We start from the raw sequence: 50,075 nt of genomic DNA on the forward strand, positions 1-50,075 counted from the left end.
GGTGGCGAGCCGTACCAGGAAGTCGACGGTGGTCAGGGTGTGCACGACGGCACCTCCTTCACGGGAGGAGGGGTACGGACGGTGGCACGCGGTCGATGCTCCCGGCAGGCCGGGCGACCTCGATGATGGCCATCGCCACGGTGGTCGGCGGGGAGGCGCGCAGGGCGCGGGGGCCGGCCGTGCGGTCGGCCCCGGACGACGTGACGGCGCGTCGGCGCATCGGGGGTCTCGGGCGCCTCCGGAGCCGTGAGCCGTCCCGAGCATAGACCGCCTCCGAACGACCGGGGCAGGGGTTTCCCGCTCTTCCTCGACAGCTTTGTAGAAGTTTGACCGAACCCGATCACCGCCGCCCGGGAACCGGCCCGTCTTGCGTCACGTCCTCCGACATATATAGTTCACCGACATATGCAGTTGAGCAGCTCACGAGGGGGAAGTGTGTCCCACACCGATCCGAACCGGCCCGCACCCGTCCTGCGCCTGGCCAACGTCACCCGCGTGCACGGGCGGGGCGCCGCCGAGGTGCACGCCCTGCGCGGCATCGACCTGGCCGTCCACCCGGGCGAGTTCGTCGCCGTCATGGGCCCGTCCGGCTCCGGGAAGTCCACCCTGCTGACCCTGGCCGGCGGGCTGGACCAGCCCAGCGACGGCGAGGTGCTGGTGGAGGGGGTCGCCCTCGGCGGCCTCGGCCGCGGCCGGCTCGCCGACCTCCGGCGGCGCTCGATCGGGTACGTGTTCCAGGACTACAACCTGATCCCGGCCCTGACCGCCGCCGAGAACATCTCGCTGCCGCGCGAACTCGACGGCGTCCCGGGCCGCCGGGCCCGCCGGGAGGCGCTGGCCGCACTGGAGGAGCTGGGCATCGGCGAGCTCGCCGACCGCTTCCCCGACGACATGTCCGGCGGCCAGCAGCAGCGCGTGGCCATCGCCCGCGCCCTGATCGGCGAGCGCCGGCTGGTGCTCGCCGACGAGCCGACCGGCGCCCTCGACTCGGCCACCGGCGAGGCGGTGCTCGCCGTGCTGCGCGCCCGCTGCGACGCCGGCGCCGCCGCGATGATGGTCACCCACGAGGCGGCCCACGCCAGTTGGGCGGACCGGGTGGTCCACCTGCGGGACGGCGCGGTCGCCTCGGAGGCCCCCGGCCGCCGCTCCTCCGCCCGCCTCGCCGCGGTGCACCCGTCCGGTGCGGTCGGCGAGGTGGCGCAGTGAGGCTCGGAGCCTGGCGGGTCGCCCTGCGCATCGCCCGCCGCGACGCGCTGCGCGCCAAGGGCCGCAGCGCGCTGATCGCCGCCATGATCGCGCTGCCCGTGCTCGGCGTCACCGGCGCCGACGTGGTCCACCGCAGCGGGCAGCTGACCCCGGCCGAACGGGTCGAGCGGGTGGTGGGCGGCGCGGACGCCCTGGTCACCTCGCTCGCCCCGGGCACACCGGTCGAGCAGGCCCCGATCGCCGAGGACGGCGCCTTCACCGTCCCGGCCCGCCCCGGCGACAAGCCGACGGCCGAGCAGGAGAAGGGCGCGAGCACCGACCCGGCCGCCCTGGTCGCCGCGCTGCTGCCGCCCGGCAGCGCGCTCACCCCGGCCCGGCCCGGGCCGGAGGCCGGCGCGGACTCGCCCGAGGGCCTGGTCCGCACCCTCACCACCGAGGCCGACCTCGGCGACCCGATCTGGCGCGGCCGGCTCGACCTGGTCGAGGGCCGCGCCCCGAGCGCCCCGCACGAAGTCGCCGTCACCCGGGCCTTCCTGGACCGCTCCGGGCTCAAGACCGGCGCCACCACCACCCTCCAGGGCCTGGAGCGCACCACCTACACCATCACCGGTGTGGTGGAGCACCCGAGCGAGCTGGGACGGGTCGAACTCGTCGCCCGGCCCGGCGAGTTGATCGAGCCGCTGAACACCGCGCTGGCGGCCGGCGGGCCGGTCGCGGAGAAGCCCTCGGCCACCCGGTCCGGCTGGCTGGTCCGGCTGCCGTCCGGGGCCTCCCTCGACTGGGCCGCCGTCCAGCGGTTCAACGCCCACGGCTACACCCTGACCGCGCGCTCGGTGGCGATCGCCCCGCCGCCCGAGCAGGCCGTCCCCTACTACCGCGACGCGTACCGCTACCACGACCCGACGGCCGCCAACAACACCAAGATGGTCGTCGCCGTCGTCAGCGGCATGGCGCTGCTGGAGATCGCGCTGCTCGCCGGGCCCGCCTTCGCGGTCGGCGCCCGCCGCTCCCGCCGCCAGCTCGCCCTGCTCGGCGCGGCCGGCGGGAGCCGGGCCCACGTCGGCGCGGTGGTGCTCGGCGGCGGCGTCGTCCTCGGCGCGACCGGGGCGGTGGTCGGCGTGGTGCTCGGCACCGCGGTGGTCGCCCTGCTGCGGCCGCGGATCGAGCAGTTCGGCGGCGTACGCTTCGGCCACTTCGCCGTGCCGCCGCTGGACCTCCTCGCGATCGCCGGGATCGGCCTGTTCACCGCGCTGCTCGCCGCCGCGCTGCCCGCGCTGCAGGCCGCCCGGCGCAGCGTCACCGCCGGGCTGACCGGCCGGGACACCGTCCGCGCCCCCAGCCGGCTGGTCACCTTCGCCGGCCTGGGACTGCTCGTCCTCGGCGCCGTGCTCGCGATGTACGGCGCGGGCGCCGTGAAGCGCGACCAGCCGGGCGCGGGCGGCTACGACACCCGTACGCTCACCGTGCTGGGCGGCTCGGTGACCGCCGAGATCGGCCTGCTGCTGTGCACCCCGATGCTGGTCGCCCTGATCGGCCGGGCCGCCGGGCGGTTGCCGCTCGGCCCCCGGCTGGCGCTGCGCGACGCCGCCCGGCACCGCTCGCGCACCGCTCCGGCGGTGGCCGCGGTGATGGCCGCGGTGGCCGGCGCCGTCGCCATCGGCGTCTACTCCACCAGCACCGACGCCGAGGACCGGCGCGACTACCGGCCGCAGGCCCCGTACGGCGCCGTCCAGTTGATGACGTACGTCGACGGGCCCCGGCTCACCGAGGAGCGGGCCGAGCTGGAGAAGCAGCTGTCCGGGCTCGGCCCGCGCGGCGACCTCGGCCAGGTGGAGTACCGCTTCTGCGACAACTGCTCCAGCGTCGTCCAGCTCCAGGGCCCGCCGGAGCGCCGCGGCCTGGGCTCGCCGCCGCACATCGCCGCCGGTGACGTCACCGTGCTGCACAACCTGTTCGCCGTCCACGACCCGGCCGCCGAACAGGCGCTGGCCGCCGGGAAGTTGCTGGTCTTCGACCGGTCCCTGGTGGGCGCCGACGGCAAGGCCGTGATGGTCCTGCGCGGCGGGGGCGGCGCTCCGCTGCAGCCCGGCGAGGTGCCCAAGCCGGACGTCCAGGAGGTCCCGGTCGACGCGGTGCTGGTCGACAACCCGGCCGCCGCCGACTTCGCCCAGGGCCTGGCGCTGCCCTCCGCGCTGCCCGCGCTCGGGCTCACGTCCCGGCCGTCCGGCTCGGTCTGGCTGCCCGCCACGCCGCCCGACCGCAAGGCCCAGCAGCGCGCCGCGGCGGCCGCCGTCCGGCTGGACCGCTTCGCCACGCTGGAGGTGGAGCGCGGCTACCAGCCCACGGGCGACGCGCTCAGCCTGGCGCTCACCGGCTTCGCCGCGCTGGTCGTGCTCGGCGCGGCCGGGATCGCCACCGGCCTGGCGGCCGCCGACTCCCGGCAGGACCAGGCCACCCTGGCCGCGGTCGGCGCGCCGCCGCGGATCCGGCGGAGCATGGCGGGACTCCAGTGCACCCTGATCGCCCTGCTGGGCGCGCTGCTCGGGGCGGTCAACGGGTTCGTGCCGGCGGTGGGGCTGCTGAAGTCCCGGGCCAGCGGGTTCGGGGCCAAGCCGGCGCTGATCACCGCGCCCTGGGGCGAGCTGCTGCTGATCGTGCTGGTGCTGCCGGTGGTCGCGGGGCTGCTCGCGGCGCTGTTCACCCGCTCCCGCATCCCGCTCGGGCGGCGGCTGTCCTGACGGCCCCGTCGGCCTCGGACACGTCTTGCACACGTACCGACCACCGGCTGACACCGCTTGGGCACCACCCGGGCACCGACCGCTACGCGCTGGGCGTCCGTCCCCCTCACCCGGGGGCGGGCGCCCGGCGCTCGCCGTACCATGGGCCGCGATCCGGCGGGCCAAGGGCGTCGGCGTCCGGTTCGGCGAGGGAGCAGAGGGAGTAGAGGGCGGTGCTGCGGGGGTTCGGGGACCTGGAGGCCGAGATCATGGACCGGTTCTGGTCCTGGGACCGGCCCGCCACGGTGCGCGAGGTGGTCGACGACCTCCAGCGGGACCGGGCCGTCGCGTACACCACCGTCACCACGGTCGCGGACATCCTGCACACCAAGGGCTGGCTGCGCCGCGACAAGGTCGGCCGCGCCTGGGTGTACCGGCCGAGCTGCACCCGCGAGGAGTACACCGCCCGGCTGATGCACCGGGCGCTGGAGACCACCCCCGACCGGGCGGGCGCGCTGCTCCACTTCGTCGACCGGATCAGCGGAGCGGAGGCCTCGGCCCTGCTCGCCGCCCTCGAACACGCGAGGTCCCGGGAGGCCGGGTAGTCCTCGCGCTCGGATCCGTCCCCGAACACACCCCCGTGGGCCCGTCGGCGTGGGGGTGCCGACGGGCCCCGGGTGGGGGTGGGGGGTGGGGGTTCGTGGGATTTGCCGTGTCCTTGACCCGCGCGCCTGAACCCGCGCGGCCGGACCGGCGTTGTCACCGGTGCCTCGTCGTCACCGGTGCCGCAGGTACGCCTCCGCCGTCCGGCGCAGCCGGTCGTGCAGCCCGTCGTAGGCGCGGGCCCGGCCGAGCAGGGTCTTCGGCAGCTTGGCGACCATCGTGTAGTTGGTGTCGCAGACGTTCGCCGCCGGGGCCAAGCCGGCCTGGCTGACCAGCTGGTAGGCGTCCAGCTGGTCCAGGCCGAGCAGTTCGCCGGTCCAGCCGACCAGGTCGTGCTGGCTGATCCGGAACGCGTCCTCCAGCGGACGGGCGGAGCCGGTGCTGATCAGGAAGTCGTCGTTCTCCAGCCGGGGCCAGGCCGGTCCCCCGCCCTTGACCAGGTCGACGATCACGGTGGTGCGCATCGCCGCCTCCACCGCCGTGCCGCACACCTCGCCCTCGCCCTGGCGGGCGTGGCCGTCACCGATGGCGAGCAGGCCGCCCTCGACGTTGACCCGGAAGTAGGCGGTGGTGCCGGCCCGCATCTCGGGGGTGTCCAGGTTGCCGCCGTGCGCGCCCGGGGTGATCGAGGCCAGCACCTCGCCGGCCGCCGGGGCGACACCGACCGTGCCGTGCATCGGGTCGAGCGGCAGGTCCACCGTGAACTCGCTGTTGCGGGCCCGGAACCGGCAGACGCCCGCCTTGGCGTCCAGCTCGTAGACCCAGACCCGCTCCTCCAGCGGCGCGTGCAGCATCGCGGTGGTGTGGGTCGCGGTCAGCGCGCCGAAGTGCGGGAAGGTGCTGGAGACGCCGTACTCCCGGGCCGGGGTGATCTCCGCGAAGTGCACCGCGAGGACGTCCCCGGGCTCGGCGCCCGCCACCGCGATCGGGCCGGTGACCGGGTTGAGGTAGGGGAAGACGCACACCTGGCTGGGCAGGTCCCCGGTGCCGCGCACCTTGCCGCCGAAGCAGTCCTCGGTGGTCAACTCGACGACGGTGCCCGGCTGGACGGTGACCAGCGGGGCGCGGCCGCCGAAGGTGTAGGCGTAGTCCTCCGGGGTCGGGGACAGCCGGACGGTCTCGGGCAGGCTCACTGCTTCTCCTCGGCGGGGGTGCTGTTCGTGGCGGTGCTGTTCGCGGTGGTGGTGTTCGTGGTGGTGGCGTTCGCGGCAGTGGCATCGGTGGCCGCGGCCTCAGCATCGGCCTCGGTCTCGGCGACGGCCAGCCGGGGCCTGCGCCCGGTCGCCACCAGCCCGGCGAGCACGATCCCGCCGACGAGCAGCCAGACGAACCCGAGCCGCTGGGCGGCGATGTTGGCGTTGACCACCACGTACGCGAGGATCGCGAAGCCGAGCGCCGGGGCGATCAGGTGCCGCCAGTAGTCCTTGCTGCGCTTGCGGACCAGGTAGTGGACGACCACGGCGACGTGCAGGACCAGGAAGGTGGACAGCGCACCGAAGTTGACCAGGGTGCTCAGCAGGGTGATGCCGTCCTCGCGCGAGGCCGTGTAGAGGCCGAGCACCAGCGAGATCCCGGCGGTCAGCAGGGTCGCGTTGACCGGCACCCGGCGGGTGGGGTGGATCCGGGCCAGGAAGGCGGGCAGCTGGCGGTCGCGGGCCATCGCGTACAGCAGCCGGGAGGTGGCCGCCTGGGCGACCAGCGAGTTGGCGAAGCCCCAGGCCACGGCGGTGGAGGCGGCGGTCAGCGTGGCGAGCCAGCCGCCGGCGGCGGTGCGGGCCGCGTCGTAGAAGGCGGTGCCGTTCGGGTCGCCGTCCCGGATCAGCGCGTCGGGGTCGGCGACCAGCAGCGAGGCGACCCAGGTCTGCACGATGAACAGTGTGCCCGCGAGCAGCAGCGCGGCGACCATGGACCGGCCGATGGCCTTGGCGGAGTCCCGGTTCTCCTCCGAGAGGGTGGAGATGCCGTCGAAGCCCAGGAAGCTGAGCACCGCGATCGAGACCGCCCCGAAGGCCAGGCTCCACGAGAAGGTGTGCCCGTTGTACAGCGGTGTGAAGTCGAAGCCCCGGCCCTTGCCGTTGGCCAGGGCGATCACGCCGACCACCACGAACAGGGCCAGCACGACGAGTTCGCCGATCAGCATCGCCTTGTTGACCCGGTTGGTGGTCTCGATGCCCAGGTAGTTGACCACGGTGTTGAGCAGCACGAAGCCGATCAGCCAGAGCCAGACCGGGATCGACGGCACCAGCGAGTTCATCGCGACACCGGCGATCAGGTACAGCAGCCCGGGCACCAGCACGTAGTCGAGCAGGATCATCCAGCCGGACAGGAAGCCGACCGGGGCGGCGATGCCACGGCCCGCGTAGGTGTAGACCGAGCCGGCCATCGGGAAGGCCCGGGACATCTGGGCGTACGACAGGGCGGTGAACATCATCGCCACCATGCCGAGGACGTAGGCCAGGGCGACCATGCCGCCGGAGCCCTGGAAGACGCCGCCGAAGATGCCGAACGGTGCGATCGGCACCATGAACACCAGCCCGTAGACGAGCAGGTCGGTGAAGCCGAGCGAACGGCGCAGTTCCTGCTGGTAGCCGTAGCTCTCGATGCCCTGGGGTGCGGGTGTGTCGGCCATGGTGCTCTCTCTCCGTGACGACCCTGCGAGGGGTGTGGGGAGACTGTAGAGGGAACTATTTCCAGATGGAAGGGTTTCGTTCCGACATTCCACCTGACGAGAACGGAGTGCCCGGAGCCGGCTTGACCTACCGGGGCAGGACGGCGAAGCCGAGGCCCTCGGCGCGGGCGAGGTGGATCGGCGCCCGGCCCGCGGCCTCACCGTGCAGCAGCCGGCCCGCGGCCGCCAGCAGGCCGTCCGGGGCCAGGGCCCGACGGGCCGCCAGGTCGGCGAGCAGCCGCAGGCCCTCGTACAGGCCCACCGCGTAGGCGTCCAGGACCGGCGCCCACGGACCGCACAGGGCCCGGTGCCGCTCGGCGAGGCGCTGCCGGCGCTCCTCGGCCAGCGTCGCGAAGGAGGGCATCGCCGCGTACAGCGTCCCGGTGTCGTCGCCGCCGAGCGCGAGCAGGCCGTTCTCCTCCAGGGAGCCGGAGAGCCGCACCAGCCCGCGGTCCAGCCCGCTGCGCCGCAGCGCCCGGTTGAACTGCACCAGGTCGCGCCCGATCAGACTGAGCAGCAGGGCGTCCGCGCGGGCCGAACGCAGCGCGTCCAGCAGCGGGTCGAGCGCCTCCTCGACCGCCCCGAAGGGGACCCGCCGCTCCAGCACCACCCGGGCGCCGGCCCGCGCCGCGAGACCCTCGGCGGCCCGGTGGACGGAGCGCGGCCAGATGTAGTCGTTCCCGATCAGCGCCCAGCGGGCGATCCCGTGACGATCCGTCAACTCCTGGATCGCTGGGCCGAATTGGCGGGACGGGTCGATGCCGGTGCAGAGCACGCCGGGCAGCCGGGAGCCGCCCTCGTGCGGCGGGGTGAAGACGTACGCGAGACGGCCCGCGGCAACGGTCTCGACCGCCCGGTGCACATCGCTGGTGTGGCACCCGGCGAGCGCGTCCAGCGCCCCGGCGTCCAGCAGGCGCCGCACCTCCCCGGCGACCGGGCCCGGCGCGCCGCCGCCGTCCACCAGCACCAGCTCCAGCGGGCGGCCGAGGACCCCGCCGCCCGCGTTGACCTCGTGCGCGGCGAGCAGCGCGCCGTCCAGCGCGGACGGGCCGGTGAGCCCGAGCGGGCCGGACTGCGGCACGACGAGGCCCACCCGGAACGCCGCCCCGTCCCGAGCCGAGTGCAGCGCATCGAGCGGATCGATCACCCTCACCTCGATGCTCACGGTGCGAGTATCGTCGTACCGCCGATATCGGGGAAGGCCGGAACGGGAGGGTCCGATGACCGCAGCTGGTGCCGCACCGGGGGTCGACGGCCGTCCCGGCGATCCCGCCGCCCGGACCGCCGCCCCGGCCGCCGAGCAGACCGTCGCCGCCGCGGCGCGACCCCCGGCCGCCCCGGAGCCGCTGCTGGTCGAGCTGGTCACGCTGGCCCACCGCAGGCTCTCCGGCGGCCTCGCCGCCGCCCTCGCCGAGGAGGACTGCACCGTCGACCAGTGGCGGCTGCTGCGCGTCCTCGCGGACGACCGGGGACACGCGATGGGCGAGCTGGCCCAGGCCCTGCTGATCCCGCAGGCGAGCCTGAGCCGGCTGGTGGACTCGCTGGCCGACTCCGGCTGGGTCTACCGGCGCCAGGACGACCAGGACCGCCGCCGGATCACCGCCCACCTCTCCCGCCAGGGCCGCACCCGGCTGACCCGGCTGGACGCCCTCGCCGCCGCCCACGACGCCGCCGTGCGCCGGGCCTGCGGCCTCACCGACCCGGCGCACGTGCTGCGGCGGCTCGCCGCGCTCTGACCGGCCCGGCCCGGCCACCCCCGGGCACACGACAACGGCACCCACGGACGACGACGGCCCGCCCCCGCCGAAGCGGGAGCGGGCCGTCGCGGCACGCGATCGGACGCGGTCAGGCCGGGCGGACGGCGCCCTTGTAGGGCATCACGGAGATCGGCAGGACCTCGATGTTCTTGCCCGTGCGCGGGGCGTGGATCATCTTGCCGTCGCCGATGTACAGGCCGACGTGGTGCAGGTCGTCGTAGAAGAACACCAGGTCGCCGGGCTGGAGGTTGGCACGGTCGACGTGCGGGCCGTCCTTCCACTGCTCCTCGGACGTCCGGGAGATGGTGACGCCCGCCGCGCGGTAGGCCTGGCTGGTGAGGCCGGAGCAGTCGAAGGTCGCGGGGCCGGTCTTGCCCCAGCCGTAGGGCTTGCCGAGCTGGGCCTGGGCGAACGCGATGATGGCGCCGGCCCGGCCGCTGGCCGACGGCACCGGGGCGTTCATGTCCGGGCGGTCGCTGGAGCGGGAGGCGCGGTCCTTGGCCGCGGCGGCGGCGGCCTGCTGGGCCTCGGCCTTGGCCTTCTCCGCGTTCTGCTGGGCGTTGATCTTGGCGCGGTCCTCGGCGCTGAGCTTGTTCAGCATCCCCTGGGCCTGGGCCAGCTTGGTCTGGATGTCCTTCTTCTGCTCCGCCAGCTGCGTGCCCACCGAGTCGAGCGCGGCCAGGGTGGCGGTGGCCTCGGCGCGGTCCTGGTCGAGCTTGCGCTGCTCGTCCTGGGCCTGCTTGAGCAGACTCGCCTGGGAGTCGGAGACCTGGTTCTGCACCGAGGCGCGCTCCAGGTAGGCGGCCGGGTCGGAGTCGAGCATCAGCTGGACCGACGGGTCGATGCCGTTGGTGCGGTACTGGTCGGCGGCGACCGCGCCGAGCCGGGTCCGCAGCTCGTTCATCGCCTCCTGGCCCCGGACGACCTTCTCCTGGATCTGGTTGGCCTCGCCCTGGAGCTTCTGCTGCTTCGCCTGGAAGCCGTTGTACTTCTCGATCGCCTGCTCGGCGTCCTCGTTGAGCTGGTCGACCTGCTCCTTGACGGTGGCGAGGTTCGGGGTCGGCTCGGCGTGGGCGGTACCGGAGGCGAGGACCGCGCCGCCGGCCGCCATGGCCGTGGTGAGGACCGCCATGCGGGCCCGGCTCGGGGGGCTGGGCTTGCGGCGCTTTCCCATGGCGGTCGCTCTCCTTCGGGGGAATCTCGGGACGGTCCGGGCGGAGCGGGGGGACGGCTCGGCCGGTGCCTGGGGACGACGAAGGCGGGCAGGACGAGCAACGGGGGGGTGCTGCCCCGCCCACCTTCTTCGAAGTAACTTAATAGATGAGGGGCCGGGTTCCGCAATCCCCCTGATCATGACGTTTTGACAGCATGACAGGACATCGATCGCGTTCCGTGCCATCGGCGTTGACCTCGGACACCTCCGGACACCGCGGACACCTCCCACCACCCGACGACCGCCGGTCGGATCACCGACGACGGCCCGGACGCCCCCCGGACGACGCGCTCGGATGACCGCGCCGCCCGCCTCCGCGGACACCCCGGACGACCCCACCCGGCGCCTCCGACCCCCTGACCTCCGACCCCCTGCCGACACCCCTATCGGCCGCGGGTGCCAGCCGTCCCCGCACGCCATGGCACCCCCCGCCCCGGACAGTGCTCGCGAGCGGCCGAACCGAGGGAAAGGTCACATGAGATTCCTCTCCTGCAGTCCCGCGCACGGGCGCTAACCTGCGCACATGAAGGTCCCGCCCGAAGGGCTCCCCCTCGCTGCCGAGTTCCCGGCCGCGCACCGAGAGCAGTGGCAGCAGCTCGTCCAGGGCGTGCTGCGCAAGTCCGGTGCCCAGCCCGAGGACGGTCCCGCCGCCGAGCAGGCGCTCACCACCCGGCTCCAGGACGGGCTGAGCGCACGCCCCCTGTACACCGCCGAGGACACCGACGCCGACCCGGGCTACCCGGGCTTCCCGCCGTTCGTGCGCGGCGGCCGGCCGCAGGGCTCCGCCGTGGCCGGCTGGGACGTCCGCCAGCGGCACGCCGACCCGGACCGCCGGCGCGCCAACGAGGCTGTCCTGGCCGACCTGGAGCACGGCGTGAGCTCGCTCTGGCTGGAGCTGGGCGGCGCGGGCCTCCCGGTGGACGCCCTGCCCGAGGCGCTCACCGGCGTGTACCTGGACCTGGCCGCCGTGGCGCTCGACGCCGGCGCCGAATTCACCGACGCCGCCGAGCAGTTGTTCAACCTGTACGAGGAGCGCGAGGTCTCCCCCGGCGCCGCCGCCGGCAACCTCGGCGCCGACCCGCTCGGCCTCCAGGCCCGCACCGGTCGGACCGACCGCACCGGGGCGCTGCTCGCCGAGGCCACCGCGCTGGCCGCCCGCTGCGCCAACGGGTACCCGGGCCTGCGGGCGCTCACGGTGGACGCCCTGCCGTACCACGAGGCAGGCGCCTCCCCCGCCCAGGAGCTGGGCTGCTCGCTGGCCACCGGCGTCGCCTACCTGCGCGCGCTGACCGCCGCCGGCCTCCCGGTCGACGACGCGCTCGGCCAGCTGGAGTTCCGCTACGCCGCCGACGGCGACCAGTTCCTCACCATCGCCAAGTTCCGTGCCGCGCGCCGCCTCTGGGCCCGGGTCGCCGAGGTCTCGGGGGCCGGTGCGGCCGCCTCGGCGCAGCGCCAGCACGCCGTCACCTCCCGGGTGATGATGACCGCCCGCGACCCGTGGGTGAACATGCTGCGCACCACGATCGCCTGCCTGGCCGCCGGGGTCGGCGGCGCGGACGCCGTCACCGTGCTGCCCTTCGACAGCGCACTCGGCCTGCCGGACGCCTTCGCCCGCCGGATCGCCCGCAACACCCAGGCGATCCTGCTGGAGGAGTCCCACCTGGCCCGGGTGATCGACCCGGCCGGCGGCTCCTGGTACGTCGAGCAGCTGAGCGAGGAGCTGGCCCGGGCCGCCTGGGCCTGGTTCCAGGAGATCGAGCGGGCCGGCGGACAGCAGGCCGCCCTGGAGTCCGGCCTCGTCGGCGAGCGGATCGCCGCGACCTGGGCCGAGCGCTCGGTACGGCTCGCCAAGCGGCGCGAACCCGTCACCGGCGTCAGCGAGTTCCCGCACCTGGACGAGCAGCCGCTGGTCCGCGAACCGGCCCCGGCCGCACCCGGCGGCGGGCTGCCGCGGGTGCGCCGCGCCGAGGCCTACGAGGCCCTGCGGGACCGCTCGGACGCCCACGCCGCCACGCACGGCGCCCGCCCGAAGCTCTTCCTCGCCTCGATCGGCACCGCCTCCGCGCACACCGCGCGCACCACCTTCGCCGCCAACCTGTTCCAGGCGGGCGGCATCGCGACGGTCTCGGCCGAGTCCGTCGACCCGGCGGCCTTCGCCGAGGCCTTCCGGGCCTCCGGCGCGACCGTCGCCTGCCTCTGCTCCAGCGACGCGCTGTACGCCGAGCACGCCGCCCCGGTCGCCGGCGCCCTGAAGGCGGCCGGCGCCGAACGGGTGCTGCTCGCCGGGCGACCCGCCGAAGTACCCGACGGCGTGGACGAGTTCATCTTCGCGGGGGGCGACGCGGTCGCCGTCCTGACCTCCCTGCTGGACCAGATCGGAGCCGCTCGATGATCCCCGACTTCACCGGAATCGGGCTGGACGGCGCCGCCGGCAGCCTCACGGGCGGCCCTGGCGTCACCGACGAGCAGTGGCGGGCCGCCTGGCGCCAGTCCACCGGCAAGGACGTCGACGAGCTGCTCTGGGACACCCCCGAGGGCATCGGCGTCAAGCCGCTTTACACCGGGGCCGACCTCGCCGGGCTGGACTTCCTGGAGACCTACCCGGGCATCGCCCCGTACCTGCGCGGGCCGTACCCGACCATGTACGTCAACCAGCCCTGGACCGTCCGCCAGTACGCGGGCTTCTCCACCGCCGAGGAGTCCAACGCCTTCTACCGCCGCAACCTCGCGGCCGGCCAGAAGGGCCTGTCCGTCGCCTTCGACCTGCCGACCCACCGCGGCTACGACAGCGACCACCCGCGGGTCACCGGCGACGTCGGCATGGCGGGCGTGGCGATCGACTCGATCTACGACATGCGCCAACTCTTCGACGGCATCCCGCTGGACAAGATGTCCGTGTCGATGACCATGAACGGCGCCGTACTGCCCGTCCTCGCGCTGTACATCGTCGCGGCCGAGGAGCAGGGCGTACCGCCGGAGAAGCTCGCCGGGACCATCCAGAACGACATCCTCAAGGAGTTCATGGTCCGCAACACCTACATCTACCCGCCGCAGCCGTCGATGCGGATCATCTCGGACATCTTCGCGTACACCTCGCAGAAGATGCCCCGGTACAACTCGATCTCCATCTCCGGCTACCACATCCAGGAGGCCGGTGCGACGGCCGACCTGGAGCTGGCCTACACCCTGGCCGACGGGGTGGAGTACCTGCGCGCGGGCCTGGACGTGGGCCTGGACGTGGACGCCTTCGCACCGCGGCTGTCGTTCTTCTGGGCGATCGGCATGAACTTCTTCATGGAGGTCGCCAAGCTGCGCGCGGCCCGGCTGCTGTGGGCCAAGCTGGTCAAGCAGTTCGACCCCAAGAACCCCAAGTCCCTGTCGCTGCGCACCCATTCGCAGACCTCGGGCTGGTCGCTCACCGCCCAGGACGTGTTCAACAACGTCACCCGCACCTGCGTGGAGGCGATGGCCGCGACCCAGGGCCACACCCAGTCGCTGCACACCAACGCCCTGGACGAGGCCCTCGCCCTGCCCACCGACTTCTCCGCCCGGATCGCCCGCAACACCCAGCTGCTGCTCCAGCAGGAGTCGGGCACCTGCCGGGTGATCGACCCGTGGGGCGGCTCCGCCTACGTCGAGAAGTTGACCCACGACCTCGCGTCGAGGGCCTGGGAGCACATCCAGGAGGTCGAGGCGGCCGGCGGCATGGCCAAGGCCATCGACGCGGGCATCCCCAAGCTGCGCGTCGAGGAGGCCGCCGCCCGCACCCAGGCGCGGATCGACTCCGGCCGCCAGCCGGTGATCGGCGTCAACAAGTACCGGGTGGAGAACGACGAGCAGATCGACGTGCTCAAGGTCGACAACTCCTCGGTGCGGGCACGGCAGGTCGAGAAGCTGCGCCGACTGCGCGCCGAACGCGACGAGGCCGCGTGCCAGGACGCGCTGCGCGCGCTGACGGCCGCCGCCGAGGCCGGCCCGCAGCGCGGCGGCTCACTGGACGGCAACCTGCTGCACCTGGCCGTCAACGCGGCCCGGGCCAAGGCCACCGTCGGCGAGATCTCCGACGCCCTGGAGAAGGTCTACGGCCGCCACTCCGGCCAGATCCGTACCATCTCCGGTGTGTACCGAGACGAAGCGGGCCCGTCGGCCTCCCTCCAGCGCACCCGCGACCTGGTCGAGCGGTTCGAGCAGGCCGAGGGCCGCCGTCCGCGCATCCTGGTCGCCAAGATGGGCCAGGACGGCCACGACCGAGGCCAGAAGGTGATCGCCACCGCCTTCGCCGACCTCGGCTTCACGGTGGACGTCGGCCCGCTCTTCCAGACCCCGGCCGAGGTCGCCCGCCAGGCCGTCGAGGCCGACGTGCACATCGTCGGCGTGTCCTCGCTCGCCGCCGGACACCTCACGCTGGTGCCCGCGCTGCGCGCCGAACTCGCCGCGGCGGGACGGGAGGACATCACCATCGTGGTCGGCGGAGTCATCCCGCCGCAGGACTTCGACGCCCTGTACGAGGCCGGCGCCGCGGCGGTCTTCCCCCCGGGGACGGTCATCCCGGACGCGGCGTACGACCTGCTCAAGTCCCTGGCGGCCGACCTCGGCCACGAGCTGTGATTGCCTGAACGCATGCCTCCGCGGACGATCGACCTCGACAGCTATGTGACGGGCGTACTCGACGGCTCGCGCGCCTGGATCGCGCGCGCCGTCACCCTCGTCGAGTCCTCCCGACCCGACCACCGCGCACTCGCGCAGCAGCTGCTCCAACGGCTGCTGCCGCACGCGGGCGGCGCGGTCCGGGTGGGCATCACGGGCGTGCCCGGCGTCGGCAAGTCGACCTTCATCGACGCCTTCGGGACGATGCTGACCGGCCAGGGCCACCGGGTCGCGGTGCTCGCCGTCGACCCGACCTCCAGCCGGACGGGCGGCTCCATCCTGGGCGACAAGACCCGGATGGAGCGGCTCGCCGTCGACCCTGCCGCCTTCGTCCGGCCGTCCCCGACCTCGGGGACGCTCGGCGGAGTCGCCAAGGCCACCCGTGAGTCCATGGTGGTCATGGAGGCGGCGGGGTACGACGTCGTCCTCATCGAAACGGTCGGCGTCGGCCAGTCCGAGACGACGGTGGCCGGGATGGTCGACACCTTCCTGCTGCTCAGCCTGGCGCGGACCGGCGACCAGCTCCAGGGCATCAAGAAGGGCGTCCTGGAGCTGGCGGACGTCATCGCCGTCAACAAGGCCGACGGCCCGCACGAACGCGACGCCAAGGCGGCAGCCCGCGAACTCGCGGGCGCGCTAAGGCTGTTGCAGGCCCCGGACGCCGCCTGGACGCCGCCGGTGCTCACCTGCAGCGGCCTCGACGGCGCGGGCCTGGACGTCCTGTGGGAGCGGCTGCAGCAGCACCGCAAGGTGCTGGACGCCACGGGCGCGCTGGCGGCGAAGCGCCGCGACCAGCAGGTCGAGTGGACCTGGTCCATGGTCCACGACCAGCTCTACGCCCGCCTCCACGAGAACCCCGAAGTACGGCGCCTGACCCCCGAGTTGGAAACCCAGGTCCGCGCCGGCACCCTCCCGGCAGGGCTGGCGGCCCAGCAGATCCTGGACGCCTTCTTCGCCTGACCCGGGTCTCGCAGACCGAGCGCCGTGCCCCACCCCCGCGTGGGGCACGGCGCTTCTCGGGTTCTCCTGGGAATCCCATCCGGTCGCAGCTCGACAACTCCACGCCATGCCAGGCCCGTTCTGGCCCTCTTCCGTCGCCCGAACGGCTGACAATGAGTCAACTCGGGTACACCGACGTGGAGAACCGGAGATGCTGACGCAGCCGTTGAACCGGTCGCACAGAGGACGGGACCGCGATGACCCCTCGACCGCGCACACCGAACCCCGAGCTCGCCGCACGGTCGATCGGCAGGTCCGACATGGACCCCTCACGCCGTGGCGTACTGACCGCCGGTCTCTACTCACTGACCCTGACACTGCCGGAGTTCGACGAGAGCCCCGAGCGGATCACCCGTGCCGCCGCGGGCCGAACCGTGCGTGTCGGCGACGGCGAGGTCCAGACCGTACGGACGGTGACCGACCGGATCGCCGGCATCCTCGACGAGCTCGGTGCCGCCCATGCCCGCCCGATGGCTGCGGCGTTCCTGGTCAACTCGGTCGGGCCCTGGCTCCAGGCGTCCGGCACGACCCAGGTGAAGGCCGACCTGCTGGCGGCCGCCGCCGATCTCACCTACCTCACCGGCTGGATGGCGATGTACGAGACCGCCCACGGCCTCGGCCAGAAGTACTACGTCCAGGCCCTCAGGCTCGCGCGGGAGGCCCAGGACCACGTGACGTACTGCCGCACCCTGCGTGGCATGGCACTCCAGGCGTCCAACCTCGGCTACGGTCCAAAAGCCCTCGAACTCGCCGACTCGGCCGCCGAGTCCGCTCCGGCCTCCGGCCCCCGCCTGCGGGCCTTCCTCGCCGGCCAACAGGCGCACGGCGCCGCCATGGTGAAGGACCGGCGCCAGGCCTTCGCACGCCTCGCCGAGACCGAGACGGCGCTGGCCCAGGCCGACGGCCGCAACGACTCCATCGGCGGCTACGACCAGACCGCGTACCACTTCCACGTCTCGCACGTGCTGTACGAACTCGGCGACCTCCCGGGGGCGGTCAAGGAGCTCCAGCTCTCCAATCGGGCCCGCCCCGCCAACGAGAAGCAGGGCCGCGTGCACGGCAACGGCCTGCTCGCCCGGCGGCAGATGGAACTCGGCCACGTCGAAGCCGCCTGCGCCACCTGGGACACCTTCCTGGACGACTACGTCACGCTCAGCTCCGTCCGCGGCGACGAGCACTTCCGCGCACTGAACACCGCCCTCCCGGCCCACGCCGCCAACGGCACGGTACGCCGACTCCGGGAGCGCACCCGCGAGGTCGCGCGGCAGAAGGCCGCGTGAGCCATGAGCCTCCGCATCATGAAGGCGTCCCGGTCGGGGTGATCTGGCCGGAGGGAGCCCGCCGCTGACCGCGTCACATCGGCTTCTCGCCGAGAGCGGCCCGCAGCCAGTCGAGGGAATCGGTCGCCAGGACGGCATCGGCGAGGTCGTTCGCGGTCTTCGTGGTGAGCCGGCCGCGGCTGTTGTCGATCCACCGCTGCGCGTTCGCGTAGCCCTGCGCCTTGTACTCGACGCCCTGGATCAGGCATTCCAGCTTGTCCGCGTCCCGGGCGCAGACCGCCTCCAACGACTCCTTCGCCTCGTACTCCGCGACGAGGTCCCTGATGGTCGAGGCCAGGACGTCCGGCATTCCCCCGACTTGGTCGGCCGTCACCGCCACCGGATCCGCACTCGGCGCGTACTTCTTGCCCAGGTGGTTGACGTCCCCGGTGCGCGATTCCTGGGAGTCGTGCCAGACCGCCAGGAACGCGGCCTGCGCCGGATCGGCGCCTTCGAGCCTGGCGATGACCGAGGCGATCAACGCGGCCCGCCAGGAGTGCTCGGCGACCGACTCGGGGTCACGGACACCGGCCATCCACCAGCCCGTGCGCTTGGTCTGCTTGAGCGTCCCGGCTTCGAACAGGAACCTCGCCACCGAGCCCAGATCGTCCGTCACTGCCGACTCCTCTCACACACGCCACGACCGAGGTCAAGCGGGCCGCGCCGCCGCAACCGCATCGGTGTACAACTCGGTGGTCAAGTCGTCCTCGCCGATGCCGAGTTCTCCGAGTACGGCACGGACCAGGGAGAGGGCGGGGGTGAGCTCGGCCGCCGTGGCAACCGATGTCTCCACCTCGATGAACGTCGCGCCATCCAGTTCCGGAACGCGAACGAGCGTGGCCAGCACAGGCCACCCGTCCTGCTGGAAGCTGTAGTTGCGGCACCGCTTCTCGAACGCGATTCGCGGGGTGAAGCCGAGGCCCCGGACGATCTCGTGCATCGCGTCGGCATCCGCGACCCTGGTCTCGGCCTCCGGCTTCGACCCGGACGCCTCGTCCACCCGAGCGTCCTTGTACGTCAGCACGGTGCGCGTGTCGTCCCGGCTGTGCACGGTACGGATCCGCAGCTCCCGGTCAGCGCCCATCAGACTGCCGTCCGGCGCGTCATAGTACGTGTCCCGGTAGACCTCGGCCCGGCCGGAACCGTACCGCTCCTCCAGCTGCTTGAGCACGCCCTCCGGGTCCCGCACGATCGCCTTGAGCTCCGCTTCGATCGCCATCCCTCTGCCTTCCCTCAGATCACACGCTCGGCACTGTCCACCATGGCATCGAACTGCCGGCACCAGCCCCGGTACAAGGGGCCGTGCGGAGTGGGCAGCACCTTATAGGTTGCCGACTCGTGCCCTTCCCAATCCGCGTCGAAGGCTCCGACGAACAGGGTGCGGTCCAGCCGGATGATCCGCCACACAGGCATCGTGCGGTACCGGTAGACCTCGACCTGTCCGTAGTCGGACAGCTCCCGCAGCCGGGCCTCCGCCAGTCGGATACCTCCGGCCAGCGAAGCCGTGGATTCTCCGATCTCGGCGGCACGGAACTCGGCAGCCGGCGACTCCGGATCAAGGAGCAACACCCGCAGACGGGGGGCGGGGCCGCCATCGCGGCGCAGGTGCTGACGCAACAGAGAATCGCGCAGGGCGAGGAGACCAAGGCCACGCACGGCCAGGACGTCCAGTTCGGCTGCCGATCCCGCCGCACACTGGATCTCGGCGGAGGCCGATTCCTGGTCGCCGTACACACGGACGATCTCGGGAAACGCCGCCAGATCAAAGGCGGATCCGGACGTCCGTCGGCAGGTCGACCGTGGTGCCAGCCCGAGTAGCCGCCGCGCATCGTCGGGAAGGTTGAGCCCGTCGGCGATCCGCTCGAAGACGTTCAGCTTCGTCACCAGCCGACGGCCGTTGAGGATCTCGTTCACCCGGCCTTGCGTCATACCCACCTGAACCGCCAACCGGGCCTGACTCGCGCCGCTGTGGTGCTGCACATAGCGGAACAGCGCGGCGACATCGCGGTCCCGCAGCGCGCACCGCACCTGCTCGTTCTGCCAGGCAAGGTCGGCCAGCCTGATCGGTTCGAGCGCAGTGCCCGTGAGGCGAACCCCTCGTCAATCGATCCATTCCACCGTGAGATTACCGTCTGGATATCGCCGACTGCGCTCGGTGACGCGATTCTGGATGCGCGGCCGACAGTGCGGACGAGGGCGAACCGGATCGAACTCGGCAGTCCCAGAACGGCCATGACATGCGGACGCGGCGAACGACAGGAGCGGACACATGACCACCCCACAGCCCAAACCCCCGAGGCCGCCGGCGCCTCCCGGCCCCGGGCCGGACATGCCGGTGAGCGGGCCGACCGGCCGCAACTCCACGACGACCATCACGACCAGGTAGGAGATTCCCATGGGATGGGGCCTCGGCAAGGGCGGAAGCTCCGGCGGCGGCAGCGGCGCCAACGACGGCGGTCAGGGCAAGCACGCCGGCAAGAAGGACTTCAACACGACGCCGCAGAACCAGGATCACCAGTCGGGAAAGTCCACCAGCAAGCACGGCAAGGACGACGACAAGAAGTGACCACCAGCCAGAAGAGTCTGCGGCAGGCCGGAACGACCGGCCTGCTGCAGGCTGTTTCCCGCCAGCTCGGCCACGACGTGGCCCCGGAGTGGCGCAAGGCGGCCGAAGCGACCCCGCGCCACCGTTTTCTCCCTGACCGCATTTGGCTGGGGCCCGACGGCGGCTCCCTCACGCCGTGCGACCGTGGACGCGAGCCCGACCGGTGGTTGGCCGCCGCCTACGCGGACGAGCCGGTCGTGACGCAGATCAACGACGGGCAGGAGGTGAAGGACCCGTCCGACGCCCTTCCGTCCTCCTCGGCTTCCGCCCCGTCGATCGTCTTCCGGATGCTCGAACTCCTGGACGTCGAACCGGGGATGAGAATCCTCGAAATCGGCACGGGCACCGGGTTCAACGCAGCTCTCCTGTCCCACCGGCTGGGTGACGTCCGGGGTGACGGAGGTCTCGGATGGGGCGTCCAAGCGCCATTCGACCGTGTGGTGGCCACGTGCTCGGTACGGCGGGTTCCGTACGCTTGGATCCGCCAGAGTCGGCCTGGCGGAGTCATCCTCACCCCGTGGTGCGACGACTGGAGTCACAGCGGCCTGCTCCGCCTCACCGTCGGCGACGACGGGACCGCCAGCGGCCGTTACTCCCCTGACAGTGCCTTCATGCTGATGCGTACCCAGCGCCTCGACCTCCGGCTCTTCCGGGACGTCGCCCTGGACGAGCACGTGCCCACCGAGTCCACGACCGCCCTCGACCCGTGGGCTGTCGCGGATTCCGCCTTCGAGACCCAGTTCGCCCTCGGCCACCGCCTCGGCGACCTCTGGTACGCCTGGCACCACGGACCCGAGGTCGAAGGCGTGGTGACCCGCCTCTGGGTGGCAACGACCGACGGCGGCTCCTGGGCGGCCGTCGACTGGGACGGCCGCGAGAACACCGAGCGCTACACGGTGTGGCAGCACGGCCGGCGCCGGCTCTGGGAGGAGGTCGAGGCCGCTCACCGCTGGTGGCTCGACAACGACCGCCCCGGGCCGGACCGGTTCGGCTTGACCGTCACGCCCGAGGGGCACACCGCCTGGCTCGACGACCCGGCGAACGGGTGGCCCTTGCGGTAGGACCGCACCCGCTCCCGGGCACACCCCTGCGCGCCCCCTCGGCTCTGGGGTCCGGAGCAGTTGGTGCCTGTTGAGCGCGTCCGGCTGCGGTGGCAGCCGGACGCGCCGGATGCCCGCCTGGACGGCAGTCAGCCGGAACTCGACCATGTCCGGCCACTCCGAGAGGACGGCCACCACCTATCGCTCATGCGCGGATGCGGTACGGGATCTCGCCAGGCCCCGGTTGTTCGAGAATCGCAGCGACCGCCTCCTGGCGGATGCGGGGCTCAGTCCGTCAGTTCCCAGAGCAGCCGGTAGTAGGCGGTCCGGTCCGGGTCGGGGGCGATGCCGTAGGCGTCGAGCAGCGGCTGCTCCCAGCCCGGGCCGTAGTTCCACTGGGTGCTCCAGGTGGCGATGGCGAGGTCGGCCCAGCGGTCGGCGAGGCCGAGGGTGCCGAGGTCGACGTGGCCGGTGTGGGTGCCGTCGTCGCCGATCAGGGTGTTGGGGGCGCAGGCGTCGCCGTGGCAGACGACGAGGTGGTCGATCGGGGGGATGTCGGCGAGGGTGGCCAGGGCGCGTTCGACGGTGCCGTGGTGGCGCAGTTCCTCCGGCCAGTCGGCCGGGTCGGTGCGGCCCGCTTCCGCCTTGGCCCGGGCATTCGACAGGCGTGTTTCGGCGGACCAGTCGAAGGGGCAGTCCGCGACGGGCAGTGCGTCGTGGAGGGCCCGCAGGCCGGCGCCGATGGCGCGGACGGCGGTGGCGGGGTCGCGCTTCCAGTGCTCGTCCACGGCCGACCGGCCGGGCAGGCCCTGGGTGACGAGCCAGGATCCGGTTTCGTCGGCGCCCTCGCCGATGACCGGTGGCACCACGGCGAACCTCGCCGCCCAGCGCAGGCGGACCGCCTCCGCCGCGAGGTCGATGCCGGTGCCGGTGTCGCTGCCGCTGCCGGCCGGCGTCCACTTCACGAACTGCCGGGTGTCGCCGTGGCCGAGCTGGAAGGTCAGTCCGCCGAGTTCGTTCTCCCAGACGGCCCGGACCGGCCGTCCGGCCGCGAGCTCGGTGACGACGGGTGGCGGCTGGACGGGGTCCTGGGGCGCGGCGGCGATCATCCGCCCATTCTCACCGGGGCGGGCGGCACCCTGCCAACCGTTTTGCGGGGTTCCGCCGCTACCAGGCGGCGGCCCGGAGGACGTCCTGGGCGAGGTCCTCGACCGACCGGTCGTCCGTCGGGACGCGGACCGCGCCGGCGCCGGGATTTCCTGTCGCCGGGATCTCCCGCCGCCGGGAGGGCGGGGCGGCGGCGCTCCCGTTCCCGGGTACGCCGCCGTCCGGCCACCGCCCGTCGGTCTCAGCCGAGCGGCAGGGACTTGAACGCGCGGGCCTGCTCCGTGATGGCGCGTTCGGTGGGCAGCCGCTCCATCGAGGAGGCGCCGAAGAACCCGGCGATCCCGGTGGTGTGCTCCAGCACGTAGCGGGCGTCCTCGGGTTCGGCGATCGGGCCGCCGTGGCAGAGCACGATGATCTCCGGGTTGACCCGCTTCGCGGCGTCGTGCATCTCCTGTACGGCGGCCGCCGCCTGGTCGAGGGTGAGCGCGGTGGCCGCGCCGATGGAGCCCTTGGTGGTGAGCCCGACGTGCGGGACGAGCACGTCCGCGCCGGCCCGGGCCATGTCGGCGGCCTGCTCCGGGTCGAACACGTAGGGGGCGGTGAGCAGTTCGCGCTCGTGGGCCTGGCGGATCATGTCGACCTCCAGGCCGAAGCCCATCCCGGTCTCCTCCAGGTTCGCCCGGAACGTGCCGTCGATCAGTCCGACCGTGGGGAAGTTCTGCACCCCGGTGAAGCCGACGGCCTTCAGCTGGTCCAGGAAGTTGCCCATGATCCGGAACGGGTCGGTGCCGCACACCCCGGCGAGCACCGGCACCTCGCGGACCACCGGCAGGACCTCCCCCGCCATCTCCAGCACGATGGCGTTGGCGTCGCCGTACGGCATCAGGCCCGCCAGCGAGCCGCGGCCGGCCATCCGGTAGCGGCCCGAGTTGTAGATGATCAGCAGGTCGACGCCGCCGGCCTCCGCGCACTTGGCGGACAGGCCGGTGCCGGCGCCGGCGCCGATGACCGGCTTCCCTGCGGTGATCTGCGCGGTCAGGCGGGCCAGGGCTTCGGTGCGGTTCACGGGTGGGCTCCTCGTTCGGTGGGTGTCGTTCGGTGGGGGGGTAACGGCAACGGTCAGGCGTGCGCGGTGATCAGCTGGTGCAACCGGTCGGCGGCCGCGACGGCGAAGGCCGGGTCGTTCAGGTGGGCGTCCAGCTCGCGCAGTTCGACCGGGCCGTCGGCCAGCGCCGAGCGCAGCGCCGCCAGGCCGGCCCGGTCGGCGGCCGGGTCGTGGAACGGCCCGCCCGGCGCGTCCACGGCGGACACCCCGCCGAGCGGCCAGAGCACCGTCACCGGGCCGCGCGCCGCGTTGAGCTTGTGCCCGAGGTCGGCGCCGACGGCGGACATCTCCTCGGCGGTGGTGCGCATCAGGGTCACGGTGGGGTTGTGGACCAGCAGCCGGCGCTCGGCGAAGCGCTCCGGGACGGTCTCCCGGGGGCCGAAGTTGACCATGTCCAGCGCGCCCGGCGCGACCACCTGGGGGATGCCGGCCCGCCCGGCCGCGGTCAGCCGGTCGGGCCCGGCGCTGAGCACGCCGCCGACGAGTTCGTCCGCGAGTTCGGTGGTGGTCAGGTCCAGGACGCCGGCCAGGAAGCCGCCCGCGGCCAGCTTCTCCAGCGCCCGGCCGCCGGCCCCGGTGGCGTGGAACACCAGGACCTCGTAGCCGAGTTCGTCCAGGCGCTCGCGGGCGGCGTCGACCGCGGGCGTGGTCACGCCGAACATGCTGGCGCCGACCAGCGGACGGCCGTGCGGACGCGGGGCGGCCAGCACCCGCTCGTGCCGGACGGCCATGCCCGCGGCGGCCGCCGCCGCGTTCCCGAGGATCAGCGAGGACACCGAGTTGATGCCCGCGACATCCACCACGCTGTACATCAGGGTGACGTCGCTGCTGCCCACGTACGGTGCCACGTCCCCGCCCGCCATGGTGGACACCAGCAGCTTGGGCACGCCGACCGGCAGCGCCTGCATCGCGCGGCCGCGATGGACGACCCGCCGCTGCCCGCCACCGCCAGGACGGCGTGCAGCCGGCCCGACCGGTACAGCTCGCCGACCAGCCGCTCGGCGCCCTGAGCCATCGCCGTCACGGCCGCCCCGCGGTCGCCCGCGGAGCGCAGCGCCGCCAGGTCGTGCCCGGCGGCCCGGGCGACCTCCTCCGGGCCGAGGTCGGCGGCGGGCGTGCCGGGGGGCGGCGGCAGCACGCCGGCGTCGACCATGACCACCTCGCAGCCGTCCTCCCGCAGCCGCTCGGCGAGCCACGCGTACTCCGCGCCCTTGGTGTCCAGTGTCCCGACCAGTACGACGGTCGCCATGTCCCTGCTCCTTTGAACGGACGGTTCCCCGATCATCCGGCGGGGCCGGGACGGCGGCCAAGACCACTTGCGGGCAAGTGGCCTGCCATCGGCGCCGGTCACCGGGCCGGATGGCGGCCGGGGCCACCGGGGCATCATGGACGGCATGGACCGGATCCCCGCCACCCGCCTGTCGCGCCTGCTCACCGGCTGGGCCGCCGACGGCCCGGGGGCCCTGCCGCGGCTGCTCGCGGACGCGCTGCGCGAACTGGCCGAGCGCGGCGACGTGGCCCCCGGCACCGCGCTGCCCTCGCAGCGGGCGCTGGCCTCGGCCCTCGGGGTCAGCCGCTCCACCGTCACCTCCGCGTACGGGCTGCTGGAGGCGGAGGGGCGGTTGGAGAGCCGGCACGGCAGCGGCTCGCGGCTGCGCGCCTCGGGGGCGGTCGGCGAGCCCGTCGGCGAGGGGCGGCTCGCCAGTTTCGGCACCCGGGACGGCGTCGTCGACCTCTCCAGCGGGGCGCTGGAGGGCCTGCCCGCCGTGGCGGACGCCCTCGACTCGCTGTCCGGCCGGGACCTCGCCGCCGCACTCGCCGGTGACGGCTACCTCCCGTACGGGCTGCCGCGGCTGCGCGAGCTGCTGGCCGAGCAGTACCGCGCGGCCGGCCTGCCGACCTCGCCGGACCAGATCCTGGTCACGGCCGGGTCCCAGCAGGCGCTCTGGCTGATCACCCAGGGACTGGTCGAGCCGGGCGACACCGTGGTCGTCGAGGACCCGACCTACCGGGGCGCCCTGGAGGCGCTGCGCGCCCGGGGCGCACGCCTGGTACCGCTGCCCGCGTACGGCTCCCGCTCCGGCGCGGCCCGCGCCACCGACGTGCACGACGACGGGCCCGCCGCCCTGGCCCGGCTGACCGGCCGGATCCGCCCGCGCCTGGTGTACCTCCAGCCGGCCGTGCACAACCCGACCGGGCGCGCCATGAGCGGGCCGACCCGACGGGCCTGGGCCGCCGTCCTGGCCGAGCGCGGCCTGTACACCGTCGAGGACAACGCGTACGCGGAGCTGTCCCTGTCCGAGGACGGCGCGCCGCCCCCGCTCGCCGCACAGCTGCCGGACGGCACGGCCGCGACCATCGGCACCCTCTCCAAGCTCTACTGGGGCGGCCTGCGGCTGGGCTGGATCCGCGCCTCCCGCCCGGTCATCCACCGCCTGGCCGAGCTCCGCAAGTCCGTCGACCTCTCCTGCCCGGTGGTGGAGCAGCTGCTCGCGGTGCAGCTGCTCCAGGGGCTGCCGGAGGCGCGGGCCCGGCGCCGCGCGCAGCTGCGCGAGCGCCTCGCCGCGGCCGAGCGGCTGCTCACCGCGCAGGCGCCGCACTGGCGTTGGGAGCGGCCGGCCGGCGGCTCCGCGCTGTGGGTCGAGCTCCCCGGCACCGACGCCGAGGCCACCGCCCAACTGGCCCGCCGGGCCGGGGTGCTGGTGGTGCCCGGGCCCGCCTTCTCCGCCGTCGACGGCTTCCGCAGCCGCCTGCGGCTGCCGTTCGCCGCCCGGCAGGACCAGCGTGACCCGCACGACCAGTACGACCGGCTGGCCGCCGCCCTGCCCGTCCTCCTGCACAGCGCCGACCGCGCCGGCCCGGTCCGCTGAGCCGCCGTACCCGCTGAACCGCCCGACCCGCCCGACCAACGCCCCCCGGCTCAGCGGCGGAGGGCCTGGCGGGTGCGGCGGGCGAGGCGGTGGGCGCGTTGGACGGCGACGAAGGCGGGCATGGAGTCGGCCTGGGTGAGCCGGTACTTGAGGCGGAGCTGGGGGCTGAGCCCCGCCTGGGCCTCTGGGCCGATGGCCTGGAGGAGCCGGGCGACGTGCTGCTGGTAGGCGGCGCGGTAGGCGCGGTCGCCGTCCGGGACGGTCCAGAAGAACATCGGGATCTCCTCGACCAGACAGTTGCGGTCGTAGGCGCGCAGGTGCTCGGCGAAGGCGGGTTCGGGACGGGCGAGCAGCCATTCGCGGACGAGTTCCATCGAGCGGACCCGGTCGACGACACCGCGCGGGTCGGTCTTCTTCTGGGTGATGGAGAGGTCGCCGTCCTCGCGCACCCGCCAGTGGTAGACCGGGTCGGCGAGCACGTCGACGCGTGCGGCGAGGAAGTGGTGGGGCACGCTGACCGGGGCGTCCTCGTACAGGATGCCCTCGGGGTACGTCAGGCCGGCGCCGTCGAAGAAGGAGCGCCGGTAGACCTTGTTCCAGGCGGTGCGGTCGGTGACGAGGGCGGGGGTCTCGCCGATGTGGGTGCGCAGCCGGGTCTCGTGGAACGGGCGGCGGTGGGCGTGCGAGGGGCTGAGGCCGGTGGTGCGCAGCCGCAGGGCGTTGCCGGCGGCGAAGTCGGAGCCGGTCCCGTCGAGGGTGCTGATCATCAGCTGGTAGGCGTTCGGCGGCACGACGTCGTCGCTGTCGACGAAGGCCAGGTACTCGGTGCCGGGGGTGAGGTGGCGCCAGCCGGTGTTGCGGGCGGCGCCGAGGCCCTGGTTCCGCTGCCGGACCAGTCGGAAGCGCCCGTCCCGCTCGGTGTACTCCTCGGCGATGACGGGGCCGTCGTCGGTCGAGCCGTCGTCGACCAGGACGCACTCGAAGTCCTCGAACGTCTGGGCCGCGATCGAGTCCAGGCACTCCCCGAGGTAGCGCTCGACGTTGTAGATCGGGACGACGAGGGAGAGACGCGGGGCCATCGCACGGCCTTTCGCTCAGGACACGAGCGGACGGGCCGGGCGGCCGTCGACCGCCGGTCACCGACAGTGGCCCGAGCATACGGACCGTATGCGGCCCGCGGGCGAACGCCGGGTTGAATCGAGCGAGCGGAACGGTGCAATCACCGGTCCGCCGGGGCGTCGGCCGCGCCCGGCGTCAACCCGCCCGCGCGGGACGCCCCTTGGGGCGCAAGGGGAGGGCCCCGGACCGCCCGACCGGTCCGGGGCCCTCCGTCACCCGAACCGGGTCAGGCGCTCTTGACGGCCGCGAAGCGGTCCGAGACGTCCTGCCAGTTGACGACGTCCCACAGGCGGGTGACGTAGTCCGGGCGGACGTTGCGGTACTGCAGGTAGTAGGCGTGCTCCCAGGCGTCGAAGGCCAGCAGCGGGGTGGTGCCCTGGCCGACGTTGCCGTGGTGGTCGTAGACCTGCTCGACGATCAGGCGCTGGCCGAGCGGCTCCCAGGACAGGATGCCCCAGCCGGAGCCCTGCACGCCGGTGGTGGCGGTGGTGAGCTGCTTCTTGAAGGCGTCGAAGCTGCCGAAGTGCTCGGTGATGGCGTCGGCCAGCTCGCCCTCGGGGCGGTCGCCGCCCTCGGGCGAGAGGTTCTGCCAGAACAGCGAGTGCAGCACGTGGCCCGACAGGTGGAACGCGAAGGTCTTCTGCAGGCCGACCAGGCCGCCGAACTGCTCCTTGTCGCGGGCCTCGGCCAGCTGGTCCAGGGTGTCGTTGGCGCCCTTGACGTACGCGGCGTGGTGCTTGGAGTGGTGCAGCTCCAGGATCTCGGCCGACATCGCCCGCTCCAGCGCGGAGTAGTCGTACGGCAGGTCGGGAAGCGTGTAGGTGCCCATCAGGACACGGCCCCTTTCGGCGGGTTGAACGGTGGTGATCGTGCCGGGACAACACTATTGCGTATCAGTTGCAAGAACGAAGCATGGGCTCCTGCTTATTCCCGCACGTCCCGTCGGGCACAATGACCGCCGCTGACCACCCGTCCGGCCCAGCCGACTCGCCCCGCCCGCCCGACCCGGCCGACCTGCCCGGCCCGTACGCCCCGTCACCCCGGCGGCCCGTCACTCCGCCGCACCGGCGCCCCTCCGGCAACGTTTCGGTCTCGTAGACCGGCAATCCGTTCCCGGGGCTTCCCTCCGTGTTCGCCGTTGTGCCATTTTACATGTCACACAGCAAGGCCCGTGCGCCCCACGCAGCGCGGCCACCCCCACCCTCAACGGCCCCGGAGGCCCCCACAGATGCGTCCCTCCTCGATAGCGAAGGACGGCGCGCGCAGACTCCCTGCGCTCGGCACCGCCCTCCTCCTCTCGCTCGGCCTGTTCGCACCCGCGGCGCAGGCCGCCGCCCCCGCGGCCGCCCCGGCCGGTCAGCCCGCCACCTCGGCCGGCCAGACCGCCGCACCGCGCACGATCCCGGTGCCCAAGTCCCCCGACACCCCCAAGGACGCCCGTCCGCTGGTCTCGGACCCGCAGGCCAAGGCCACCGCCCCGACGGCGGGCAGCACCGTCGGCGCCGCCAGGTCGGCACGGGCGCTCACCGCCGCCGCCTGCGACGTCTCCGCCTTCACCGGCAAGTCCGGTGCCGCGCTGGTCCAGCAGGTCAAGGGGGCCGGGCTCGACTGCGTCAACACCCTGTTCACGCTGACCGGCAACGACGCCAAGGGCGCCTTCAACGAGGCCCAGATGGTCACCGTCGCCAACGCCCTGCGCGACACCGCCGCCACCTACCCCGGCGACAACTCCACCTCCGCCGGGCAGCTGGTGCTCTTCCTGCGGGCCGGCTACTACGTGCAGTGGTACAACAAGGACGTCGTGGGCCCGTACGGCACCGGCCTCCAGACCGCCATCCGCGGTGCGCTGGACGCCTTCTACGCCGCCCCGCACAGCAAGGACGCCACCGACGCCAACGGTGCCACCCTCGCCGAGGCCGTCACCCTGATCGACAGCGCCCAGGAGAACGCCCGCTACACCGGCGTCGTCAAGCGGCTGCTGAACGACTACACCGGCAGCTGGCCCGCCACGATGGCCACCGCCGTGGCCAACACCGAGACCGTCATCGAGCGCGGCTTCGACCTGCCGGAGTTCGTCTCCGCCCTCCAGGCCGACCCGGCCTTCGCGACCACCGTGTCGTCCTTCGTCACCCGCAACAGCGGCCAGCTCAACGGCGGCGACACCGTCACCAAGATCGGCATCCAGCTCGGCAACCTGGTCGCCAACGACGCGCTGCGCGCCCAGGGCCGGCCGATCGTCAAGGACCTGATCAACCGCTACCCGCTGGTCGGCAACACCGGTCCGCTCACCATGAACCTGCTCTGGTTCACGGAGAAGAAGGACGCCGGCAACTGCTCCTACTACGGCACCTGTGACGTCCCGGCCAAGCTCGTGCCGCTGGTGCTCACCGTCGACCACACCTGCAACGCCAACCTGCGCATCCGCGCCCAGGACATGACCGCGCAGCAGCTCGCCGACACCTGCACCAGCCTGGTCAACCAGGACGCGTTCTTCCACAAGGTGGTCAAGGACAACGGCCCGGTCCCGAACGACAACAACACCAACCTCGAGGTCGTCGTCTTCGACGACTACTACAACTACAGCCTGTACGCCTGGGAGATGTACAAGATCGACGTCGACAACGGCGGCATGTACGAGGAGGGCAACCCGGCCACGGTCGGCAACCAGGCCCGCTTCATCGCCCACGAGGCCTCCTGGCTGCGCCCCCAGTTCCAGATCTGGAACCTCAACCACGAGTACACCCACTACCTCGACGGCCGCTACGACATGTACGGCGACTTCGAGGCCGGCATGACCACCCCGACCATCTGGTGGGTCGAGGGCCTCGCCGAGTACGTCTCCTACAGCTACCGCGGCGCCCACTACGACGACGCGGTCGCCCAGGCCGGCAAGGGCACCTACGCGCTGAGCACCCTGTTCGACACCACCTACGACAACGCGGACTCCACCCGGATCTACAACTGGGGCTACCTGGCCGTCCGCTACATGCTCCAGTCGCACCCGCAGGACGTCGACGCGCTGCTCGCCAAGTACCGCGCCGGTGACTGGAACGGCGCCCGCACGCTGCTGAAGACCACCATCGGCACCACGTACGACGCCGACTTCGCCACCTGGCTCAAGGCCTGCGCCGCCGACAACTGCGGCTCGCTGCCCACCACCGAGCAGCCCAAGGCCCCGCTCTGCACCGCCACCGACGCCCGGCAGTACGACAAGAACTGCCGCCGCGACAACGTCGCCGCCACCACCGGGAACTACAGCTACAGCTTCCTGAACCTGCCGGCCGGCGTGAAGCAGCTGACCATCACCACCAGCGGGGGCACCGGCAACGCCGACCTCTACTACAACGCCGGCTCCTGGGCCACCACCGGATCCTCCACGGCCAAGTCCGCCACCGGCGGCAACGGTGAGACCCTGACCATCACCAACCCGCCGACCGGCTACGTCTTCTTCAGCCTCTACGCCCAGCAGGGCTTCGGCGGCGTCACCGTCACCACGACCTACAACTGACACCGACGCCCCACGACCGACCGACTGCCGCAGGCAGCAGGGCCCCGCGACTTCGCGGGGCCCTTTCGCTTTCCCGTTCCGACCCCCCCGCCCGGGGATATCCAGGGGTTATAACGATTCGGCCATCGAATAGGCCGTCAACGGCCCGTAAGAGATCGCATATTCCTCTGCCGAGGGGGTGTCCGGGCGGCGAAGTTTCGGTTAGTGTCCATGAACAGATCAACCGGTTCGGCCTCCGGCAACGGAATGCCGAATATCTCTGACGGCTCGGGTGCGGCATTCTCGCCACACCCGCCAATCCCCGGAATGGAGAGTTAGTCATGAAGATGGTCAAGGCGCTCGTCAAGAAGTTCAAGAAGAACGACGACCTCGCGAACCACGCGTGGGTGCTGCACGTTATCTAACGTGTCCAGCCGCTGGCGGGGGCCGGGTCGGCCGTGCCCCCGCCGGCGCCACGGCGCGTCCGGGATTCCTCCGCGCGCCACGCCGAACACACTGACCTGCCATTGCGCATTGGAGGCCGGATTCCCGTGGAAGAAATGGCGACGGCAACCGCGCGCAGCCGTTCCCTCGTGTTCGCCCCGAGGATTCAGGAGCTGCTGGCCAGGGACGAGAAGGTGTTCCGGATCGACCCGTCGAAGGTCGGCGTCTCGGACTCCCGGCTGATGGCCGAAATCGTCGCGGCCCGCCCCGTCCTTTCCACCGAGCGATCGGTCTACAAGCCCGCCGCCGGCTCCGACATCCCCCACGACAGCGCGACGCGCACCATCCGCGCACTGGGGCAGGACGCCATGGCGGGCATCCGCAAGCCGCCGCCCCCGGCGCGCGGCATGGCCGGCTCCTGGCCCTACGCGGGCACCTCCTACCTGCGCCGCTGGCTGTTCTCCGACGACCCGCTGCCGGTCTCCCTGCTGTCGAAGCGCGGCATCACCCGCTCCGACACCCTCTCCCGGCTCGTCGACCGCGCCGTCACCGCCTGGCCCGGCTCCGCCGACCAGGACGGGGGCACCGAACTGGCCGGACTGATCCGCGGCGCCGACGAGACGCTGGAACGCAAGCAGGCCATCGCGATGTACCGGCGGGCGACGGCCACCCTCTGCGACGGCGTGGCCGCCCTGGCCGGCAACGCCCTGTGGCTCATGGGTCCGGAACGGGACCTGCCGGAGCACCGCGCCAAGCTCACCGACGTCCTCTGGGAGACCCTGCGCCTGCTCCCGCCCGCCTGGATGCTCTACCGCAACGGCGGCGCGGCCTACACCGAACTCCACCCCGAGATCCGGCCCGAGGACGACGTCGCGCTCTTCCCGCTGCTGATGCACCGCCACCCCGACTACTGGTCCGACCCGCTGGACTTCCGCCCCGAGCGCTGGGACGGCGTCGCGGACCCGGAGAAGACACCCGGGTTCATGCCCTTCGGCTTCGACGGCGCCCGCTGCTGGGCCAAGCACCTGATCGTGCCGCTGGCCGAGCAGCTGCTGACCGCGGCCCTGGACAACCGGCTGGTCGTCCACAGCCCGCGGCAGGACGCGCAGGTGCCGCTGCGCTCGCTGCTCGCCGTACGGTTCGAGGCGCGGGTCCGGGCCTGACGCCCCGGCGCCGCCTCCGGAACACCCCCGCCGCCCCGGAAGACCCCTGACACCACGGGACACACCATGGAATCGCCCACACTGGCCGACTGGGTCGGCGACGTCGACGGCTTCACCGGCCGCCAGTGGCAGCGCGAGCCCGCGCTCTTCCCCCGGAAGGCCCCGGAGGCGCCCGCCTCGCCCGCCGCGCCCGCCTCGCCGTTCGACCTCGACGAACTCGACGCCGCCTTCGACGGCGGGCTGCTGCGCACGCCCTACCTGGAGATGGTCCGCTCCGACAAGGTGACCATCCCGCCGGAGGCCTTCACCACCTCGCGCACCGTCAACGGCACGGCGCACCACGGCTTCGCGGACCGCGCGAAGGTGCTCGCCCAGCTGCGCCGCGGGGCGACCCTGCTGCTGCGCTGCGTCGACCAGTGGCACCGCCCGACCGGCGAACTGGTGGCGCGGCTCTCCGAGGAACTCGACCGGCGGGTGGAGGCCTTCTTCTTCGTCACCCCGGCCGGCGCCCAGGGCCTCGCCGTGCACCGCGACGACGCCGACGTGTTCGTCCTCCAGGCCGCCGGACGCAAGACCTGGTACGTCCACGACGCGCCGACGACGGCGGACTGGCGGCTCGGCGAACTCCCCGAGGACGAGCGCTCCCCGCTGCGCCTGCACGGCGTCCTGGAACCCGGCGGCGTGCTCTACATCCCGCGCGGCTTCGCCCACCGGGCGGTCGGCGCCGGGGGCCTGTCCGCCCACCTGTCGCTGACCGTCCGCGACCTCTCCGTCCAGGACCTGCGCACCGCCCTGGAAGGGCAGTTGGCCGAAGGCCTCGGCCTGCCCGCCCGCCCGCTCGGCGAGCCCGCGATCACCGACGCCTGCGCCGCCCTGCTCGCCCACGCCCGGACGAGGCTCGACGCGCTCGGACCGGAGGACCTCCTGCGCGCCGCCCGCGCCGCCCGGACCGGCACCCCCCACGCCCCGGCAGCCCCGGCCGAACCCGCGGAAACCCTCACCGAGGCCGCCCGCACCTGGGAGTCCGCCACCCCCGCCGACGGCCGCTCCGGGCTCGCCTCCGTCGGCCGCACCTGGCGCCGCCTGCGCGGCGCGGCCGGGTAGCCTGCGGCGACGGCAGCGACAGCCCGGCGCAAGGAATCCGCCTCGATGATCTGATCGACCGACAGGATGCCTCGGACTGACCGACGTTCGACCAGCGAAGCCACCCCGACTCGACGACCCTCTCCGTTCCGGGCAGCACTGGGGCAAACTGCTCACCATGCGATCAGATGATCAGAGGGACGTCCTGCCCAAGCCCGTCCTGCCGGACGTCGCCGCCGCCCGCGCGATCGGTCCCGAGGCCGCGGTGGAGGCCCGCTGGGAAGGGATCGTCCTGTCCTGGGAATGGCTCCAGCAGGACATCGGGCACGGCCCCGGCAGCTGCCACGACGGCCTGGTGCGGCTGCTGAAGGCCGCCCGCGCCGAGCCCCGACTGGGCCGGCTCTTCCCCTGGACCAGCCACCACGACCTGCACTTCAGCCTGTCGACCTTGGCCCCGTGGACCGCCGCGGGCGTGCCGTTCGCCGTGCCGCTGGACGGCGGCGGCTACCAGGTCCGCGGCCAGGGCGGCGCCGGGGTGCTCGGCACGCCCGCCACCCCGGAGGAGGCCGTCGCCCTGCTCGTCGACCACCTCCCGCCGGACCTCGGGCCGGTGTTCAACCACCCGGCGGACGAACCGCGCTGAGGCCGCCGGGGTGGCAGCGCCCCGCACCGGGGGTCACGATGGAAGCCCGGCCACCTCCGGCCCCGGCCCGATCGGAGCGCGATGAGCGACCAGCACAACGTCGTCCTGCTGACCTTCCCCGAGGCCGCCGCCTGGCGCCCGGCCTTCGACGAGGCGCAGCACCTGCCGGGCCTGCGGATGGTGGCGGCGATGGAGCGCAGCGCCGACGGGCTGCTGGAGGTCGCGGACACCTTCACCCGGGGCGCGGGGGTGGCGACCGTCGGCTCGGGTGTGCTGGGCGGCCTGATCGGGCTGCTCGGCGGGCCGGTCGGCGTGCTGCTGGGCTTCGCGGCCGGCGCGGCGCTCGGCAACGCGGCCGAGGAGCACCAGGCGAGCGAGGGCGGCGCCGGGCTGATCATGCTCTCGCCCCGGGTGCCGGACGGCGGGGCGCTGCTCGCCGTGGAGCTCCGGGAGTCCTCGCCCGCCCCGGCGGACGAGCTGGCCGCCCGGCACGGGGCCTCGGTCGAGCGGATCGACGCGCGCGAGTTCGCCGAGCGGGTCCGGGCGGCCGAGCAGAAGGCGGACGACGCGGGGGCCTCCTGAGTGGCACGGGGCCTTCTGAGCCGCGCGGGGGCCTCCTGAGCCGCGGGGGCCGTTCGGGACCGGGCGTCCGGTTCCGTACGGCCCCCGCCGTCACTCCGCCCGCAGCGCGTCCACGGTGCGCGCCCGCGCCGCCCGTACGGCCGGGAGCAGCGCGCCGAGCAGGGCGATCGGCACGCCGCCGAGGCCGAGCAGGACCAGCGCCGGGGTGCCGAAGACGTCCAGCGCGGCGGGCGGGAAGTTCAGCCCGGCGCTGCGGCCCATCGCGGGCACCGTCAGGCCGTGCAGCAGCAGCCCCACCGGCAGGCCGAGCGCGCCGCCGACGGCGCCGACCAGCAGGACCGAGGCGAGGACGACGCCCACGGTCTGGGCCGGGGTCATGCCGAGCGCCTTGGCGACGCCGGTGTCCCGGGTGCGCTCGCGGATCTCCAGGACGACGGTGTTGAACACCCCGAGCCCGGCGACCACGAGCAGCAGCAGGGTGAGCGTGGCGGTGAGCGAGTTCAGGGCGGCGATCGAGCCGCTGGAGCCGTGCGGCCCGCCGGTGTCGGCGGTCATGTGTGCCGGGGCGAGCGCGGCGGTGAGGGCGGCGGCGTAACCGGCGCGGTCGGTGCCCGGCTTCAGCTTGACGAACCAGAAGTCGGGGGTCGGGGCCGTTCCGGGCGGGTAGCTGCCGGCGTCGGTGAGCAGTTCGTTGGTCTGCACGTGCGGGTCGAAGACCTCGCCGACGATCCGGACGGTGACGGCCCGGCCGTGGGTCGTGAAGGTCACCTGGTCTCCGAGGTTGACGGAGGCCTCGGTCAGGAAGGTGGACGGGGCGACGGCCTCGCCCGGGCCCCGGTACCAGCGGCCGCTGACCATCTTGTAGCCCGCCCGGGAGGAGTCGCCGTCGAAGGCGGTCACCGTGGTGGCGCCGGCCACCCCGGGGACGGTGACGTCCTCGGTGCCGTTGCCGAGGTACCCGGCGGTGCCCGGCTGGGCGTCCAGCGCGGCGGTGACCACGGCCCGGTCGGCCGGGACGGGACTGGCCGGCGCCGTTCCGGGCGGGCCGTCCGGCCGGACCGGGTGCACCGCGACGTCCCCCGCGTCGCGGGTCTTCGCCTCCTGCACCCAGCTCATCGTCCCGCCCATGCCCACCGCGAAGACGGCCGCCGCCGTGCCGAACAGCACCGCCGCGAGCATTCCGGCCGCGCGGGCCGGGCGGGCGAAGGGCTGGGCGAGGCCGAGGCTGAGCGGCCGGGGCAGCGGCAGCCGGGCGGCCAGTGCGGCGGCGCGGGCGGCCAGGACGTCCCGCCGGGTGCCGCCCGCGGTCCGGCCGACGGCGAGCGCGTCCACCGTGCGCAGCCGGCCGGCCCGGGCGGCTGCGGCCCAGGCGACCAGCGCGACGGCGGCCAGGGTGCCGCCGGCCACCGCGACGTCCACCCAGGGGGCGAGGCCGGAGGTGTCGGTGCCGTACAGCGAGCCGGTGGTGGCGAGCACCGGGACGGTCAGCGCGTTGCCCACGACGACCCCGAGCAGGGTGCCGACGGCGGCCGGGACCAGCGCCTGGGCGACGTACGCCCGCACCACCTGGGCGGGGGTGCAGCCGAGCGCCTTGAGTACGCCGATCCGCCGGGTGGCGGTGCCGACCGCGCCGGCCACCACATTGCCCGCGACCAGCACGGACATCGCCATGCCGAGCAGGCCGAAGGCCACCATGAAGGGCAGGAACAGCGCGGTGTTGCGGTCCGATCCCTGTTTGGCGGTGAGCCAGGACTGGGCGCCGGTGAGCGCCCCGGCGGGGGCGGCGGCGGTGACGGCGGCCCGGTCGGCGGCCATGGCGTCGGCGCTGCCGGCGTCGGTGAAGCGGTAGAGCATCTGGTAGCCGGGGGTGCTGCCGGGCGCGGTGAGGGCGGCGACGGTCTCCGGGGTCACCCAGGCGTCGGCGGTACGGCTGACGGAGCGGGCGAGGCCGACGACCTTGAGGGTCGGCGCCCCCGGCAGGCCGGGCACCCGCAGGCTGCCGCCTAGCCCCCTCGGCTGGTCGTGGTATCCGGCGTCGACCACCACCTCGCCCGGCTGCTGCGGCCAACTCCCTTGGACCAGAGTGACGTTGTCGACGCCGACGGCGGCCGAGCCACGCCCGGCGACGGTCATCGGCCCCATCGTCACCCCGGGCGGCACGCCCAGGCCGGGGCCCGGCTCGGGGTCGACGGTGACGGTGCGGTACGGCCCGGCGGCGGCCGCCACCCCGGGGGCGTGCGCGGTGGCGGCGAACTGGTCGGCGCTCGCCCGGGCGCCGTCGAAGCGCGCGGTGAGGTGGGCGCCGCGCTGGTGGTCGAAGGCCTGGTCGAAGGGGTCCTGGGAGGCGACCAGCAGCGAGCCGCCGAGGACGGAGCAGGTGGTGGCCACCAGGGCGGCCAGCCCGACCGCGACGGACTGCGCCCGGCGCCTGCGCACACCGGCCCGGACGACCCTGCCGAGCGCGCTCATGCCGTCACCGCCGGGCCCGGAGCCGTACCCGAAGTCGAAGCCGCGGCCGCGGCCGAAGCCACGTCCGGCCCCGAAGTCGACCCCGGACCCGAGTCCGCCTCGACCCGGCCGTCCCGCATCCGCACGGTGCGGGTGGCGCAGTCCTCGGCCAGGGTCAGGTCGTGGGTGACGAGCAGGACGGTCTGCCCGTCCTCGTGCAGTTCCCGGAACAGCTCCTTGACGTCCTCGCCCGAGGCCGAGTCCAGCGCCCCGGTCGGCTCGTCCGCCAGCAGCAGTGTCGGCCGGTTCATCAACGCCCGTGCCACCGCGACGCGTTGGCGCTCACCTCCGGAGAGCCGGCCCGGGTGGGCGCGGGCGTGCCGGTCGATGCCGAGGCTCTCCAGCAGTTCGGCGGCCCGGCGCCGGGCCTCGGCACGCGGGACGCCGGCCAGTTCGCCGGCCAGCACCACGTTGTCGGCCACGGTGAGGTCGTCCAGCAGGTTGAAGAACTGGAACACCATGCCGATCGTGCCGCGCCGGTAGCGGGCCGAGGCCGCCTCGCCCAGCCGGTCCACCCGCACCCCGGCCACGGTGACCGTCCCGGCGCTCGGCCGGTCCAGCCCGGCGACCAGGTTCAGCAGGGTGGACTTCCCGCTGCCGGACGGGCCGAGCACGGCCACCGACTCCCCCGCCCGCACGCTCAGCGTGACCCCGTCCAGGGCCGCCCGGGCGCCCTCGTAGTGACGGCTCACCCCGTTCAGTTCGATCACCGGATCGCCGCTCATGTCCCCGCTCCTCGTCGTTGCCCGCCTGGTGACGAGGACGAAGGTACGAACGGGCGGCCCGCGCCCGCGTCAGCCGTCCGCCGCACCATCGCTACCGCGTCCGGCGGACCCGGGCGCGGCGTCATCCTTCCGACGTAGTCGCCGGGTGTACCCGCCGCCCGCCACCCGCGGGGCTGTCCCCCGGCGCCCGCGGCCCCCACAATGTCCCGGTGATCAACCATCCGACGGTGCGGCGGCTGCGCGCGGCGGTCCGGCTGGCCGGCGGCCCGGGCATGCCTCCGCCGCCCCGGCCGACCCGGCGCGGCCTGGCCTTCGACCTGGCCCTGGCCCTCTTCCTCGCGCTCACCGGCGGGCGCTACGCGACCATCGCGCAGAACCCCGGCCATCCGGACCGGCACAGCCTGTTGCTGCTGCTGGTGCCGCTCGTCCCGCTGCCGCTGGTGCTGCGCCGGCGCCACCCGCTGGCGGTCCTCTGGGTGGTACTGCCCGCCGCGCTGCTGGTCCGGCACGAGTCGGAGGACATCGCGTACGCGGCGGGCGTGGCGGTGATCGTCGCCGCGTACAGCGCCGCCGCGTACGGGCGCCGTGCGACGGCCCTGCTGCTGAGCCTGCCGGCCGCGACCGCCGCCCTCGTGGTGCTCTTCGCCGCGGCCAAACTGCCGCACTTCCCCAACGGGGTGATGGCCGTCCTGGTCCTGGTGCCGGTGTTCGCGGTCGCCTACGAACTGCGGATGTGGCGCCGCCGGGTGGACGAGGGGCGGGAGCGGCTCTCCGCCCTGGAGCGCGGGCAGCTGGCCGCGCTGGAGCGCGCGGTGGAGCTCGAACGGGCCCGGATCGCCCGGGAGTTGCACGACGTCGTCACCCACAACGTGAGCATGATGACGATCCAGGCCGGGGCGGCCCGCAAGATCCTGGACACCGCCCCGGACAAGGCCCGCGAGGCGATGGCCGCGGTGGAGTCCGGCGGGCGCGCGGCGATGACCGAACTGCGGCACGTGATGGGCCTGTTGACCATCGACTCGGAGAGCGCCGGCGACCCGGCCGCCGAGGCCGACCTCAGCCCGCAGCCGGGCCTCGGCCGCCTGGAGGCGCTGGTCCACGGCGTCCGGCAGGCCGGGCTGCCGGTCGAGCTGACCGTCCGCGGCGAGCGCCGGCCCGTCCCGCCCGGGGTCGAGCTGGCCGCCTACCGGGTGGTCCAGGAGGCGCTCACCAACACCGTCAAGCACGCGTCCGGCGCCGACGCCGCGGTGACCGTCGAGTACGCCCCCGACCGCCTGCTGGTCGAGGTCACCGACACCGGCGGCCGCCCCACCGGCGCCGCCGCCACCGGCAACGGACGCGGCCTGCTCGGCCTGCGCGAACGCCTCGCCGTCTACGGCGGCACCCTGCACACCGGCCCCCGGCCGCGCGGCGGCTACCGCGTCAAGGCCCTTGTCCCCCTGGAGAGTTCATGAACGAGCAGCCGCTGCGGGTGGTGGTCGCCGACGACCAGGACCTGGTCCGCACCGGGTTCCGGCTGATCCTGGAGTCGGAGGGCATCGACGTGGTGGCCGAGGCCGAGGACGGCGAACAGGCCGTCGCCGCCGTCCGGCGCACCAGGCCGGACGTGGTGCTGCTGGACATCCGGATGCCCGGCCTGGACGGGCTGGAGGCCGCCCGCCGGATCCTGGCGGACGGGGCGCGGCAGCCGCCGCGGATCATCATGCTGACCACCTTCGACCTCGACCACTACGTCTACGCGGCGATGGCCGCCGGGGCCAGCGGCTTCCTGCTGAAGGACGTCACCCCGGAGCACCTGGCGGCCGCCGTCCGGCTGGTCCGCACCGGGGACGCGCTGCTCGCCCCGGCGATCACCCGCCGCCTGGTCGAGCGCTTCGCCCGCCCGGACGACCCGGGCGCCGCCGCCGTCGCCCCGCACCGGGAGCTGGGCACGCTCACCCCGCGCGAGCTGGAGGTGATGGCGCTGCTCGCCCGCGGCCTCAGCAACGCCGAACTCGCCGCCCGGCTGGGGCTGTCCGAGGCGACGGTGAAGACGCACGTGGCCCGGATCCTCGGCAAGCTGGGCCTGCGGGACCGGGCCCAGGTGGTGGTCGCGGCGTACGAGACCGGGCTGGTCAGCGTGGGGTCCGCGGAGGCCGCCCGGTAGCGGCGGCGGGAGCCCGGGGTCGACACCCCGGGCTCCCGCCGCGTCAGCCGCGGGTGCGGATCACGCCAGGTCGAAGCGGTCCGCGTTCATGACCTTGGCCCAGGCCGCGACGAAGTCCTCGACGAACTTCTCCTTGGCGTCGTCGCTCGCGTACACCTCGGCGACGGCGCGCAGTTCGGCGTTCGAGCCGAAGACCAGGTCGGCGCGGGTGCCGGTCCACTTCACCCGGCCGGACTCGTCCCGGCCCTCGAAGGTGTGCGCGTCCTCCGAGGTGGCCTTCCAACTGGTGCCCAGGTCCAGCAGGTTGACGAAGTAGTCGTTCGTCAGCACGCCCGGCGTCCCGGTGAGCACCCCGTGCGCGGACCCGCCGTGGTTGGCGCCCAGCACGCGCAGGCCGCCGACCAGCACGGTCAGCTCGGGGGCGCTGACGCCCAGCAGGTTGGCCTTGTCGAGCAGCAGGTACTCGGCCGGCAGCCGGTTGCCCTTGCCGACCCAGTTGCGGAAGCCGTCCGCCTTGGGCTCCAGCGCGGCGAAGGACTCGGTGTCGGTCAGCTCCTGCGGCGCGTCCACCCGGCCGGGCTCGAAGGGCACCTCGACGGCCAGGCCGGCCGCCTTCGCGGCCTGCTCGACGCCGACGCCGCCGGCCAGCACCACCAGGTCCGCGAGCGAGACCTGCTTCTCGCCGGCCTGCGCGTTGAACTCCCGCTGGACGCCCTCCAGGGCGCGCAGCACCGTGGCCAGCCGGTCGGGCTCGTTGACCTCCCAGCCGATCTGCGGCTGGAGCCGGATGCGGCCGCCGTTGGCGCCGCCGCGCTTGTCGCTGGAGCGGAACGAGGAGGCGGCCGCCCAGGCGGTGGAGACCAGCTCGGACACCGACAGGCCGGTGGCGGTGATCCGCCGCTTGAGGTCGGCGACGTCGGCCGCGCCGATCCGCTGGTACGTGACCTCCGGCAGCGGGTCCTGCCAGAGCAGGTGCTCGGCGGGGACCTCCGGGCCGAGGTAGCGGACGACCGGGCCCATGTCGCGGTGGGTCAGCTTGTACCAGGCGCGGGCGAAGGCGTCGGCGAACTCCTCCGGGTTCTCCAGGAAGCGCCGGGAGATCGGCTCGTAGACCGGGTCGAAGCGCAGCGAGAGGTCGGTGGTGAGCATGTTCGGGGCGTGCCGCTTGCCCGGGACGTGCGCGTCCGGCACGGTGCCCTCGCCGCCGCCGTCCTTGGGCTTGTACTGCCAGGCGCCGGCCGGGCTCTTGGTGAGCTCCCACTCGTAGCCGAACAGCGTCTCGAAGAAGCTGTTGTCCCAGGTGATCGGGGTGGCCGTCCAGGTGACCTCCAGACCGCTGGTGATCGCGTCGGCGCCCACGCCGGTGCGGAAGCTGCTCTTCCAGCCGAGGCCCTGCTGCTCCATGGGGGCGGCCTCGGGGTCCGGGCCGACGTTGTCGGCCGGGCCGGCGCCGTGGGTCTTGCCGAAGGTGTGGCCGCCGGCGATCAGCGCGACGGTCTCCTCGTCGTTCATCGCCATCCGGTAGAAGGTCTCGCGGATGTCGCGGGCGGCGGCGAGCGGGTCGGGGTTGCCGTTGGGGCCCTCGGGGTTGACGTAGATCAGGCCCATCTGGACGGCGGCCAGCGGGTTCTCCAGCTGCCGGTCGCCGGTGTAGCGCTCGTCGCCGAGCCAGGTGGTCTCGGGGCCCCAGTAGACGTCCTCGTCCGGCTCCCACTCGTCGACCCGGCCGCCGCCGAAGCCGAAGGTCCGGAAGCCCATGCCCTCCAGGGCCACGTTGCCGGACAGGATGATCAGGTCGGCCCAGGACAGGGCGCGCCCGTACTTCTTCTTCACCGGCCACAGCAGGCGGCGGGCCTTGTCCAGGCTGGCGTTGTCCGGCCAGCTGTTCAGCGGGGCGAAGCGCTGCTGGCCGCCGCCGGCGCCGCCGCGGCCGTCGCTGATCCGGTAGGTGCCGGCGCTGTGCCAGGCCATCCGGATGATGAAGGGGCCGTAGTAGCCGAAGTCGGCCGGCCACCAGTCCCGCGACGTGGTGAGGGCCTCCTGGATGTCCCGCTTGACGGCCGGGAGGTCGAGGGTCTTGAAGGCCTCGGCGTAGTCGAACTCCGCGCCGAGCGGATTGGCCACGGCGGGATTCTTCGCGAGGATCTTCAGATTGAGCCGTTCCGGCCACCACTGGCGGTTCCCGCCGCCCTGGGTGGGGTGCGGCGCGCGCCCGTGGTTCACCGGGCAGCCCTCCGCGTTCGCCTCTACGCCGGTTGCATCGTGGTTGTCAGACATGGGAATCCTTCCCTCACAAGGCGGATCACGGTGTCTTCATCTGCTACCTACGGCACCTACTGCTGCGGTCTGGCCTGGTGCGCCCCGTGGTGTTCCCGCTCGGCACCGCGCACGGCGGTGACGGGAGTGGTGACGGGAGTCACGTGCTGCTGCTGTCCAGGCTAGCGCCGGAGCCGATCCTACGGTGGACGGAATCCAAGTCAAGAAAGACACCAAGCCCATATCCGATCGGGATCCGGAGGGCACCGGAAGCGCATTGGTAAACTCCGGTCCTCCCCATTACCTGAATAGGTGAACCGATATGAGTGACCTCCTGGAGCGGCTGCGCGGGCGCGGCTGGCGCCTCACCTCCCAGCGGCGTGTCGTGGCCGAGGTCCTGGACGGCGAGCACGTGCACCTGACCGCCGACGAGGTGCACGCCCGGGCCGCGGAGCGCCTCCCGGAGATCTCCCGGGCGACGGTCTACAACACGCTCGGCGAACTGGTCACCCTGGGTGAGGTCGTCGAGGTCGCCACCGACGGGCGCGCCAAGCGCTACGACCCGAACGCGCACCACCCGCACCAGCACCTGGTCTGCACCGGCTGCGGCGCCATCCGCGACGTCCACCCGCAGGGCGATCCGCTGGCCGACCTGCCGGCCGAGCAGCGCTTCGGGTTCGTCGTGGCGCAGGCGGAGGTCACCTACCGGGGGCTGTGCCCGGACTGCGCGGGCTGACCGCTCCGGCGGCCGGCCGTCCGCCCTGCCCGTACCCGCTGGCCGTACCCGCTGCCCGTACCCGCTGGCCCGCCGTGCAGCGGTCGGGGGCCGGGATCGCTTAGGGTCGACCAATGGCGAAGTACTTCGACGTGCATCCAGAGTCCCCCCAGCCGCGCACCATCGGCTCCGTGGCCGCCGGCCTCCGCTCCGGGGACCTCATCGCGTACCCGACCGACTCCTGTTTCGCCCTGGGCTGCCAGCTGGACAACCGCGACGGCCTCGAACGGATCCGGTCGATCCGGCGCCTCGACGACCGCCACCACTTCACCCTCATGTGCATGGACTTCGCCCAACTGGGCCAGTTCGTCCACATCGACAACAACGTCTTCCGCGCGATCAAGGCCGCGACGCCGGGCAGCTACACCTTCATCCTCCCCGCCACCAAGGAGGTGCCGCGCCGCCTGCTGCACCCGAAGAAGAAGACGGTCGGCGTCAGGATCCCCGACCACGTCGTCACCAGGGCCCTGCTCGCCGAGCTCGGCGAGCCCCTGGTCTCCAGCACCCTGCTCCTCCCCGGCGAGGACGAGCCGATGACCCAGGGCTGGGAGATCAAGGAGCGGCTCGACCACCAACTGGACGCCGTGCTGGACTCCGGCGACTGCGGCACGGTGCCGACGACGGTCGTCGACTTCTCCAGCGGCGAGGCGGAGATCACCCGGCGCGGGGCCGGCGACCCCGAGCGCTTCGAGTGACGCACCGGGCGCACCCGGAGGGCGGTCTCAACCCCACTGGACCCACAGTGACTTGAGCCCGTTCTGGAAGTTGGAGACCAGCCGCCGCGGCGGCCGCCCCGGCACGAGCCGGAGCCCCGGCAGCCGCTCGACCAGGCAGCGCAGCGCCGACCTCAGCTGCAGGCGGGCGAGTTGGGCACCGAGGCAGAAGTGCGGACCGTACCCGAAACTCACATGGTCGTTCGGGCTACGGGTGACGTCGAACCGGTCCGGGTCGGGGAACACCGCCCCGTCCCGGTTCGCGGAGGCGTGGTAGACCACCACCTTGTCCCCCCGCCGGATCGCCCGTCCGCCCAGCTCCACGTCCCGCGTCGCGGTGCGGCGGAAGTCCATGACGGGCGGCCACCAGCGCAGCATCTCCTCGACGGCGGAGGGGATCAACTCCGTTCTCTCGCATAGCAGTTCGTACTGCTCCGGATGGCTCAGCAGGGCGTACAGGCCGCCGGGCAGGCCGTTGCGGACGGTCTCGTTCCCGGCGACGGCGAAGAGGAAGAACATCGTCTCGAACTCCTCGACCGTCAGCCCCGCTTCGAGCGTCCGGGAGAGCAGGCCGCCCGGGGCGGGCCGCCGGGCCAGGCCGTGGGCGTAGGCGAACATGTCCGCCAGGGCGGCGCGGGAACGGGGGTTGACCGGGCGGCCGTCCGGACCGGTCCGAGTGGTCGGACGGCGGGCGAGCGCGGCACGGCCGAGTTCGGTGAGCGCGGCCGGATCGGCGGTGCCGGAGTGGGCGTAGTCGGCGTCCTGGTAGCCGATCACCCGGTTCGCCCAGTCCAGCAGCAACCCCCGGTCCTGCTCCGGCACGCCCATCACCCGGGCCAGCGTCCACACCGGCAGGTCGGCGGCGAGCCGAACGAAGTCCGCCCGGCCCGAGGGGCGGACCTCCTCCACCAGCTCCCGCACCCGCCCGTCCACCGCCCCGGCCAGCTCCGCCAGGGCACGCGGGGTGAACGCCCCGGCGACGATCCGGCGCAGCCGGGAGTGGTCGGGCGGGTCCTGGTTGAGCATCATCGCCCGCGCGAACGCCAGGTCCGCCGGGCAGTCGGGGTCACGGATCTGCGTGGCCCCCAGGTGCGAGGAGAACAGCTCGGGGCTGCGCAGCACGTGCTTCACATCCGCGTGCCGCAGCACCGCCCAGTACCCCGGCCCGCCCGGCCACCCGCCGACGGGAGGCTCCTCGACCCAGCAGACGGGGACGGACTCGCGGAGTTCCCGCAGGAGTTCGTACGGAACGCCGTGGGCGTAGGTGCCCGGGAGGAAGAGCTGGTTCACGTACGCCTGATCGAGGGCCATACCGACGGACGCTACGTCACGCCACCGGTTCCCGGAACGGCCTGGGCGCGGGGCGCGGAAGGGACTGGTCAGGACCGGCTATCCCGTGGCACCGGATGTAGACGCCCCGCTAGACTCCGCCAGCTCGAGCACATGTGCGCTTTCCGTGCGCACGACCTGTCCAAGGTGGGGGGAGTAGATGAACGTGCTGCCGATCGGCAGACGAGAACGACGAAAGCGAGGGGGAGGAGGCCGCGCAGCCGCCTCCGGAGCCCTCCTGTTGACCGTCCTGGCCTCGCTGATGGGCCAGGCCGCACCGGCCCAGGCCGTGGGAGCCGCACCGACGGCCGCCACCGCCTCGCCGCAGGCGGGCGCCCCGGCGGACCCGGGCGTCAAGCCGGACCCGGCCGCGGGCGCGGACGCCCCGGCCGCCGCCGCGCCGGACCGGAAGGCCGACCAGGAGGCCCTCGCCCAGCAGCTGCGGCAGGCCGACCCGAGCGGCCCGTGCCCGGCGGCGCTGCAGCCCAACACCGTGGCGAGCTGCACCGTCGACCAGAGCGGGACCGTCACCTTCGGCATCGACCTGCCGCAGCAGAAGGACCTGCTGCTCGTACAGATCGCCGCCGCCCAGGGATCCCTGATCCCGTCCGTGGTCGCCCCCGACGGCACCGCCGTGACCTGCGACGACCCGGTCGGCCCGAGCTGGGGCAGCAGCCAGTCCCTGCGCTGCGCCACCACCCGGGCCGGCACGTACACACTGAAGGTCGGCACCGTCAGCAGCTCGCCGACCGCGCTCGCGCTCTCGTACCTGCCGCTGCGGTCCACCACCGCCTGCCGCACGATCGGCCCCGCCGACCTCACCCTCGGCGCCCCGACCGTGTACCAGGGCGACCTGGCGCTCGGCTCGGCCGGTGACTGCTACCAGGTGAACGGCCTCGCCGCCGGCGACATGCTCCGCACCGGAGCCACCGTCCGGGGCGCCACCACCGTCGTCTACGACGCCACGGGCACCCCGGTCTGCGACAAGTGGGCCTCCCCCGACTGCCGCCTCACCGGCACCGCCCCGTACCGGATCACCGCCCAGCGCTACAACGCCACCGCCCTGACGTACGACTTCTTCGCGGCGCGGCTCTCCCGCCCGGAGGGCTGCACGCTGGTCGAGCCGCAGGCGTTCGGCGTCTCCCCGGACCCGACCCCGGTCACCCGCTGCCGCACGCTGCGCGTCCCGGAGTCCGCACAGTACGAGTTCGGGACGGTCCTCCAGGCCGACGGCTCCGTCGCCGGCGGGCTGTACACCGCCGACGGGGCCCCGCAGGGCGGGCTCTGCTCCCAGGGATCCTGCGAGCTGACGCCGGGTGACTACACCTGGGCCGTCGACCCGTACGCGGTCTCCGTCGGCGCGTTCGGCATGGCCTTCCACTCGGCCAAGGAGACCCGGGGCTGCGTCGCGGCCAACGACAGCGGTCTGACGGCCGGCCCGGCCACCGGCACCTTCGGCGGGCCGGGCCAGCAGCTCTGCCTGACCCTGCCGACCGCCTCCGGCAAGGGCGTCTACCTGATCAACCGGCCGCCCGCCGACGGCACCACGGCCGGCGGGCGGGTCGTCGACGCCTCGGGCGCCAAGCAGTGCGACATCGGCGGCTCGACCACCTGCAAGCTGACCGGCACCGCCCCGTTCCGCGTCGTGCTGACCGGAACCCCGTCCAAGGCCTACGGACTGGTGGTCCACCGGACCGAGGAGACCGCCGGCTGCACCGCCTGGCCGCAGAGCGGGTTCGACGGCTCCTGGGGCGTCGAGGTCCCGCTGACGGCCGCCGCGCCGCAGGCCTGCCTGCTCCTGCCCGCCGACCGGCACTCCGTATCCGAGCTGATCGACTACACCAACACCAGGAACCAGCTCAACGCCGACGTGACGGTGTTCGACGCGGCCGGCGCGCCGGTCTGCACCGCGGTCTCCTACGGGAACTCGGCCAAGACCTGTCGGCTCGCCACCGACGTCCCGTACACCGCTCTGCTGAACGGCTGGGGAGGAGCGGACACCTACAAGATCGCCCGGCGCGACATCTCGTCGAGCGCGAACTGCCTGGTCCCGGCCTCGACCAGGGTCGGCGGCCCCGGCGCCTCCTTCGACCTGGCCTCGGCGCTGGACGCCCGCTGCGTCCGGCTCACCGGCGCGAGCAGCGACAAGTACACGCTGGGCATCCGGACCTCGGACGGCCCGTACGGGAAGAACGCGCTGCTCAGCGTGATCGACGGCGAGGGCAAGCCGCTCTGCACCCAGTTCGGCGTCTCCTGCCGGCTCACGGGGTCGAGCACGTACACCGCGCTCGTGCTCGCTTCCGGGTACCAGGGCAAGCCGATCCGCACCAGCGTGGACGCCTGGAAGTTCCAGACGGCCGCGGGCTGGGCTCCCGAGTGTGCCGCGAACCCGGCCTCCGTCGACGGCTTCCCGCAGCACAGCGGGGTGCTCACCGAGGACTCGACCGCCTACTGCGCGGTGGTCGACATGAAGGCCAATCAGTCCTTCAACGTGGTCGGCACCAGCAGCGCCACCGGACTTGCCGACATCCCGCAGCTGCGCCTGCTCCGGGGCTCCAAGTGGACCGACGAGTACGGCTACCAGTGCACCTCCTCCTACGGGGCCTTCGGGGGCCGGTGCATGTCCGATTCCCAGGCCGAGCAGGCCGTGCTGGTCGTGACCAACGCCCTCGCGGGCACGCCGGTCGAGTACAGCGTGCAGGGCACCTGCGACTCCTCCTGCCCGCGACCGCAGCCGTGGCCCTTCCTGGCGTCCGTCAGCCCCTCCACCGGCGCCGCCGGGACGAGGGTCCAGGCCGTCGTCCGGGGCTCCGGACTGACCCTGGGCAGCAAGGCGAAGCTGGTGGGCAGCGGCGCCTCCGGCACGCAGTTCCTGGAGACCGTCTCGGTGAACGCCGACGGCACCGCGCTCGACGTGCTGCTCGACACCAGGAGCCTGGCGCCGGGTAAGTACAACATCGAACTCGACGGCGTCTACGGGGTCTCGCTCCCCGACGCCTTCACCGTCACCGCCGCCACCACCCCGTCCAAGAGCCGGTTCGTCCCGATCACCCCGGCCCGCTTCCTGGACACCCGGGACGGCACCGGCGCCCCCGCCCAGCGGGTCGGCGCGGGCGGCGTGGTCAGCCTCCAGGTGGCCGGCGTCAAGGGCGTCCCGTCGACCGGCGTCACCGCCGTCGTCATGAACGTCACCGCCGTCAACCCGACCGGCTCCGGCCACATCATCGTCTACCCCGACGGCCAGCCGCTGCCGAACGTCTCCAACCTCAACTACGAAGCCGGAAAGATCGTCCCGAACCTGGTGACGGTCCCGGTCGTCAACGGCAAGGTCGACCTGCGCAACAGCGCGGGCGACGTCGACCTGATCGCCGACGTCACCGGCTACTACACCGACGGGGCCGCCGGATCGGCGTTCTCCCCGATCACCCCGGCCCGTTTCCTGGACACCCGGGACGGCACCGGCGCCCCCGCCCAGCGGGTCGGCGCGGGCGGCGTGGTCAGCCTCCAGGTGGCCGGCGTCAAGGGCGTCCCGTCGACCGGCGTCACCGCCGTCGTCATGAACGTCACCGCCGTCAACCCGACCGGCTCCGGCCACATCATCGTCTACCCCGACGGCCGGCCCCTGCCGAACGTCTCCAACCTCAACTACGAAGCCGGAAAGATCGTCGCCAACCTGGTGACGGTCCCGGTCGTCAACGGCAAGGTCGACCTGCGCAACAGCGCGGGCGACGTCGACCTGATCGCCGACGTCACCGGCTACTACGGCGACTCCGGCTCGACCTACTCCCCCACCACCCCCGTCCGGCTGCTGGACACCCGCAACGGTGTCGGCGCCCGAGCCGGAGCGGTGAGCGGCGGCGGCGTCGTCAGCATGCGGGTGACGGGCCTGGAGGGCGTGCCGGCCACCGGCGTCACCGCCGTGGTCCTCAACGTCACGGTCACCGAGCCGACGGCGGACGGCCACCTGATCGTCTACCCGCACGGCACCGACCGCCCCGGCGTGTCGAACCTCAACTTCACGGCCGGGCAGACCAGGGCCAACCTGGTCGTCGTCCCGGTCGTGGACGGCCGGGTGACGTTCTTCAACAACTGGGGTGACACCCACGTGATCGCCGACCTGAGCGGCTACTTCACGGCCTGACCCCGTCCCGCCCGTCACGAACGCTGCCGTGCCGCCCGATCCCCGGGCGGCACGGCAGCGCCGTTTCCGGCTCCCATAATGGAGGCCGGTTCAGCGGGTCGGGCGGCGGGGGCGGGCACGTGCAGGACGGGCAGGTCAGGAACGGCATCTACGGCAGCGCCACCGTGCACGGCAGCGTGCAGCAGGCCCGGCAGATGACCTTCCACCAGTACGCGGCACCGGCTGCCCCGGTGGAGTGGCCGGTGGTGATCGGGCGGATCCCGCCGAAGGCGACCGCCTTCCAGCCCCGGGAGCAGCTGCGGGAAGCGATCGACGAGGCTCGGGGGCAGTACGGGACGGTCGTGCTCAGCCAGGTGCTGGCGGGCGGCGGGGGCGTCGGGAAATCCCAACTCGCGGCGCACTACGCACGCGAGGCCGTCGAGACCGGCACCGACCTGGTCCTGTGGGCCGACGCCGCCGAGCCCTCCGCCGTCACCGACCTGTACGCCCGAGCCGCCGTCGAACTGCGCGTACCCGGAGCGAACGGCGAGGCCGAACAGGACGCCGAACGCTTCCTGGCCTGGCTCGCCGCCACCGAGCGCGGCTGGCTGATCGTCCTCGACAACACCACCGAGCACACCCCCGAACAGCTGTGGCCCGTCACCAGCCGGGGCGGACGCGGACGGGTCATCGCCACCACCCGCCACCGGGGAGCGGCCAGTACAGGCGGCGACCGGGCGCTGGTGGACGTCAGCACCTACTCCCCCGCCGAGTCGGCCGCCTACCTGGGCGAACGACTGGAACGCGCGAAATGCGCCCGCTTCCTCGACGAACACGCGGCCGAGCTCGCCGAGGAACTGGGCCACCTGCCACTCGCGCTGGCCCACGCCGCCGCCTACATGGTCAACACCCGCCGCAGCTGCGGCCGTTACCTCGAACTCTTCCGCGACCGCACCCACAGCCTGGACACGGTCCTACCAGCCCGCACCGGCGCCGACGGCTACCGGGGACCGGTGACGGCGGCGCTGCTGCTGGCCCTGGACGCGGCACAGCAGGAGGAGCCGGT

Annotated in this window: 37 protein-coding genes and 2 pseudogenes; 23 read left to right on the forward strand and 16 right to left on the reverse strand. The window is 73.4% G+C overall.

From position 1 onward, the window contains the following. Positions 1-405 precede the first annotated feature (405 nt). The 3 genes from ACWDCZ_RS22365 to ACWDCZ_RS22375 all read left to right on the forward strand — a co-directional run bounded on the left by ACWDCZ_RS22365 (position 406) and on the right by ACWDCZ_RS22375 (position 4,528). Positions 406-1,206, forward strand: coding sequence for an ABC transporter ATP-binding protein (locus tag ACWDCZ_RS22365; RefSeq protein ID WP_117486990.1), 801 nt, complete (start codon positions 406-408; stop codon positions 1,204-1,206). Next, positions 1,203-3,944, forward strand: coding sequence for an FtsX-like permease family protein (locus ACWDCZ_RS22370; RefSeq protein WP_375874861.1), 2,742 nt, complete (start codon positions 1,203-1,205; stop codon positions 3,942-3,944). Before ACWDCZ_RS22365 ends, ACWDCZ_RS22370 begins: the two co-directional genes overlap by 4 nt. A gap of 215 nt (positions 3,945-4,159) precedes the next feature. Further along, the gene (locus ACWDCZ_RS22375) at positions 4,160-4,528 is read left to right on the forward strand and encodes a BlaI/MecI/CopY family transcriptional regulator (protein WP_049650008.1); all 369 of its coding nucleotides are present in this window, start codon (positions 4,160-4,162) and stop codon (positions 4,526-4,528) included. Positions 4,529-4,699: 171 nt separating this feature from the next. Here ACWDCZ_RS22375 and ACWDCZ_RS22380 read toward each other — a convergent pair whose 3' ends face one another. From ACWDCZ_RS22380 to ACWDCZ_RS22390, 3 genes are all read right to left on the reverse strand, one after another. After that, positions 4,700-5,719 (reverse strand): acetamidase/formamidase family protein, encoded by a 1,020-nt coding sequence (locus ACWDCZ_RS22380; protein WP_387823444.1) that lies wholly within the window; start codon positions 5,717-5,719, stop codon positions 4,700-4,702. Then, the gene (locus ACWDCZ_RS22385) at positions 5,716-7,215 is read right to left on the reverse strand and encodes an APC family permease (RefSeq protein ID WP_449816779.1); all 1,500 of its coding nucleotides are present in this window, start codon (positions 7,213-7,215) and stop codon (positions 5,716-5,718) included. The genes ACWDCZ_RS22380 and ACWDCZ_RS22385 overlap by 4 nt, the downstream gene beginning before the upstream one ends. A 127-nt stretch (positions 7,216-7,342) precedes the next feature. Next, a complete protein-coding gene (locus tag ACWDCZ_RS22390) occupies positions 7,343-8,419 on the reverse strand; it encodes an ABC transporter substrate-binding protein (RefSeq protein WP_449816780.1) in 1,077 nt (358 codons plus the stop codon). A 55-nt stretch (positions 8,420-8,474) separates the two neighbouring features. On the opposite strand from ACWDCZ_RS22390, the gene ACWDCZ_RS22395 reads away from it, so the two are divergent. Next, on the forward strand, positions 8,475-8,990 hold the full coding sequence (locus ACWDCZ_RS22395; RefSeq protein WP_117486994.1) for a MarR family winged helix-turn-helix transcriptional regulator: 516 nt from the start codon (positions 8,475-8,477) through the stop codon (positions 8,988-8,990). A 109-nt stretch (positions 8,991-9,099) separates the two neighbouring features. Here the strand turns inward: ACWDCZ_RS22395 and ACWDCZ_RS22400 are convergent, their stop codons facing one another. After that, positions 9,100-10,185 carry an NlpC/P60 family protein gene (locus tag ACWDCZ_RS22400; RefSeq protein ID WP_449816781.1) on the reverse strand — a complete coding sequence of 362 codons (1,086 nt, stop codon included), beginning with the start codon at positions 10,183-10,185 and terminating at the stop codon, positions 9,100-9,102. Between the two features lie 562 nt (positions 10,186-10,747). On the opposite strand from ACWDCZ_RS22400, the gene mutA reads away from it, so the two are divergent. The 4 genes from mutA (at position 10,748) to ACWDCZ_RS22420 (ending at position 17,150) form a co-directional block, all read left to right on the forward strand. Beyond that, positions 10,748-12,616 carry a methylmalonyl-CoA mutase small subunit gene (gene mutA, locus ACWDCZ_RS22405; protein WP_449816782.1) on the forward strand — a complete coding sequence of 623 codons (1,869 nt, stop codon included), beginning with the start codon at positions 10,748-10,750 and terminating at the stop codon, positions 12,614-12,616. Continuing rightward, entirely contained in the window at positions 12,613-14,832 is a 2,220-nt protein-coding gene (gene scpA / locus ACWDCZ_RS22410) for a methylmalonyl-CoA mutase (protein ID WP_449816783.1), read from the forward strand. Before mutA ends, scpA begins: the two co-directional genes overlap by 4 nt. Positions 14,833-14,844: 12 nt before the next feature. Then, entirely contained in the window at positions 14,845-15,831 is a 987-nt protein-coding gene (gene meaB / locus ACWDCZ_RS22415) for a methylmalonyl Co-A mutase-associated GTPase MeaB (protein WP_049649993.1), read from the forward strand. 236 nt (positions 15,832-16,067) lie between these two features. Continuing rightward, on the forward strand, positions 16,068-17,150 hold the full coding sequence (locus tag ACWDCZ_RS22420; protein WP_449816784.1) for a hypothetical protein: 1,083 nt from the start codon (positions 16,068-16,070) through the stop codon (positions 17,148-17,150). A gap of 73 nt (positions 17,151-17,223) precedes the next feature. Here ACWDCZ_RS22420 and ACWDCZ_RS22425 read toward each other — a convergent pair whose 3' ends face one another. The 3 genes from ACWDCZ_RS22425 to ACWDCZ_RS22435 are packed head-to-tail and all read right to left on the reverse strand — an operon-like array spanning position 17,224 to position 19,217. Further along, complete coding sequence (locus tag ACWDCZ_RS22425) at positions 17,224-17,805, reverse strand: HD domain-containing protein (RefSeq protein ID WP_049649992.1); 582 nt, start codon at positions 17,803-17,805, stop codon at positions 17,224-17,226. Between the two features lie 33 nt (positions 17,806-17,838). Continuing rightward, positions 17,839-18,408, reverse strand: coding sequence for a class IV adenylate cyclase (gene cyaB, locus ACWDCZ_RS22430; RefSeq protein ID WP_449813602.1), 570 nt, complete (start codon positions 18,406-18,408; stop codon positions 17,839-17,841). Between the two features lie 14 nt (positions 18,409-18,422). Further along, complete coding sequence (locus tag ACWDCZ_RS22435; RefSeq protein ID WP_449816785.1) at positions 18,423-19,217, reverse strand: helix-turn-helix domain-containing protein; 795 nt, start codon at positions 19,215-19,217, stop codon at positions 18,423-18,425. A 367-nt stretch (positions 19,218-19,584) separates the two neighbouring features. Between ACWDCZ_RS22435 and ACWDCZ_RS22440 the strand changes: the two genes are divergently transcribed. The 3 genes and pseudogenes from ACWDCZ_RS22440 (at position 19,585) to ACWDCZ_RS22450 (ending at position 20,855) form a co-directional block, all read left to right on the forward strand. After that, entirely contained in the window at positions 19,585-19,755 is a 171-nt protein-coding gene (locus ACWDCZ_RS22440; protein ID WP_449816786.1) for a hypothetical protein, read from the forward strand. Between the two features lie 263 nt (positions 19,756-20,018). Next, positions 20,019-20,303, forward strand: a pseudogene (locus tag ACWDCZ_RS22445) (hypothetical protein); the annotation flags it as partial. Positions 20,304-20,405: 102 nt separating this feature from the next. Beyond that, the gene (locus tag ACWDCZ_RS22450; protein WP_449816800.1) at positions 20,406-20,855 is read left to right on the forward strand and encodes a hypothetical protein; all 450 of its coding nucleotides are present in this window, start codon (positions 20,406-20,408) and stop codon (positions 20,853-20,855) included. Positions 20,856-21,121: 266 nt separating this feature from the next. On the opposite strand, the gene ACWDCZ_RS22455 is transcribed toward ACWDCZ_RS22450, so the two are convergent. From ACWDCZ_RS22455 to ACWDCZ_RS22465, 3 genes and pseudogenes are all read right to left on the reverse strand, one after another. Then, on the reverse strand, positions 21,122-21,943 hold the full coding sequence (locus ACWDCZ_RS22455; protein WP_449816787.1) for a phosphotransferase: 822 nt from the start codon (positions 21,941-21,943) through the stop codon (positions 21,122-21,124). Between the two features lie 239 nt (positions 21,944-22,182). Next, on the reverse strand, positions 22,183-23,007 hold the full coding sequence (locus ACWDCZ_RS22460; protein ID WP_074002548.1) for a phosphoenolpyruvate hydrolase family protein: 825 nt from the start codon (positions 23,005-23,007) through the stop codon (positions 22,183-22,185). Between the two features lie 53 nt (positions 23,008-23,060). Next, a pseudogene (locus ACWDCZ_RS22465) lies at positions 23,061-24,442 on the reverse strand (Tm-1-like ATP-binding domain-containing protein). Between ACWDCZ_RS22465 and ACWDCZ_RS22470 the strand changes: the two are divergent. Next, complete coding sequence (locus ACWDCZ_RS22470) at positions 24,441-25,916, forward strand: aminotransferase-like domain-containing protein (RefSeq protein WP_449816788.1); 1,476 nt, start codon at positions 24,441-24,443, stop codon at positions 25,914-25,916. The pseudogene ACWDCZ_RS22465 and the gene ACWDCZ_RS22470 sit on opposite strands and share 2 nt — an antisense overlap. Before the next feature lie 50 nt (positions 25,917-25,966). On the opposite strand, the gene ACWDCZ_RS22475 is transcribed toward ACWDCZ_RS22470, so the two are convergent. Together ACWDCZ_RS22475 and ACWDCZ_RS22480 are read right to left on the reverse strand one after the other, a co-directional pair. Continuing rightward, entirely contained in the window at positions 25,967-26,995 is a 1,029-nt protein-coding gene (locus ACWDCZ_RS22475) for a glycosyltransferase family 2 protein (protein WP_449816789.1), read from the reverse strand. Between the two features lie 266 nt (positions 26,996-27,261). Next, entirely contained in the window at positions 27,262-27,864 is a 603-nt protein-coding gene (locus tag ACWDCZ_RS22480; RefSeq protein ID WP_049649981.1) for a superoxide dismutase, read from the reverse strand. Between the two features lie 399 nt (positions 27,865-28,263). Between ACWDCZ_RS22480 and ACWDCZ_RS22485 the strand changes: the two genes are divergently transcribed. The 5 genes from ACWDCZ_RS22485 (at position 28,264) to ACWDCZ_RS22505 (ending at position 34,437) form a co-directional block, all read left to right on the forward strand. After that, positions 28,264-30,543, forward strand: coding sequence for a M9 family metallopeptidase (locus ACWDCZ_RS22485; RefSeq protein ID WP_449816790.1), 2,280 nt, complete (start codon positions 28,264-28,266; stop codon positions 30,541-30,543). 539 nt (positions 30,544-31,082) lie between these two features. After that, entirely contained in the window at positions 31,083-32,129 is a 1,047-nt protein-coding gene (locus ACWDCZ_RS22490) for a cytochrome P450 (RefSeq protein ID WP_449816791.1), read from the forward strand. A 66-nt stretch (positions 32,130-32,195) separates the two neighbouring features. Then, positions 32,196-33,233 (forward strand): JmjC domain-containing protein, encoded by a 1,038-nt coding sequence (locus ACWDCZ_RS22495; RefSeq protein ID WP_416875550.1) that lies wholly within the window; start codon positions 32,196-32,198, stop codon positions 33,231-33,233. A 157-nt stretch (positions 33,234-33,390) separates the two neighbouring features. Continuing rightward, positions 33,391-33,855 (forward strand): DUF6193 family natural product biosynthesis protein, encoded by a 465-nt coding sequence (locus tag ACWDCZ_RS22500; RefSeq protein ID WP_449816792.1) that lies wholly within the window; start codon positions 33,391-33,393, stop codon positions 33,853-33,855. A gap of 81 nt (positions 33,856-33,936) precedes the next feature. Continuing rightward, positions 33,937-34,437 (forward strand): histidine kinase, encoded by a 501-nt coding sequence (locus ACWDCZ_RS22505; RefSeq protein WP_380780228.1) that lies wholly within the window; start codon positions 33,937-33,939, stop codon positions 34,435-34,437. A 90-nt stretch (positions 34,438-34,527) separates the two neighbouring features. Here the strand turns inward: ACWDCZ_RS22505 and ACWDCZ_RS22510 are convergent, their stop codons facing one another. Together ACWDCZ_RS22510 and ACWDCZ_RS22515 are read right to left on the reverse strand one after the other, a co-directional pair. Further along, the gene (locus ACWDCZ_RS22510) at positions 34,528-36,906 is read right to left on the reverse strand and encodes an FtsX-like permease family protein (protein WP_449816793.1); all 2,379 of its coding nucleotides are present in this window, start codon (positions 36,904-36,906) and stop codon (positions 34,528-34,530) included. Further along, positions 36,903-37,670, reverse strand: coding sequence for an ABC transporter ATP-binding protein (locus ACWDCZ_RS22515; RefSeq protein ID WP_449816794.1), 768 nt, complete (start codon positions 37,668-37,670; stop codon positions 36,903-36,905). The genes ACWDCZ_RS22510 and ACWDCZ_RS22515 overlap by 4 nt, the downstream gene beginning before the upstream one ends. Positions 37,671-37,879: 209 nt before the next feature. Between ACWDCZ_RS22515 and ACWDCZ_RS22520 the strand changes: the two genes are divergently transcribed. Together ACWDCZ_RS22520 and ACWDCZ_RS22525 are read left to right on the forward strand one after the other, a co-directional pair. After that, complete coding sequence (locus ACWDCZ_RS22520; RefSeq protein WP_449816795.1) at positions 37,880-39,124, forward strand: sensor histidine kinase; 1,245 nt, start codon at positions 37,880-37,882, stop codon at positions 39,122-39,124. Further along, on the forward strand, positions 39,121-39,816 hold the full coding sequence (locus ACWDCZ_RS22525; RefSeq protein WP_449816796.1) for a response regulator: 696 nt from the start codon (positions 39,121-39,123) through the stop codon (positions 39,814-39,816). The genes ACWDCZ_RS22520 and ACWDCZ_RS22525 overlap by 4 nt, the downstream gene beginning before the upstream one ends. Before the next feature lie 60 nt (positions 39,817-39,876). Here ACWDCZ_RS22525 and katG read toward each other — a convergent pair whose 3' ends face one another. After that, entirely contained in the window at positions 39,877-42,093 is a 2,217-nt protein-coding gene (katG, locus tag ACWDCZ_RS22530) for a catalase/peroxidase HPI (protein WP_049650745.1), read from the reverse strand. Positions 42,094-42,394: 301 nt separating this feature from the next. On the opposite strand from katG, the gene ACWDCZ_RS22535 reads away from it, so the two are divergent. Together ACWDCZ_RS22535 and ACWDCZ_RS22540 are read left to right on the forward strand one after the other, a co-directional pair. Beyond that, positions 42,395-42,808 (forward strand): Fur family transcriptional regulator, encoded by a 414-nt coding sequence (locus ACWDCZ_RS22535; protein WP_049650746.1) that lies wholly within the window; start codon positions 42,395-42,397, stop codon positions 42,806-42,808. Between the two features lie 113 nt (positions 42,809-42,921). After that, positions 42,922-43,542 (forward strand): L-threonylcarbamoyladenylate synthase, encoded by a 621-nt coding sequence (locus tag ACWDCZ_RS22540; protein ID WP_049650747.1) that lies wholly within the window; start codon positions 42,922-42,924, stop codon positions 43,540-43,542. A gap of 27 nt (positions 43,543-43,569) precedes the next feature. Here the strand turns inward: ACWDCZ_RS22540 and ACWDCZ_RS22545 are convergent, their stop codons facing one another. Beyond that, positions 43,570-44,871 carry a cytochrome P450 gene (locus tag ACWDCZ_RS22545; RefSeq protein ID WP_449816797.1) on the reverse strand — a complete coding sequence of 434 codons (1,302 nt, stop codon included), beginning with the start codon at positions 44,869-44,871 and terminating at the stop codon, positions 43,570-43,572. Between the two features lie 259 nt (positions 44,872-45,130). Here ACWDCZ_RS22545 and ACWDCZ_RS22550 point away from each other — a divergent pair, with 259 nt between their 5' ends. Both ACWDCZ_RS22550 and ACWDCZ_RS22555 read left to right on the forward strand, forming a co-directional pair. Continuing rightward, positions 45,131-49,030: a hypothetical protein gene (locus tag ACWDCZ_RS22550; protein WP_449816798.1), complete on the forward strand. Its 3,900-nt coding sequence runs from the start codon at positions 45,131-45,133 to the stop codon at positions 49,028-49,030. Positions 49,031-49,149: 119 nt separating this feature from the next. Continuing rightward, positions 49,150-50,075, forward strand: a 926-nt coding sequence (locus tag ACWDCZ_RS22555) for an NB-ARC domain-containing protein (RefSeq protein ID WP_449816799.1), incomplete at its 3' end; no start/stop codon positions are given.

The organism is Kitasatospora sp. NPDC001225 (assembly GCF_053597855.1).

What these genes read in the sequence shown, in the direction of transcription:
- ACWDCZ_RS22510 (WP_449816793.1), bottom strand. Translation starts at nt 36,906, where the DNA reads ATGAGCGCGCTCGGCAGGGTCGTCCGGGCCGGTGTGCGCAGGCGCCGG.
- ACWDCZ_RS22365 (WP_117486990.1), top strand. Translation starts at nt 406, where the DNA reads ATGCAGTTGAGCAGCTCACGAGGGGGAAGTGTGTCCCACACCGATCCG.
- ACWDCZ_RS22395 (WP_117486994.1), top strand. Translation starts at nt 8,475, where the DNA reads ATGACCGCAGCTGGTGCCGCACCGGGGGTCGACGGCCGTCCCGGCGAT.
- meaB (WP_049649993.1), top strand. Translation starts at nt 14,845, where the DNA reads ATGCCTCCGCGGACGATCGACCTCGACAGCTATGTGACGGGCGTACTC.
- ACWDCZ_RS22455 (WP_449816787.1), bottom strand. Translation starts at nt 21,943, where the DNA reads ATGATCGCCGCCGCGCCCCAGGACCCCGTCCAGCCGCCACCCGTCGTC.
- ACWDCZ_RS22485 (WP_449816790.1), top strand. Translation starts at nt 28,264, where the DNA reads ATGCGTCCCTCCTCGATAGCGAAGGACGGCGCGCGCAGACTCCCTGCG.
- ACWDCZ_RS22525 (WP_449816796.1), top strand. Translation starts at nt 39,121, where the DNA reads ATGAACGAGCAGCCGCTGCGGGTGGTGGTCGCCGACGACCAGGACCTG.
- mutA (WP_449816782.1), top strand. Translation starts at nt 10,748, where the DNA reads ATGAAGGTCCCGCCCGAAGGGCTCCCCCTCGCTGCCGAGTTCCCGGCC.
- ACWDCZ_RS22545 (WP_449816797.1), bottom strand. Translation starts at nt 44,871, where the DNA reads ATGGCCCTCGATCAGGCGTACGTGAACCAGCTCTTCCTCCCGGGCACC.
- ACWDCZ_RS22450 (WP_449816800.1), top strand. Translation starts at nt 20,406, where the DNA reads ATGCTGATGCGTACCCAGCGCCTCGACCTCCGGCTCTTCCGGGACGTC.
- ACWDCZ_RS22385 (WP_449816779.1), bottom strand. Translation starts at nt 7,215, where the DNA reads ATGGCCGACACACCCGCACCCCAGGGCATCGAGAGCTACGGCTACCAG.
- ACWDCZ_RS22490 (WP_449816791.1), top strand. Translation starts at nt 31,083, where the DNA reads ATGGCGACGGCAACCGCGCGCAGCCGTTCCCTCGTGTTCGCCCCGAGG.
- ACWDCZ_RS22495 (WP_416875550.1), top strand. Translation starts at nt 32,196, where the DNA reads ATGGAATCGCCCACACTGGCCGACTGGGTCGGCGACGTCGACGGCTTC.
- ACWDCZ_RS22480 (WP_049649981.1), bottom strand. Translation starts at nt 27,864, where the DNA reads ATGGGCACCTACACGCTTCCCGACCTGCCGTACGACTACTCCGCGCTG.
- ACWDCZ_RS22500 (WP_449816792.1), top strand. Translation starts at nt 33,391, where the DNA reads ATGCGATCAGATGATCAGAGGGACGTCCTGCCCAAGCCCGTCCTGCCG.
- ACWDCZ_RS22475 (WP_449816789.1), bottom strand. Translation starts at nt 26,995, where the DNA reads ATGGCCCCGCGTCTCTCCCTCGTCGTCCCGATCTACAACGTCGAGCGC.
- ACWDCZ_RS22440 (WP_449816786.1), top strand. Translation starts at nt 19,585, where the DNA reads ATGGGATGGGGCCTCGGCAAGGGCGGAAGCTCCGGCGGCGGCAGCGGC.
- scpA (WP_449816783.1), top strand. Translation starts at nt 12,613, where the DNA reads ATGATCCCCGACTTCACCGGAATCGGGCTGGACGGCGCCGCCGGCAGC.
- ACWDCZ_RS22505 (WP_380780228.1), top strand. Translation starts at nt 33,937, where the DNA reads ATGAGCGACCAGCACAACGTCGTCCTGCTGACCTTCCCCGAGGCCGCC.
- ACWDCZ_RS22400 (WP_449816781.1), bottom strand. Translation starts at nt 10,185, where the DNA reads ATGGGAAAGCGCCGCAAGCCCAGCCCCCCGAGCCGGGCCCGCATGGCG.
- ACWDCZ_RS22420 (WP_449816784.1), top strand. Translation starts at nt 16,068, where the DNA reads ATGACCCCTCGACCGCGCACACCGAACCCCGAGCTCGCCGCACGGTCG.
- ACWDCZ_RS22515 (WP_449816794.1), bottom strand. Translation starts at nt 37,670, where the DNA reads ATGAGCGGCGATCCGGTGATCGAACTGAACGGGGTGAGCCGTCACTAC.
- katG (WP_049650745.1), bottom strand. Translation starts at nt 42,093, where the DNA reads ATGTCTGACAACCACGATGCAACCGGCGTAGAGGCGAACGCGGAGGGC.
- cyaB (WP_449813602.1), bottom strand. Translation starts at nt 18,408, where the DNA reads ATGGCGATCGAAGCGGAGCTCAAGGCGATCGTGCGGGACCCGGAGGGC.
- ACWDCZ_RS22535 (WP_049650746.1), top strand. Translation starts at nt 42,395, where the DNA reads ATGAGTGACCTCCTGGAGCGGCTGCGCGGGCGCGGCTGGCGCCTCACC.
- ACWDCZ_RS22540 (WP_049650747.1), top strand. Translation starts at nt 42,922, where the DNA reads ATGGCGAAGTACTTCGACGTGCATCCAGAGTCCCCCCAGCCGCGCACC.
- ACWDCZ_RS22470 (WP_449816788.1), top strand. Translation starts at nt 24,441, where the DNA reads ATGGACCGGATCCCCGCCACCCGCCTGTCGCGCCTGCTCACCGGCTGG.